52 protein-coding genes and 1 riboswitch (2 of these 53 cut by a window edge) are annotated in these 57,361 nt (G+C 69.3%); of the genes, 28 read left to right on the forward strand and 24 right to left on the reverse strand.

The genetic code is table 11. From position 1 onward, the window contains the following. On the forward strand, positions 1–113 hold the final stretch of the coding sequence (gene trpS, locus ACZ7OI_RS23740) for a tryptophan--tRNA ligase (RefSeq protein ID WP_470266361.1). It extends 853 nt beyond the left edge of the window; 113 of the gene's 966 nt are visible here — the last part of the coding sequence; the start codon falls outside the window, past its left edge; it ends in the stop codon at positions 111–113. Between the two features lie 21 nt (positions 114–134). On the opposite strand, the gene ACZ7OI_RS23745 is transcribed toward trpS, so the two are convergent. From ACZ7OI_RS23745 to ACZ7OI_RS23755, 3 genes are read right to left on the reverse strand one after another with little or no spacing between them, the layout of a single operon-like run. Further along, the gene (locus tag ACZ7OI_RS23745; RefSeq protein ID WP_470266362.1) at positions 135–536 is read right to left on the reverse strand and encodes a (deoxy)nucleoside triphosphate pyrophosphohydrolase; all 402 of its coding nucleotides are present in this window, start codon (positions 534–536) and stop codon (positions 135–137) included. Between the two features lie 23 nt (positions 537–559). Then, a complete protein-coding gene (locus tag ACZ7OI_RS23750) occupies positions 560–1,885 on the reverse strand; it encodes a sensor histidine kinase (protein WP_470266363.1) in 1,326 nt (441 codons plus the stop codon). Further along, entirely contained in the window at positions 1,882–2,592 is a 711-nt protein-coding gene (locus tag ACZ7OI_RS23755) for a response regulator transcription factor (RefSeq protein ID WP_470266364.1), read from the reverse strand. Before ACZ7OI_RS23755 ends, ACZ7OI_RS23750 begins: the two co-directional genes overlap by 4 nt. 145 nt (positions 2,593–2,737) lie before the next feature. On the opposite strand from ACZ7OI_RS23755, the gene ACZ7OI_RS23760 reads away from it, so the two are divergent. From ACZ7OI_RS23760 to ACZ7OI_RS23770, 3 genes are read left to right on the forward strand one after another with little or no spacing between them, the layout of a single operon-like run. Continuing rightward, complete coding sequence (locus ACZ7OI_RS23760; RefSeq protein WP_470266365.1) at positions 2,738–3,826, forward strand: LolA family protein; 1,089 nt, start codon at positions 2,738–2,740, stop codon at positions 3,824–3,826. Further along, entirely contained in the window at positions 3,823–4,827 is a 1,005-nt protein-coding gene (locus ACZ7OI_RS23765; RefSeq protein ID WP_470266366.1) for an ABC transporter ATP-binding protein, read from the forward strand. The genes ACZ7OI_RS23760 and ACZ7OI_RS23765 overlap by 4 nt, the downstream gene beginning before the upstream one ends. A 34-nt stretch (positions 4,828–4,861) precedes the next feature. Continuing rightward, on the forward strand, positions 4,862–5,740 hold the full coding sequence (locus tag ACZ7OI_RS23770) for an ABC transporter permease (RefSeq protein WP_470266367.1): 879 nt from the start codon (positions 4,862–4,864) through the stop codon (positions 5,738–5,740). A gap of 9 nt (positions 5,741–5,749) precedes the next feature. On the opposite strand, the gene ACZ7OI_RS23775 is transcribed toward ACZ7OI_RS23770, so the two are convergent. Genes ACZ7OI_RS23775 through ACZ7OI_RS23785 form a run of 3 tightly spaced genes read right to left on the reverse strand, consistent with a single transcriptional unit; the run spans position 5,750 to position 9,437 of the window. Beyond that, positions 5,750–6,757 carry an ABC transporter ATP-binding protein gene (locus ACZ7OI_RS23775; RefSeq protein WP_470266368.1) on the reverse strand — a complete coding sequence of 336 codons (1,008 nt, stop codon included), beginning with the start codon at positions 6,755–6,757 and terminating at the stop codon, positions 5,750–5,752. Next, complete coding sequence (locus ACZ7OI_RS23780) at positions 6,757–8,394, reverse strand: ABC transporter permease (protein ID WP_470266369.1); 1,638 nt, start codon at positions 8,392–8,394, stop codon at positions 6,757–6,759. The genes ACZ7OI_RS23775 and ACZ7OI_RS23780 overlap by 1 nt, the downstream gene beginning before the upstream one ends. Further along, positions 8,370–9,437, reverse strand: coding sequence for a thiamine ABC transporter substrate-binding protein (locus tag ACZ7OI_RS23785; protein ID WP_470266673.1), 1,068 nt, complete (start codon positions 9,435–9,437; stop codon positions 8,370–8,372). Before ACZ7OI_RS23785 ends, ACZ7OI_RS23780 begins: the two co-directional genes overlap by 25 nt. Before the next feature lie 31 nt (positions 9,438–9,468). Beyond that, positions 9,469–9,580, reverse strand: a riboswitch (TPP riboswitch). A 24-nt stretch (positions 9,581–9,604) separates the two neighbouring features. Between ACZ7OI_RS23785 and ACZ7OI_RS23790 the strand changes: the two genes are divergently transcribed. Further along, positions 9,605–9,895, forward strand: a complete 291-nt coding sequence (locus ACZ7OI_RS23790) for a 4a-hydroxytetrahydrobiopterin dehydratase (protein ID WP_470266370.1) — start codon at positions 9,605–9,607, stop codon at positions 9,893–9,895. A gap of 379 nt (positions 9,896–10,274) precedes the next feature. Here the strand turns inward: ACZ7OI_RS23790 and ACZ7OI_RS23795 are convergent, their stop codons facing one another. Together ACZ7OI_RS23795 and ACZ7OI_RS23800 are read right to left on the reverse strand one after the other, a co-directional pair. Next, positions 10,275–10,700 (reverse strand): DUF3592 domain-containing protein, encoded by a 426-nt coding sequence (locus ACZ7OI_RS23795; RefSeq protein WP_470266371.1) that lies wholly within the window; start codon positions 10,698–10,700, stop codon positions 10,275–10,277. Between the two features lie 176 nt (positions 10,701–10,876). Then, a complete protein-coding gene (locus ACZ7OI_RS23800) occupies positions 10,877–11,854 on the reverse strand; it encodes a GlxA family transcriptional regulator (protein ID WP_470266372.1) in 978 nt (325 codons plus the stop codon). Positions 11,855–11,958: 104 nt separating this feature from the next. Here ACZ7OI_RS23800 and ACZ7OI_RS23805 point away from each other — a divergent pair, with 104 nt between their 5' ends. After that, on the forward strand, positions 11,959–12,549 hold the full coding sequence (locus tag ACZ7OI_RS23805) for an isochorismatase family protein (RefSeq protein WP_470266373.1): 591 nt from the start codon (positions 11,959–11,961) through the stop codon (positions 12,547–12,549). 34 nt (positions 12,550–12,583) lie between these two features. Here the strand turns inward: ACZ7OI_RS23805 and ACZ7OI_RS23810 are convergent, their stop codons facing one another. Beyond that, entirely contained in the window at positions 12,584–13,156 is a 573-nt protein-coding gene (locus ACZ7OI_RS23810) for a hypothetical protein (RefSeq protein WP_470266374.1), read from the reverse strand. A gap of 165 nt (positions 13,157–13,321) precedes the next feature. Between ACZ7OI_RS23810 and ACZ7OI_RS23815 the strand changes: the two genes are divergently transcribed. Then, a complete protein-coding gene (locus tag ACZ7OI_RS23815) occupies positions 13,322–15,442 on the forward strand; it encodes a hypothetical protein (protein ID WP_470266375.1) in 2,121 nt (706 codons plus the stop codon). Between the two features lie 99 nt (positions 15,443–15,541). Here the strand turns inward: ACZ7OI_RS23815 and ychF are convergent, their stop codons facing one another. Beyond that, entirely contained in the window at positions 15,542–16,624 is a 1,083-nt protein-coding gene (gene ychF, locus ACZ7OI_RS23820) for a redox-regulated ATPase YchF (protein ID WP_470266376.1), read from the reverse strand. Positions 16,625–16,738: 114 nt separating this feature from the next. Here ychF and ACZ7OI_RS23825 point away from each other — a divergent pair, with 114 nt between their 5' ends. Both ACZ7OI_RS23825 and ACZ7OI_RS23830 read left to right on the forward strand, forming a co-directional pair. Then, on the forward strand, positions 16,739–18,148 hold the full coding sequence (locus ACZ7OI_RS23825; RefSeq protein ID WP_470266377.1) for a DNA-3-methyladenine glycosylase 2 family protein: 1,410 nt from the start codon (positions 16,739–16,741) through the stop codon (positions 18,146–18,148). 13 nt (positions 18,149–18,161) lie between these two features. Then, positions 18,162–18,665: a methylated-DNA--[protein]-cysteine S-methyltransferase gene (locus ACZ7OI_RS23830; protein ID WP_470266378.1), complete on the forward strand. Its 504-nt coding sequence runs from the start codon at positions 18,162–18,164 to the stop codon at positions 18,663–18,665. A 529-nt stretch (positions 18,666–19,194) separates the two neighbouring features. On the opposite strand, the gene ACZ7OI_RS23835 is transcribed toward ACZ7OI_RS23830, so the two are convergent. Continuing rightward, positions 19,195–22,158, reverse strand: a complete 2,964-nt coding sequence (locus tag ACZ7OI_RS23835; protein ID WP_470266379.1) for an AAA family ATPase — start codon at positions 22,156–22,158, stop codon at positions 19,195–19,197. Beyond that, positions 22,155–23,309 carry an exonuclease SbcCD subunit D gene (locus ACZ7OI_RS23840; protein WP_470266380.1) on the reverse strand — a complete coding sequence of 385 codons (1,155 nt, stop codon included), beginning with the start codon at positions 23,307–23,309 and terminating at the stop codon, positions 22,155–22,157. The genes ACZ7OI_RS23835 and ACZ7OI_RS23840 overlap by 4 nt, the downstream gene beginning before the upstream one ends. Positions 23,310–23,538: 229 nt before the next feature. Here ACZ7OI_RS23840 and rmuC point away from each other — a divergent pair, with 229 nt between their 5' ends. Both rmuC and ACZ7OI_RS23850 read left to right on the forward strand, forming a co-directional pair. After that, positions 23,539–24,453: a DNA recombination protein RmuC gene (rmuC, locus tag ACZ7OI_RS23845; protein ID WP_470266381.1), complete on the forward strand. Its 915-nt coding sequence runs from the start codon at positions 23,539–23,541 to the stop codon at positions 24,451–24,453. A 1,147-nt stretch (positions 24,454–25,600) separates the two neighbouring features. After that, positions 25,601–26,491 carry a DUF6542 domain-containing protein gene (locus ACZ7OI_RS23850; RefSeq protein WP_470266382.1) on the forward strand — a complete coding sequence of 297 codons (891 nt, stop codon included), beginning with the start codon at positions 25,601–25,603 and terminating at the stop codon, positions 26,489–26,491. Between the two features lie 317 nt (positions 26,492–26,808). Here ACZ7OI_RS23850 and ACZ7OI_RS23855 read toward each other — a convergent pair whose 3' ends face one another. Then, positions 26,809–27,819: a 4-hydroxy-3-methylbut-2-enyl diphosphate reductase gene (locus ACZ7OI_RS23855; protein ID WP_378400887.1), complete on the reverse strand. Its 1,011-nt coding sequence runs from the start codon at positions 27,817–27,819 to the stop codon at positions 26,809–26,811. A 150-nt stretch (positions 27,820–27,969) separates the two neighbouring features. On the opposite strand from ACZ7OI_RS23855, the gene ACZ7OI_RS23860 reads away from it, so the two are divergent. The 6 genes from ACZ7OI_RS23860 to ACZ7OI_RS23885 all read left to right on the forward strand — a co-directional run bounded on the left by ACZ7OI_RS23860 (position 27,970) and on the right by ACZ7OI_RS23885 (position 32,459). Beyond that, positions 27,970–28,602 (forward strand): lipid droplet-associated protein, encoded by a 633-nt coding sequence (locus ACZ7OI_RS23860; RefSeq protein ID WP_470266383.1) that lies wholly within the window; start codon positions 27,970–27,972, stop codon positions 28,600–28,602. After that, positions 28,599–29,864, forward strand: coding sequence for an exodeoxyribonuclease VII large subunit (gene xseA / locus ACZ7OI_RS23865; RefSeq protein WP_116202707.1), 1,266 nt, complete (start codon positions 28,599–28,601; stop codon positions 29,862–29,864). The genes ACZ7OI_RS23860 and xseA overlap by 4 nt, the downstream gene beginning before the upstream one ends. Next, a complete protein-coding gene (locus ACZ7OI_RS23870; protein ID WP_470266674.1) occupies positions 29,864–30,319 on the forward strand; it encodes a hypothetical protein in 456 nt (151 codons plus the stop codon). Before xseA ends, ACZ7OI_RS23870 begins: the two co-directional genes overlap by 1 nt. Continuing rightward, positions 30,316–30,540: an exodeoxyribonuclease VII small subunit gene (locus ACZ7OI_RS23875; RefSeq protein WP_470266384.1), complete on the forward strand. Its 225-nt coding sequence runs from the start codon at positions 30,316–30,318 to the stop codon at positions 30,538–30,540. The genes ACZ7OI_RS23870 and ACZ7OI_RS23875 overlap by 4 nt, the downstream gene beginning before the upstream one ends. Before the next feature lie 89 nt (positions 30,541–30,629). Then, the gene (gene glpX / locus ACZ7OI_RS23880) at positions 30,630–31,688 is read left to right on the forward strand and encodes a class II fructose-bisphosphatase (protein WP_378400880.1); all 1,059 of its coding nucleotides are present in this window, start codon (positions 30,630–30,632) and stop codon (positions 31,686–31,688) included. A gap of 18 nt (positions 31,689–31,706) precedes the next feature. Continuing rightward, on the forward strand, positions 31,707–32,459 hold the full coding sequence (locus ACZ7OI_RS23885) for a S1 family peptidase (protein WP_470266385.1): 753 nt from the start codon (positions 31,707–31,709) through the stop codon (positions 32,457–32,459). A gap of 1 nt (position 32,460) precedes the next feature. On the opposite strand, the gene ACZ7OI_RS23890 is transcribed toward ACZ7OI_RS23885, so the two are convergent. Continuing rightward, positions 32,461–33,432, reverse strand: coding sequence for an NAD(P)/FAD-dependent oxidoreductase (locus ACZ7OI_RS23890; protein ID WP_470266386.1), 972 nt, complete (start codon positions 33,430–33,432; stop codon positions 32,461–32,463). A 112-nt stretch (positions 33,433–33,544) separates the two neighbouring features. Here ACZ7OI_RS23890 and ACZ7OI_RS23895 point away from each other — a divergent pair, with 112 nt between their 5' ends. Then, positions 33,545–34,942 (forward strand): class II fumarate hydratase, encoded by a 1,398-nt coding sequence (locus ACZ7OI_RS23895; protein WP_470266387.1) that lies wholly within the window; start codon positions 33,545–33,547, stop codon positions 34,940–34,942. Positions 34,943–34,945: 3 nt separating this feature from the next. Here the strand turns inward: ACZ7OI_RS23895 and ACZ7OI_RS23900 are convergent, their stop codons facing one another. Next, a complete protein-coding gene (locus ACZ7OI_RS23900) occupies positions 34,946–35,845 on the reverse strand; it encodes a DMT family transporter (protein WP_470266388.1) in 900 nt (299 codons plus the stop codon). An 87-nt stretch (positions 35,846–35,932) separates the two neighbouring features. On the opposite strand from ACZ7OI_RS23900, the gene pdxR reads away from it, so the two are divergent. The 5 genes from pdxR to ACZ7OI_RS23925 all read left to right on the forward strand — a co-directional run bounded on the left by pdxR (position 35,933) and on the right by ACZ7OI_RS23925 (position 43,160). Next, positions 35,933–37,294: a MocR-like pyridoxine biosynthesis transcription factor PdxR gene (pdxR, locus tag ACZ7OI_RS23905; RefSeq protein WP_470266389.1), complete on the forward strand. Its 1,362-nt coding sequence runs from the start codon at positions 35,933–35,935 to the stop codon at positions 37,292–37,294. A 90-nt stretch (positions 37,295–37,384) separates the two neighbouring features. After that, entirely contained in the window at positions 37,385–39,064 is a 1,680-nt protein-coding gene (locus ACZ7OI_RS23910) for a PstS family phosphate ABC transporter substrate-binding protein (RefSeq protein WP_470266390.1), read from the forward strand. 69 nt (positions 39,065–39,133) lie between these two features. Continuing rightward, a complete protein-coding gene (locus ACZ7OI_RS23915) occupies positions 39,134–40,921 on the forward strand; it encodes an ATP-dependent DNA ligase (RefSeq protein WP_470266391.1) in 1,788 nt (595 codons plus the stop codon). 154 nt (positions 40,922–41,075) lie between these two features. Further along, complete coding sequence (locus ACZ7OI_RS23920) at positions 41,076–42,377, forward strand: S53 family peptidase (RefSeq protein WP_470266392.1); 1,302 nt, start codon at positions 41,076–41,078, stop codon at positions 42,375–42,377. Positions 42,378–42,512: 135 nt separating this feature from the next. Next, a complete protein-coding gene (locus ACZ7OI_RS23925) occupies positions 42,513–43,160 on the forward strand; it encodes a Pr6Pr family membrane protein (protein ID WP_470266393.1) in 648 nt (215 codons plus the stop codon). Here ACZ7OI_RS23925 and ACZ7OI_RS23930 read toward each other — a convergent pair. After that, positions 43,120–44,340 carry an NADH:flavin oxidoreductase/NADH oxidase family protein gene (locus ACZ7OI_RS23930; RefSeq protein ID WP_470266394.1) on the reverse strand — a complete coding sequence of 407 codons (1,221 nt, stop codon included), beginning with the start codon at positions 44,338–44,340 and terminating at the stop codon, positions 43,120–43,122. The genes ACZ7OI_RS23925 and ACZ7OI_RS23930 overlap by 41 nt on opposite strands. A 94-nt stretch (positions 44,341–44,434) precedes the next feature. On the opposite strand from ACZ7OI_RS23930, the gene ACZ7OI_RS23935 reads away from it, so the two are divergent. Beyond that, entirely contained in the window at positions 44,435–45,058 is a 624-nt protein-coding gene (locus tag ACZ7OI_RS23935) for an MBL fold metallo-hydrolase (RefSeq protein ID WP_470266395.1), read from the forward strand. 4 nt (positions 45,059–45,062) lie between these two features. Here the strand turns inward: ACZ7OI_RS23935 and ACZ7OI_RS23940 are convergent, their stop codons facing one another. Then, complete coding sequence (locus ACZ7OI_RS23940) at positions 45,063–45,320, reverse strand: hypothetical protein (RefSeq protein ID WP_470266396.1); 258 nt, start codon at positions 45,318–45,320, stop codon at positions 45,063–45,065. 49 nt (positions 45,321–45,369) lie between these two features. After that, positions 45,370–45,837 carry a DUF309 domain-containing protein gene (locus tag ACZ7OI_RS23945; RefSeq protein ID WP_470266397.1) on the reverse strand — a complete coding sequence of 156 codons (468 nt, stop codon included), beginning with the start codon at positions 45,835–45,837 and terminating at the stop codon, positions 45,370–45,372. Between the two features lie 67 nt (positions 45,838–45,904). Between ACZ7OI_RS23945 and guaB1 the strand changes: the two genes are divergently transcribed. After that, complete coding sequence (guaB1, locus tag ACZ7OI_RS23950; RefSeq protein WP_470266398.1) at positions 45,905–47,344, forward strand: GMP reductase; 1,440 nt, start codon at positions 45,905–45,907, stop codon at positions 47,342–47,344. A gap of 333 nt (positions 47,345–47,677) precedes the next feature. Here the strand turns inward: guaB1 and ACZ7OI_RS23955 are convergent, their stop codons facing one another. Continuing rightward, positions 47,678–48,964: a PhoH family protein gene (locus tag ACZ7OI_RS23955; protein WP_452077072.1), complete on the reverse strand. Its 1,287-nt coding sequence runs from the start codon at positions 48,962–48,964 to the stop codon at positions 47,678–47,680. 735 nt (positions 48,965–49,699) lie between these two features. On the opposite strand from ACZ7OI_RS23955, the gene ACZ7OI_RS23960 reads away from it, so the two are divergent. Then, on the forward strand, positions 49,700–49,948 hold the full coding sequence (locus tag ACZ7OI_RS23960; protein WP_067576545.1) for a hypothetical protein: 249 nt from the start codon (positions 49,700–49,702) through the stop codon (positions 49,946–49,948). 107 nt (positions 49,949–50,055) lie between these two features. On the opposite strand, the gene ACZ7OI_RS23965 is transcribed toward ACZ7OI_RS23960, so the two are convergent. Further along, positions 50,056–50,814, reverse strand: a complete 759-nt coding sequence (locus ACZ7OI_RS23965) for an isoprenyl transferase (RefSeq protein ID WP_470266675.1) — start codon at positions 50,812–50,814, stop codon at positions 50,056–50,058. Between the two features lie 105 nt (positions 50,815–50,919). Between ACZ7OI_RS23965 and trhA the strand changes: the two genes are divergently transcribed. Then, entirely contained in the window at positions 50,920–51,594 is a 675-nt protein-coding gene (trhA, locus tag ACZ7OI_RS23970) for a PAQR family membrane homeostasis protein TrhA (RefSeq protein ID WP_470266399.1), read from the forward strand. 64 nt (positions 51,595–51,658) lie between these two features. On the opposite strand, the gene ACZ7OI_RS23975 is transcribed toward trhA, so the two are convergent. Next, complete coding sequence (locus ACZ7OI_RS23975) at positions 51,659–52,321, reverse strand: peroxiredoxin-like family protein (protein WP_470266400.1); 663 nt, start codon at positions 52,319–52,321, stop codon at positions 51,659–51,661. Positions 52,322–52,453: 132 nt separating this feature from the next. Here ACZ7OI_RS23975 and ACZ7OI_RS23980 point away from each other — a divergent pair, with 132 nt between their 5' ends. Beyond that, positions 52,454–53,098, forward strand: coding sequence for a TetR/AcrR family transcriptional regulator (locus tag ACZ7OI_RS23980; RefSeq protein ID WP_470266401.1), 645 nt, complete (start codon positions 52,454–52,456; stop codon positions 53,096–53,098). Positions 53,099–53,467: 369 nt separating this feature from the next. Here ACZ7OI_RS23980 and ACZ7OI_RS23985 read toward each other — a convergent pair whose 3' ends face one another. From ACZ7OI_RS23985 to ACZ7OI_RS23995, 3 genes are all read right to left on the reverse strand, one after another. After that, complete coding sequence (locus tag ACZ7OI_RS23985) at positions 53,468–55,363, reverse strand: acyl-CoA dehydrogenase family protein (protein ID WP_470266402.1); 1,896 nt, start codon at positions 55,361–55,363, stop codon at positions 53,468–53,470. Between the two features lie 58 nt (positions 55,364–55,421). Next, on the reverse strand, positions 55,422–55,976 hold the full coding sequence (locus ACZ7OI_RS23990; RefSeq protein ID WP_470266403.1) for a hypothetical protein: 555 nt from the start codon (positions 55,974–55,976) through the stop codon (positions 55,422–55,424). A 94-nt stretch (positions 55,977–56,070) separates the two neighbouring features. Then, positions 56,071–57,361 carry the 3' portion of a thioredoxin domain-containing protein gene (locus ACZ7OI_RS23995; RefSeq protein WP_470266404.1) on the reverse strand. It continues 701 nt past the right edge of the window, so only the last 1,291 of its 1,992 coding nucleotides appear in the window; its start codon lies off the right edge, out of view; it ends in the stop codon at positions 56,071–56,073.

A 57,361-nucleotide genomic window follows, 5' to 3' on the forward strand; every position in this document is an offset into this window, starting at 1 on the left:
TGCTCGACGACGTCGCTGAGCTGGAGCGGGTTCGCAAGGCTGGCGCGGAGCGGGCGATCGATCGCAGTTCGCATCGCGTGTCCGCGGCGTTGCGGATGGTCGGGGCTGCTTGAAGAGCCTCGTGAGTGCTGGTTCTACTGGGAATCAGCACTCACGAGGGCGTGCAGTGCGGGCAGCAGGTCCCGGTCCGCGGGGAGCCAGTCCAGATCGTTCAGTTCGTCGTGTCCGACCCAGCGCAGCGCGGTGTGTTCGACCGCGCGCGGCTCGTCGCCGGGAGACAGCAGCGCGGCGGAGTACACGCGCAGCACTTTTCCGCCCGGCAGCGGGATTTCCGGACCGACCCGGTCGCCGACGGTGACCACCACGTCCAGTTCCTCGTGGCATTCCCGCGCCAGCGCGAAGGCCTCGGTCTCGCCCTCCTCGACGCGCCCGCCCGGCAGTTCCCACTGGCCTGCGTGATGCGGCGGCCAAGCCCGTTGCTGGGCAAGAAGCTTGCCGTCGCGCACCAGTGCCGCCCCGACGATGACCGCGTCCATGCGCCCAGTCTCCCCCACCGGATTCACCGGTCCGCTCCCGCCCGCCAGGTGACCTCGAACCGCGCGCCGCCGTCCGGCGACTCGCCGACCCGCACCTGACCGCCTCGGCGGCGCACCGTTTCGGCGACCATCGCCAGGCCCAGCCCGGTTCCGCCGGACGAGCGCGCCCGGTCGTCGGACACTCGATAGAACCGGTCGAACACCTTGCTCCGGTGCTCGGGCGCGATGCCGGGACCGTCGTCGTCCACCACGACCCGGACCTTCGACCGCGAAGCCAGCACGGACACCACGATCTGCCCGGAGGCGTACCGGCAGGCGTTGCGCAGCAGGTTGTCCAAGACCAGTTCGACCTCCTGGTGCGCCGCCGACGCCCAGGCCTGCGCGACCGCGCTGCTCACCCGCGTGTCCGGCGTCCCGGACGGCAGCCGCCGCACGGCCGCGCGGACCTCGGACACCACCTCGACCGGTTCCGCGGGCGGCACCTCGCCGGCGTCGGAGCGAGCCAGCGTGAGCAGGCCGTCGAGCAGGCCGGACAGCCGCTCGGACTCCTCGAGAATGTCCGAGAGCGTCTCCTGCGACAGTTCCGGATCCGGATTCGTCACCGCCACCTCGGCCTGCACCCGGATCGACGCGACCGGCGAACGCAGCTCGTGCGCCGCGTCTCCGGTGAACCTGCGCAGCCGCTGGCTGACCTCTTCCTGGCGTTCGAGCAGCGCGTTGAATTCCTCGGCCAGCGCGCGCATTTCGTCGTGCGACGTCGGCAGCGGCAGCCGGGAACCCGGCGGCAGCGCGCGCACCAGCCCGCGCATCCGCGCCACCGGCCGCAGCGCGAGCCGCACGACCAGCCAGGTCGCCACGCCTGCCACCAACGCGCCGACCAGCGCGACCACGACCAGCCACAGCCCGCCGTAATGCACCGCGGCGGCGAACCCGACCAGTCCGGCCCCGGCGACGACCAGCCGCTGGCTGCCGTTCGGCATGCTGACCACCTGGCCGCGCCAGCGCGATCCGTCGGACTGCACCGGCAAACCCGCCTTGAGCTGCGAGACCTCCGCCTCGGTCAGCTTCGGCCGCGACTGGCCGTCCACCGGGGCGCCGGAAATGTCCAGTACCCGCACCGAAACCGGGTCCGCCGAGGTCAGCGGCGTCCCGGCGGACACCGCGCCGGCCGCCGGGACGAGCGCGGCGCTCAGCTCCTCGTCGACCGAATCAGTGAGCAGCGGGTCGAGCTTGTTCGCCGCCAGCGCGGCGAGGCCGAGCAGGCAGCCGAGGGTGATCGCCGCGGCCAGCACGGTGATCCGGACCTGCAGCGAACGACCGCTCCACCACGACGACGGCGAGCCGGTCACATGACCTCGTCGAGCTGGTCGTCGGAGGCGAGATAGCCGTGCCCGCGCACCGTCCGCAGGATCGAGCCCGCGCCGACCGCGTCGAGTTTGCGCCGCACGTAACCCACATACACCTCAACGAGATTCCGCGTGACGGCCTGCTCCTCGCCCCACACCGCGCGCAGCAGCTCGTCCTTCGTCACGACCGTCCCCGCGCGACCGACGAGCACCTCCAGCAAACCGAACTCGCGCGGGCTCAACGGCACTTCCCGACCGTCCCAGCGCACCTGCCGCAACGCCCGGTCGACCTCCAGCGCACCGAGCTTCAGCGCGCCGCGCGAGGCGTCCGGTCCGGCCCGGCGCAGCACCGCACGCACCTGCGCGACCAGCACGACGAACGAAAACGGCTTCACGAGGTAACCGTCGGCGCCGAGGTCGAGGCCGTCGGCCTGGTCGATCTCGCCGTCCTTCGCGGACACGAGCAGCACCGGCGTGGTCACGTTCTCCGCGCGCAGCCGTTCCAGCACCCGATAGCCGGACAAGCCGGGCAGCATGATGTCCAGCAGCACGACGTCGAACGAACCGGTGCGCGCGAGCTGCAGTCCGGTCGGCCCGTCCGCGGCGGTGACCACGTCCATGTCCTCCGCGCGCAGGCCGCGCTGCAGCGCCTTGCGCACACCAGGCTCGTCGTCGACCACCAGCACCCGAGGTTTCACGATCCTCATCATGGCCGGTTTGCGCAGTTGACGCGCGTACTCTCAGTGCCATCTCAGCTGAGCGGGCCGAACATTCAGGGGTATCTCAGCCTCGGCAGGGGAACGTCTGCACCGGGAGCCGGGCCCACCAAAGCCCGGGAACACAGGGAGAGACGAGATGGATCCGAAGAAGAAGGCCATCACCGCGGCCGTCGTCGGCACCGCGCTCGGCGTGGGCGGGCTGGTCGTGGTGGCGATGCCTGCCTCGGCGGGGGACGCGCCGAAGCTGCCGCAGGTCAGCGCGGAGGACCTGGTCCAGTCTGTGCTGACCGCCAAGCCGGCGGCGTTCGACGGCACGGTGACCGTGAGCAACGACCTCGGCCTGCCGAGCATGGCGGGAAGCGCGATCCCGGGGGCGGGTGCGCTGGGCGTCGACTCGGCGCAGGTGTTCAGCGACGGGGCGGACAAGGCGAAGGTGTCGCTCACCAAGGGGCAGACGCAGGAGACGTTCATCCACAACGGCAACACCATGTGGGACTACGACTCCAAGACCAACACCGCGACGAAGACCACGATTCCGGCGGACGTCGCGACCAAGCGCAACTCAGTCGAGGGCAAGGTCACCGACCCGTCCGCCGCGGCCAAGGAACTGATCGCCAAGGTGCGCGAGAGCAGCAACGTCGCGGTCGACGGCACGGCGACGGTCGCGGACCGGCCCGCGTACGAGCTGGTCCTCACCCCGAAGCCGACCGAACGCACGCTGCTGCGCGAGATCCGCGTCGCGATCGACTCGCAGACCCGGCTGCCGCTGCGGCTTTCGGTGCTGAGCAACGGAACCACCGCCCCGGCGCTGGAGCTGGCGTTCAGCAAGATCGAGTTCGCCGACCAGTCCGCGGACCTGTTCGCCTTCACCCCGCCCAAGGGCGCGAAGGTGACCGAGAAGCAGGCCAAGATCGACGAGCGCGACAAGGCGCTCGCGAACGAAGCCATGCAGGCCACCAAGTTCGTCGGGGACGGCTGGGACACCGTCGTCACCGGCAAGGTGCCCGCGGACCTGCTGAAGCCGAAGCAGGCCCAGGGCGAGGACAAGCAGGGCGCCGACCCGCAGAAGCTGCTGAGCCGGTTCGCCAAGCGGGTCAACGGCCCGTGGGGCAGCGGCTACCTCTTCACCACGAAGGTGGGCGGCGCGGTACTGACCGACGACGGCCGGTTCGCCGCCGGCGCGGTCCCGGAGCAGGTGCTCTACGAAGCGCTGGGCGCCAAGTGACCAGCACCGCGGTCGAAACCGGGGCGGGCATCTCGGACGAGGTGCCCGCCCCGGCGGTCCCGCTGGCCGCGCGCACCCGAGGGTTGCGCAAGGTCTACCGCAGCACGGTCGCGGTGGACCACGTGGACTTGGACGTGCCCGACGGCGCCGTGCTCGGCATGCTCGGGCCCAACGGCTCGGGCAAGACGACCACGATCCGGATGCTGCTCGGGCTCGTCCGCCCGACCGAGGGCGAGGTCGAACTGCTCGGCCGGAAGATGCCGGAGGAGTCCGCGCACGCGTTGCCGGACGTCGGCGCGCTGGTCGAGGGCCCGGGTTTCCACCCGTTCCTCTCCGGCCGCGACAACCTGCTGCGGTTCGCCGCCGCCGAACCCCGGCTGGCGTCGTCCGCGATCCCCGGCGCGGTCGACGCCGCGCTCGACCGGGTCGGGCTGTCGGTCGCCGCGCGCCGCCGGTACAAGGGCTATTCGCTCGGCATGAAGCAGCGGCTCGGCTTGGCGAGCGCGTTGCTGGTGCCGCGCCGGATGGTCGTGCTCGACGAACCCACCAACGGTCTGGATCCGGCGGGTACCAGGGAGATTCGCCGGATCGTCGCCGACCTGCACGCGGACGGCGTGACCGTCGTGGTTTCGTCGCATCTGCTCGCCGAGGTCGAAGCGACCTGCACGCACGTGGCGGTGCTGCAGTCCGGCAACGTGGTCGCACAGGGAGAGTTGGCGGACCTGCTGGAATCGGGGAACGCCGCGCTGCTGGTGCGCACCCCGGACGCCGAGCAGGCAGTGGAAACGTTGCGGGAGCACCGGATCGGGGCCCGGCTGACCCCGGACGGCATCCGCGCCGACCTCACCGCGACGCCCGCGCCCCGGGTGCTGCAGGTGCTCGTGCAAGCGGGGGTCGCGGTGCACGAGGCGACCCGGGCACGGACCGGGCTGGAAGACCTGTTCGCGCGGCTGACCGAAGGGGAATCGGCGGCGCGCGACGAATCCGAGGGGGAAGCATGACTACCGCCGACGTACTTTTTCCCGCGGAGGCGAAATGACTACCGCTGCTGTCGCGGTTCCGGTGAGCCGGACCGGACACGACACAGTGCCGTTGACCCGGCTGATCGCCGCGGAGCTGCGCTGGATCTTCCGCAGGCCGCGCACGCTCGCCGTGCTGGGGCTGCTGGCCTTGGTGCCGATCGTCGTCGGGATCGGGCTCACGCTGGTGGGTCAGAACGCCGGGAACGAAGCGCCGGGCGACGGTGGCGGCGCGCTGCTGGCGTCGGCGGTGAACAACGCGTTCGTGCTGCCGATCGCCGCGATGGTCATGACCCTCACGCTGCTGCTGCCCCTCGCCTCCGCGATGGCGGGCGCGGACGCGATCGCCGGCGAAGCCGCGCACGGCACGCTGCGCGGCTGGCTCATCGCGCCGGTGAGCCGGGGACGGCTCCTGACGGTCAAGGCGTTCGGCGTGGCGACGGTGTCCGTGGTCGCGGTGCTCGCGATGTGCGTGACCGGCGTGGCCACCGGTTTGGTCATCAACGGCACGGATTCGCTGTTCACGCTGTCGGGCACCACGCTGTCGCTCGGCGAGGCGCTGCTGCGGATCCTGCTCGTCGGCGGCTGGATCGTGCTGCAGCTGTGGGCGATCGGCGCGGTCGCGCTGGCGGTGTCGAGCTGGACGGAACACCCGATGCTCGTGGTCGCCTCGGTGCTGGCCGGGAACATCGTGTTCACCATCCTCGGCTTCCTGACCTCGCTGAAGTGGCTGCACCCGTTCCTGCTCACGGAGGGCTGGACGCTGGCCCCGGCCGCCGTTCTGCAGGATCCGATGGTGCTGACGAGGCTCGGCGAGGGCGCGGTCCGCGCGGCCTGCTACATCGTGGTGGGGCTTTCGCTCGCCTACGGACGGCTCGCCACCCGAGACGGCTGACCTGGGGGTTCAGCCCACCACGGCGATCCCGTCCGGATCCGGCTGGAGCCGGACGGGGTCGCCGGCCCGGAAGTCCGCCCCGGCCGGAGCGATCGCGTCCACAGTGGACTCACCGCAGCGGACGACCAGCCGCAGATGCTCCCGCCGGTGCACCGCTGCGGTCACCTCGCCGGGTACGCCTTCGTTCGACACCTTCAAGCCGTGCGGGCGCAGCCCGAGCCGGACCGGACCGTCGTCCACTCCCGAGAGTTCGACGGCGCCCAGCTCGGTCCGCACCACGCCGTCGGCCGCTGTGCCGTTCAGGAACGTAGTAACACCAAGGAATCGCGCCACGTCTTCGTCCACCGGCTTGTTCCACACCGACCGGACCGCGCCCTCCTGCCGGATTTCCCCGGCGTCGAGCACCGCCACGCGATCGGCGAGCGTGAACGCTTCCTCCTGATCGTGCGTCACCAGCAGCGCGGTGATCTTGCTGCGCCGCAACAGATCCGCCAGGTCGATCGCCAGCTGTTCGCGGAGTCCAGCGTCCAATCCGGACAGTGGCTCGTCGAGCAGCAGCAAGCGCGGTTCCGGAGCCAGCGCGCGAGCCAACGCGACCCGCTGCGCTTGCCCGCCGGACAGTTCGGTCACCCGTCGCCGTTCGTAGCCTTCCAGGCCGACCAGCTTCAGCAACTCCTCGACGCGCGCCGCGTGCCGTTCGCGAGGCACGCCGTGCATCCGCAGGCCGAACGCGATGTTCGCGGCGACATCGCGGTGCGGGAACAGCTGTCCGTCTTGGAACACCAGACCGAATTCGCGCTTGTGCACCGGCACCGCGGCGAGGTCAGTACCGTCCCAGGACACCGAGCCGGACGAAACTGGCTCCAGCCCGGTGATCGCGCGCAGCAACGTCGACTTGCCCGAGCCGGACGGGCCCAGCAACGCGAGCACCTCGCCGTCGGCGATGTCCAGCTTCGCGTCGCGGACCGCGGCGAACGATCCATAGTGGACAGTCAGGTCCCGTACCGTGAGCGCCATCAGAACTCCCCGACTGTGCTGCGTCCGCGGACCGAGCCGAACCGGTCGATCAGCGCCACCGCCACCACAGTCACCACCATGAGCAGGGCGCACGCGGCGTACGCCATCTGGTTGTTCAGCTCCCCCGGCCTGCTGATCAGCGTCGCGACGGCCACCGGCAGCGTCGGCGCGTCCGGCCGGGCGAGGAAGCTGGTCGCGCCGAACTCGCCGAGCGCGACGACGTACCCGAAGCCCGCCGCGGCCACCACCGACCGCGCGACCAGCGGAAAGTCGATCTCCCGCCACACCCGCGCCGGGCTCGCGCCGAGCGTCGCGGCGGCCTGGCGCAGCCGGACGTCGACCGCGCGCAGCACCGGCAGGATCATCCGCACCACCAGCGGCATGATCACCAAAGCTTGAGCGAAGGGAACGAGCAGCGGCGACGTGCGAAGGTCGCCGGGCAACGCGTCGAGCGTCACGAGATAGCCGAAGCCGACGGTCACCGCAGACACGCCCAACGGCAGCATCAACGCGACATCCATGGTTTCGCCCATTCCGCGCGCGAGCCCTCCCGGCGAACGGCGGAGCGCCACCAGCACCACACTCGCGACCAGCCCGACGGCCATCGCCAGCAGCGTCGCATCGGTGGCCGCGGCGAGGGAATTCTGCGCCGCGATCCAGCCGGACACCTGCAGCGCGTCGTTCTGCCCCACGGTGTTCAGCGCGCGGTATCCGGCGAGGCTCCATCCGTCCGAAGTGGACACCGACTCGAGGAGCAGCGAGACGATCGGCGTCAGCAACAGCCCGAGCACCACGACCGCGGCACCGACCGTCCACCACTCCCCGCCGCGCGGCCGACGCGCCGTGACCTGCGCGGACCGCAGCTTCACCGCGTTCTCCCGCTTCCGGCGCGCCACGGCCCCCAGCACGAGCGTGGCGACGACGGCCGCGAACTGGATCAACGACAACGCAGCCGCACCGGAGAGGTCGAGCAAGTCGACCGTCCGGAGGTAAATCTCGGTCTCGAGTGTCCGGTAACTACCGCCGCCGAGGATCAGCACCACGCCGAAACTGGTGGCGCAGAACAGAAACACCACCGCGGCCGCAGACGCGACAGCCGGGCCGAGCGCAGGCAACGTCACCGACCGGAACGCCCGCCACGGCGAGGCACCGAGCGCCCGCGCCGCCTCGGTCGCTCGCGGATCGAGATGCGCCCACAGCCCGGCGACCGTACGCGCGACGACCGCGACGTTGAAGAATGCGTTGGCCAGCACGAGCGGCAGCACGCCACCGTCCGGCCAGATCGCCCGGAAAGCCAGCCCGACGACGACCGTCGGCAGCACGAACGGAACCAGCACGATCGTGCGAGCCAGCCCGACCCCCGGCAGCCGGACGCGCGCGAGCAGATACGCCACTGGCAGCCCGGCGAGCACCGCGACCACCGTCGACGCGGCCGCGCTGGCCAGCGTGAACCCGGCGAGCCGCCACGTCTGCGGATCGCCGAGCACGGTGTCGACCCCGCCCGCGGAAAACCCCCGGCCGACGATCGCGACGACCGGCCAGGCGAAGAACACCACCAGGAACGCGACCGGCAGAAGGCCGAGCAGCGTGAGCCCGATGGTGCGCGCGGGGATCACGCGCCCATGAGCGAGCGCCATTCCCCGATCCACTTCTCCCGGCCTGCCTGCACCTTGTCCGCGGGCATGGTGGCCGGCGTCTGCGGCTGCGGCGCCGCGGTGGCCCAGCCCGCGGGCAGTTCGACGCCCTGGCGCGCGGGGTAGACGTACATGTTGGCCGCGACCGTCGTCTGGAACTGCTGCGACAACAGGAAGTCGACGACCTTCTGGGCCTGCGGGATCTGCTTGCCGTTGGTGAGCACGCCCGCGTACTCGACCTGACGGAAGCAGGTGTCGAGCAGCGCCTTGGTGCGCGGCTTGCCGTCCTCGCCGAGCTCTGCGGCCGGGGACGAGGCGTAGGACACGACGATCGGCCGCGGACCCTTGCCCGAGGAGCCGGAGAAGCCCTTGGTGTAGGCCTCCTCCCAGCCGCTGACGGTCTTGAGGCCGTTGTCCTTCAGCTTCTGCCAGTAGCCCTGCCAGCCGTTCTCGCCGTACTTCGCGACGGTGCCGAGCAGGAAGGCAAGCCCCGGCGACGCGGTGGCCGGGCTTTCCGCGACGGTCAGGTCCTTGTACTTGGGGTCGGCGAGGTCGTCGTAGGTCTTCGGCTCCGGAAGGCCCTTGCTCGCGAAGTAAGCCGGGTCGATGTTCACGCAGACGTCGCCGAGGTCGACCGCCGCCAGCCGGTGCTGCGGGTCGACGGAGTAGCGCTGCGGGCCGCGGTCGGCCTCCGGGCTGGTGTAGGGCTGGAAGACGCCCTCGCTGAGCGCGCGCGAGGCGAAGGTGTTGTCGACGCCGTACGCGACGTCGCCGATCGGGCTGCCCTTGGTGAGCACGAGCTTGTTCGTGAGCGCGCCGGCGTCGCCGGACTTGAGGATCTTGAGCTTGATCCCGGACTGGCGCTGGAAGGCGTCGAGCACGTCCTGCGGGGCGGCGAACGAATCGTGCGTGACCAGCGTGACGGTCGGCGTCTGCTGGTCAGAGCTCGCGGACGACCCGCCGGAGTCGCCGCTGGAGAGCGAGCAGGCGCTGGCGAGCAGCGAGACTCCTGCGAGTCCTGCCACCGTGCGGACGGTCCGCGACATCATTCTTCCCCTCCTGCACTGCGCCGGATGAGGGAGAGCGATACGGCCTCCCTACGCCGGCATGATCCGGATCCAGGTGCGAACGGTCGCGGGTGGAAGGCCCGCCTCTCAGCCCGGCGTACCGGACTCCCGTGGCAATGCCGCAGCGTAGCCGACACCATGGAGTGATGACGCAGCTATTGAACGACTCGGCAGTGGACCAGGCCCTCGGCACCGTCCCGGAATGGCGTCGCGAGGACGACAGCATCGTGCGGACGGTCGAACTCCCGTCCTTCCCGGCGGCGATCGAGGTGGTGGACCGGGTGGCCGAACTGGCGGAGGAAGCCGACCACCACCCCGACATCGACATCCGCTGGCGCACCCTGACCTTCCGCCTCAGCACCCACTACCTGGGCGGGCTGACCGAACGCGATTTCGCAATGGCCAAGCAGATCGACGAGGTACTGGCGGCCCGCTGACCAGGTGTGATGTCGGCAACCCTGGCAACATGAGCGGCCCCTTCGCGCGTCTTCCGGACAGACGCGAAGGAAGGAGGCCTCATGGTTCAGGCACTCGTGGTGGGAATGGGTTCGTTCGGCCTGATGGTGGCCGCCGCGGGCGGGGTGCTGTGGCACACCGCGCGCAATCGACGTGACCTTGATCACAAGCGGTAACAGTGAGCTAGATCAAGGCGCTATCCCAGCGGTAATCATCGGCACTCGCCCCGCTAGGACCCGCCATGAACAGCACGTCCGCCCAGCTCACCGCCGCACAGCGCACCTGGGTCGCAGTGTTCTCGACCGCCGTCGTCCTCTTGTCGATGGTGGTGCTCGGCCTGCTCGGCTGAGCGCCGGCGTTTCACGGCAGCGGGAACATCCGGATGAAGAAGAACATGGCGATCCCGATGAGCCCGAGCGCGATCGACGCGCAGCCGAGCACCCGCATCCCGGTCGGCCCCTCGGGGACTGATTCGGCAGGGTTTTCCGGGTTGACCGCCACCTGAAGCGTCACCCCTTCCTGCGGCGTCCGGTAGCCGACAGTGTCGGACGTGCCGCCGTAGACCCGTCCGTCCGGCCCGCGGTACTCGTACCGCGGGTAGTAGAGCGACGGGCTGTCGCTGTCGGAACCGCCCCTTCGCCGGTCGTACCCGGTCACCACGGCCTGGGTCCGCGGCCACACCGCCAGCGCCGTCTTGCGCCGCCGGGCTTTCCTCGTCTGCACCACGACGCTGACCACAAGGGCGAGCATGAACGCGCCCCAGATGGCGTAGAGAACAATCCGCACTGGGGCATCTTCGCCGGGCGAGCGGCTCGAGAGGGACGTTTCGCCGAAATTGCCCCGCGTGGGTCAGGTCACCGTGTCCCAGTTCGGGACCGCCTGCGCGGCCGCTCCGCACACCAGCGAACCGGTCACGAGCGCCCCGTCCCGAACACGAACGGCACCGACACGCTCCCGTTCCGTTAACCGATCCGGAACCGCTCTCGGTATTCGTTGGGCGTAATACTTAGTGTCCGCCGAAAAGAGCGGTTCAACGTCGAAACGGTGCCGAACCCGCAAGCGCCGGCAATCCGAGACAACGTTTCATCAGTCGTCTCCAGCCGATGCCTCGCCGCCTCGACCCGCGCGTGCTCGACGTAAGCGGCGGGCGTCATCCCCAACTCCGCTTTGAAGACCCGCGTGATCTGCCGATCCGTCACGTGGGCATGCGCGGCGAGATCGGCGACCGTCAACGGATCCGCCAGGTGAGCCGCGATGTGCTGCCGCAACTCGTCCACGCGCCGAGTCGCGGACGCGGGTTCCAGCGAGACGCTGAACTGACTCTGCCCGCCCGGCCGCCGCAGGAACATCACGAGCTGACGGGCCACCCGCGAGGCCAACTCCGGTCCGAAATCATCAGCCACCAACGCCAGCGCGAGGTCAAGACAAGCGCTCAACCCCGCCCCGGTCCATACGCCGCCGTCGCGAATAAAGATCGGATCCGCGTCGACCATCACTTCCGGATGCTCCGCGGCAAGCTGCCTGGCCGTCGACCAATGCGTGGTAGCGCGTTTGCCGTCGAGCAGCCCCGCCGCCGCGAGGATGTGCGCGCCGACGCAGACGGAAGCCACCCGGCGCGTGTGCCCAGCGAGCCGCCGCACCTCCTCGACCACCGCCGGATCACACCGGGCGACGATCTCCCCGTTCTCCCCGGCCGTCACCGCTCCCGGCACGATCAGAGTGTCGATCGCCTTCCCCGCCAGCTCCGCGAAGGTCACGTCCGGCAGCACCCGCACGCCGGCCGAGGTGGTCACCGGCTCGAGCGTCCCGGCCGCGAGCACCACCCGGTAATCCGTCGGACGGTCCATTTCCCGCTGCAGCAAGGAAAACACCTCCGCGGGCCCGGTCACGTCGAGCAGGTCGATCCGATCGAACAGGACGACGACCAGCAGCCTCTTCATCGCATCCCCTCATGTCGGTTTCTGCGTCTTGCATGTCATTGCCGACATCCGCTGCCGAGTCTAGCGTCGATCGTGCGGAACAGAAACGAGAGGAAACCCCCACCATGGCAAGGAAAACGCTGCGGGAGCTGAACGGTCTCGACCAGACCCCGGCGACGCTGGCCGACGCGACGCTGATCATGGTCGACTACCAGAACACCTACACCCGCGGCGTGATGGAACTGGAAGGCTGGCAACCAGCCCTGACCGCAGCGCGGGCCCTGCTCGCCAAGGCCCGCACCGCCGGAGCGACGGTGATCCACGTAGTCAACGACGGCGGCGAAGGCACGCCGTACGACATCCGAGCCGAGATCGGCGGCATCCACCCAGACGTCGCGCCCATCGAGGGCGAGCCGATCGTCGTGAAGGGTGCGCCGAACTCCTTCGTGAACACGGACCTGGGCTCGCGGGTCGACGCGGCCGGGCATAAGAGCGTGGTGATCGCCGGATTCATGACCAACATGTGCGTCACGTTCACCGCTGAGGGCGCGTTCCTGCGCGGCAACCACCCGACCGTGGTCGCCGATGCCTGCGCTACCCGGCCGCTGCTGGCTCCGGCCGGGGAGGTTAGTGCTGAGCAGCTGCATAACAGCGCGCTGGCGACTATCGGGGACCTTTACGGGGTGGTTGTGCCTAGTGTCGCCGACCTGAACTGAATTTCGACCCTGAGCCTCGGCCTCCTGCCGAGGCTCAGAAGTCGATGAACCCCGCGACGACCTCGCGCACGACTCCGTCGGCTCCCGGGGTGCCGTAGAAATAGACCGACCCGTAGCCCCAAAGGTACTCGTCGATGACGTCCTCAAGCTCGCCGTCAACCGGCCAGCCTTCTTCGTTGACCTGAAAGAGAAACTGATGCCCGTCGGCGCGGACGGCGTCGGCGTAACCGGTTTCGTTTTGGATCAGCACCAGTTCGTCCGCGATCCGGACGAGCGCGATCGAGTCCTCCGCGTCCGGCATCTCGACGAGCGCCGCCGAGCGAAGTCCCGGCCATCCCATCGCAGTGCACTCGCCGCGCGGCGACGGTGCGTGGACGAGGGCGCGCATCGCCATGTCCGAGTATTCGAGGTCGCTGTCGCCGATGTCGAATCCGTTGCGCAGCAGCACTGACACCTCGCTGTCAGGTGCCCACGGAGCCGCGGGGAAAGTCAGCAGATAGCGATGTGTCTCGAGAAGCGGATGCGCCTCGAGCGCAACCGGCGGCGCACCGCCAAGGCGTCTCCCGTCTTCGCGATCCGGCAAGGACGGGGTGAAGAGCACGGGCATAGGCGGATCTTACGGTTCGCAGGTCCCAAGAGGCCAGCGTGCCGCTCGCGACCCAACGCCGATTCCCGGCCAGGACCCAAGACGCATTATTTGGCAATAGGACAATTTCAGCATGGATTCAATTGGGTCCATTTCCGAATGAAGCCTGCGGTAAGCTCACGCCCCGTGAAATCCGACGACTCCGCAAACGTTCCGCAACAGCTGGCCGAGCAACGGGCATTGTGGCGAAAACAAGCAGCCTCTTTGCCCCCGTTGCGCGGCGGCAAGAACATCTGGGTGCCGCTCGTTCTCGAACTCGTGGATCAGATCGGGGCGGGCAAGGCAGTCGACCTGACCGCCTGCCCAAAGCTTCCTGCGGCAATCTTCGCTACCGCACCGCGCCAAGGCGGTGCCGCACCGCTCACCGAACCCCTCACTTGGCTCGAGTACAGCAAATTCGTCAAGAGCACCGGGCTTGCCTGCCTGGAGGACGAGCAACTGAAGCTGTCTCCCCTTGGCCAGACCGTTCGCTCGAACCCCGCTCCCGAACAGCTCGCCTCAGTCCTGACGAATCGTTTCCGCTTGTTCGCCGAAGCTTTGTCAGCGATTGCCGAAAAGGATTCGACCGTCGAGGAAGTCGACGACCTCCTTCGGGAACGGTATGCCACGACCTGGAAAAGCCTCGGAGGCGTGCGCAGCCGGATGGACTGGCTTGAAGTTCTCGGCCTCATCGAGGGCAGCGGGAATCGCCGATGGAGGATCACCGCGGCCGGCGAGAAACTGCTCGGACGGACCGTGGTAGTCACCCCGCAGGCCATCTCCATGCGCCTCGCTCGCGCCAATACCGTCACCGAGGCGCCCAGCGAAATCAAGAACCTCCTCAACCAGCTCGCCACTTCCGAACGCCCGCAGAGTTCCCGCAGCACCTACAACATCTGGGTGCCGAGCCCCGCTTCGAAACCCAACAAGGTCGTCAACCTCAGGACTATCGTCAACGCGGCGATCGATCCGATCGGACGGGAGGAACTTCTGTGCTTTATCGCGGAGTCATTCGGCCTCCGCCGCACCAGTGTCGATTCCATGATGCCTTTCCTTCGCGCCTCGGGCCTGCTGCACGAGATCGGCCTCGGCATCTATCAGGCGACCGTCCCCGCTCGCGCCTGGGTCTCCACCGAGGACGACGTGAACTTCATCCGAATTCTGCACGCGAACATGCGGTTCGTGGGCGAAATGATCCACACCGTCAAGCCGGATGTCACTCGCCCGGAGATGTACCGCGAAGCAGCCAGGTACGGGCTCAACATTGAGAAATCCCGGTGGATCGCTTCATTTCTCGAAGACACCGACCTCATCGAGGAGCCGCGTCACGGCAGCCTTCGCGCCACCGAAGCAGGTCTCGCCCTTCTCGCCGAACTGCCGCTCGACGAAACACCTGCCCCCGTCGAGCAGCCAACAGTTTTGTCCGTTGAATCGCAGGAGAAGCGCCGGGAAGACTGTCGTTCGCTCAAAGAAGAGCTCATGACGTTCTCGCGATCTCCGCAAGCACTCGACTTGGCTTTGGGGAAGGCCTTCGAAAACGCGGTGCGCGATACGTTCAGAGCCCTGGGGTTCGTCGCGGACACGGTCAGCGGAGGGGGCGACACGGACGTCATCGTCCGCTGGCACGACGAGACAGACACCGAGGTCATCGCGATCGTCGAAGCCAAATCCCGTTCGAATGGCCACACCACGCATACCGACTTCAGCGATGTTGCCCTGGAAACGCACCGGAGCAAGCACAACGCGCGCTTCGCGGCTTTGATCGGGCCGGCATTCCGCGGGGACACGATCAAGAACATGGCCGTGAAGCGGGGATGGGCCCTGGTGGACGCGGAACGGCTGGGAGACATCGTCGAGGCAGCCACCGAGCTCGGCCTCGGCCCGCAAGAGACCGCGACCTTGTTCAAGGTTCCCCACGGTCTCGATGAGCTTGACCGTGTCATCGAACAGCGACGCCGAGAATTGTCCGTGCTCTCGTTCGTGGTCGCACAGCTCTCCGAGGAAGCCGCGGAGACCGGCGACGCGATCACCGCTCGGGACATCTCCCGGGACGGGAGAAAGACAGCCCTCATGCCAGCGGTCGAAGAAGTACAAGCCGCGTTCTCCTCGCTGTCGCGAATCGAGGTGGGAGCACTTCGCATGGTTCAGCAGCAGGAAGACCCGAAATTCTCGACCTATACGCTCGGCGATGTGAGGTCAGCCCCGATGCGGCTTCGAGCATTGGCGAACGCCATCGAGACCTCGCTGCCGTCTGCCCGGCACGGCTAACCCTCGTTCAGTCCGGTTTAGGCCCGCCACCTGGACCCCGAAAGCGCAACGCCGCCCCCGGTCCGATGACCAGGGGCGGCGTCGAGCAACAGCACGGTTCTAGACGTTGAAGCGGAACTCCACCACGTCGCCGTCCGCCATCACGTAGTCCTTGCCCTCCATGCGGACCTTGCCCGCCGAGCGCGCGGCCGCCATCGAGCCCGCCTCGACGAGGTCCGCGAACGACACGATCTCCGCCTTGATGAAGCCGCGTTCGAAGTCCGTGTGGATGACGCCGGCGGCCTGCGGGGCGGTCGCGCCCTGCGGGATCGTCCAGGCACGGGATTCCTTCGGGCCGGCCGTGAGATACGTCTGCAGGCCGAGCGTGTGGAAACCCGCGCGAGCCAGCGCGTTCAAGCCCGGCTCCAGCTGGCCGACGGACTCCAGCAGCTCGCGCACGGACTCCTCGTCGTCCAGCTCCAGCAGCTCGGCCTCGACCTTCGCGTCGAGGAACACCGCGTCCGCCGGGGCGACGAGCTTCGCCAGCTCCTCACGGCGCGCGTCGTCGGTGAGCACGGCCTCGTCGGCGTTGAAGACGTACAGGAACGGCTTCGTGGTGAGCAGGCTCAGCTCGCGCAGCGCCTCGCCGTCGATGTCCTTCTGCGCCTGGAACAGCGTGCGCCCGGCGTCGAGGATTTTCTTGGCCTTCTGGGCGTTTTCGAGCGCCGGCCGCGCTTCCTTCTTGGTGCGCGCCTCTTTCTCCAGCCGGGGCAGCGCCTTCTCGAGCGTCTGCAGGTCGGCGAGGATCAGCTCGGTGTTGATCGTCTCGATGTCGGACATCGGGTCGATCCGGCCGTCGACATGCACCACGTCCGGGTCGTCGAACACGCGGATGACCTGGCAGATCGCGTTGGCCTCGCGGATGTTGGCGAGGAACTTGTTGCCGAGCCCCGCGCCCTCGGACGCGCCCTTCACGATGCCCGCGATGTCCACAAAGGACACCACGGCGGGCACGGTCTTCTCCGACGAGAAGATCTCGGCCAGCTGGTCCAGCCGCGGGTCCGGCAGCGGCACGACGCCGACGTTGGGCTCGATCGTCGCGAACGGGTAGTTCGCGGCGAGCACGTCGTTGCGCGTCAGCGCGTTGAACAGGGTGGACTTGCCGACGTTGGGCAGGCCGACGATACCGAGGGTGAGACTCACGGCCGGTAAGTCTACGTGCTGGCGACAGACCCCCGCCGACCCGGTGAGCACGGCGGCAACGTCGTGTCGGTTTTCCGCCAGTCAGGGCTCTCACCTGCTGGCATCATCGACGGCATGGCTACCTCGACCATCCCGATCTGGCGCGACACCGAGCGCTGCTACCGCGCGGTGACCGCCCGCGACCAGCGGTTCGATGGCCAGTTCATCATGGCTGTGCGCACCACCGGCATCTACTGCCGCCCGTCCTGCCCGGCGCTCACGCCGAAGGCACAGAACGTCCGTTTCTACCCCACGTCGGCGGCCGCGCAGGCTGGCGGTTTCCGCGCGTGCCGCCGCTGTCTGCCGGACGCCGTCCCGGGTTCGCCGGACTGGAACGTGCGCGCCGACCTGGCCGCCCGCGCGATGCGGCTGATCTCGGACGGCCTGGTCGAGCGCGAGGGCGTGCCCGGCTTGGCCCGTCAGCTCGGCTACTCGGAACGCCAGCTCGGCCGCGTGTTGACGGCTGAGCTTGGCGCAGGCCCCATCCGCCTCGCCCGAGCACACCGCGCCCACTCGGCACGGTTGCTGATCGAGATGTCGCAACTGCCGCTGACCGACGTCGCGTTCGCGGCCGGGTTCTCCAGCATCCGGCAGTTCAACGAAACGATCCGCGAGGTGTTCGCGACGACTCCGTCGCAGCTGCGTGCAGCTTCGCTTCGCCGCGGGAACCGCAACGAACCAAGCGGCGCGACGCGGCTCAGCCTTCGCCTGCCGTTCCGCGCCCCGTTCGATGCGGTGGGCGTACTGAACTACCACGCCTCACGGGCGTTGCCGGGCATCGAAGCCGTCACCGAGGACGGCTACGGCCGCACCTTGCGCCTGCCGCACGGCCCAGCGTCGGTGTGGGTCAGCCCGCGCGCCGGGTACGTGCAGTGCGACCTGGCGCTCTCCGACCTGCGCGACCTGAGCAGCGCCGTCAGCCGAGTACGACGGCTGCTGGACCTGGACGCCGACCCGGAAGCCGTCACTCGCGTGCTGTCCGCCGACGACGCCCTGGCCCGGCTGGTCGCCGCCACCCCGGGCATCCGCGTGCCAGGCGCCGTCGACGGTCCAGAGGTCCTGCTCCGCGCCCTGCTGGGCGAAGACGTGGCCGACGTTGTCCGGCTCGGCGAACCAGTCCCGCCCGCCGACCCGCCGATGGACACCCTGACGACCCTCTTCCCGACCCCGTCCGCCATCGCCGAGGCCGACGTGAAACCGCTGGTCAAGCAGGTCGCCGCCGCGATTGTCGCCGGTGAATTGGACCCGCACGTCGGCCGCGACGCCGACGAACTGCGCACCGAAATGCTCACGGCCGGCGTCGATCCGGCCACCGCCGACTACGTCGTGATGCGCCTGCTGGGCGCTCCCGACGTCCTGCTGGCCGCCGACCCAGCCGTCCGCCGCAATGCGGCCGAGCTGGGCATCGACCTGGCGACGTCCGCGCGCGCCTGGCAGCCGTGGAGTTCGTACGCCAGCCGGTATCTCAGTTCCCGAACCGTTTGAGGAGACTCTTCCCGTGCACACCGCCTTCTGGTCCACTTTGGACACCAAGATCGGCCCGTTCACCGCAGTAGTGACAGGCGACGGAGCCGTCCTGGCCTCCGGCTGGACGCGTGACGTCGCCGAACTGACGCCGCTCATCTCGCCGTCCCTGGCCCCGACGACCCTCACCGAACGCCGCGACCTGGGCCCGGTGACGGCCGCGATCCGCCGCTACCACGGCGGCGACCTCGACGCCGTCGCCGACATCGAGGTACGGCAACGGTCTGGTCCGTTCCGCGAGCACGCGTGGGAGATGCTGCGCAAAGTCCCGGCAGGCAGCCCGGTGAGCTATGCGGAGTACGCCACCCTCTCGGGAAACCCCTCCGCAGTCCGCGCAGCAGCGAGCGCCTGCGCCCGCAACGCGGCGGCCCTGTTCGTGCCCTGCCACCGGGTGGTGAGGACTGGCGGAGCGATCGGCAACTTCCGCTGGGGAGTGCCCGCTAAGCGGTGGCTTCTGCACCACGAAGAGCCCGCCTGACGGTTCGGCCCGGGGCCGGGTGGGCCGAGCCTAAGTGGTGGGCGCGGCGGCGGCAGGCAGGTCTGAGAGGGCAAGCGCTGCTGAAACGACGAGGACGAAGCAGCGATCGTTGCTGACCCGACCAAGCCGAGGCAGTGAGCGTCGCTGATGCGACCGGGTCGAAGCAGCAATCGCTGCTGACGCAACCAGTCAGGAGTGGCGAACGTGGTTGAGGTGGCGAGCCGGAGTGGCAAGCCTTGCTGACGCGGCCAAGCCGAAGTGGCAAGCGCCACTGACGCGACCATGTCGAGACGGCGGATGTAACTGACGTGCCCGGGCCGAAGCGGCAATCGTTACTACGTCGCCAGGCCGAGATGGCGAGCGTGGCGGAGCTGGCTAGACCAGTCGCCTAACGGCCGCCCATCCCGCCAGCAACACTCAGCCCGGCTCGCCGCTTCAACAGCGGCCCGCTGCAGCACTCAGCCCGCCACCGCAACATTGCTCGCCACAGCGCCCAGCCGTCACCCGGCACTAGCCCGTCCTGATCTCATCAAGCCATCTGCAGCTCCACTCTCGATCCGGTGCGGGACTTCCGCACCCGCAGCCGCGTGGGGATGCGCTGGCGGAGTTCCTCGACGTGCGACACCAGGCCCACCACGCGGCCGCCGGCGCGGAGTTCGTCGAGGATGTTCATCACCACGTCCAGCGTTTCGGCGTCCAGGGTGCCGAAACCCTCGTCCACGAAGAGGGTGTCGAGCAGCGCACCGCCGGTTTCGCCTGCCACCACGTCGGCAAGGCCCAACGCCAGCGAGAGCGACGCGAGGAACGATTCGCCGCCCGACAGGGTCTTCGCTGGGCGTACTGCGCCGGAGTAGTCGTCCAGCACGTCGAGGCCCAGGCCGCCCCTCGTGCCGCGTGCGCCGGCCGCGTCCGAGTGCACGAAGGAGTAGCGGCCCTGGCTCATGGTCCTCAGCCGCGCGGTCGCCGCGAGCGCGACCTCTTCCAGCCGGGCAGCCAGGACATACGAACGCAACGACATCTTCCGCGCGTTCTGCCCTCGCCCGTTGACCACTTCGGACAACGCCCGAAGTTCGGCCTGTTCCTCCTCCAGCGGCCGCAGCTCCGACAGCGCCGTGCCGAGCCGTCCAGCCAGCTTCACCAGTTCGCGGTGTTGTGCCGAAACCGCTTGCTGCGCGGCAAAAGCAGTGTCCGCGCGCGCACGCGTCTCTTTCGCCCGTTCGGCCAGCGGCGCGACCTCGACCGCGTCGTCCGGCGAGATCCCGAACAGTTCGGGTTGCGCGAGCATCTCCCGCGCACCGGCGGCCATCGCTTCCGCCTCAGCGAGGCCCTGTTCGAGCTTGGTGACCTGCTCGTCGCTGCGGACGGCGGCGCGCATTTCCTCAAGGGTCGAGAACCCCTTGGCATGCAACGAGATCTCAACCAGATCCCGCTGTTCAGCGAGCCGGGCCTCGGCTCCGGACACCGCGGTATGCGCCTCCGCTGCCAAGTCGAGTGCGCCAGCGAACGTGAGCAGATGCTGCCGTCGGGCGGGAACATCCGGGAATTCTCCCCGGCCCGCAATCAGCCGTTGTTCGCGTTCGGCCATCCGCTCGTCCAAGGCCCGGATCTCGCCGTTCGCCTCGGTGACCGTCTGCTCGGCGAGACGGCGCTGTTCCGCCAGTTGTTCGGCACCGCGCTCCAGTTCGGCGACCTTCCCGGTCAGCTGGTCTTTGCGCTGCGCCTTTCCGGAGAGTTCCGCGACGACCGCCCGGGCTTCGGCCAGCGCGGTCGCGATTTCCTCCGCGGTGCGTCCGTCCAATCGTTCCCGCAAGGAGACGACTCGCGCCTTGGCTTCCTCCAACGCGGATACCACTCGCTGACGCAATGCCGACGCCTTCTGTTCGGCGTCCTCGGCTGCGCGTTCTTCGGCCGCGTCGACCAGCGGTGCGTCATGGTTCGCCGGTGCCGGATGCTCGGCCGACCCGCACACCGGACACGCCGTTCCCTCGGCCAAGCCAACTGCCAACTCGGCTGCCATGCCGTCGAGACGCCGTTCGCGGAGATCGAGCCGCCGTTGCCGAGCAGTCTGGTGCTCGTCGACCACTTCACGCAGCTTCGCTTCGCCGCGCGCGACCCTGGCTTCGGCTGGCGGCAACTCCTCGGCCGCACGAGTGAGCGCCGTCAACTCGTCGACGCGGGACTTGGCACCGTCCAGCTTCGCCGCCGCTTCTCCGGCCACCGTCGCTTCGGTACGCGCAGCGGCGATGAGACCGGGCAGCTTGTCCAGCCGCTCCGCAAGCCCAGCAACCTGCTCGGCGGCTTTCTTCGCGACTTTCTGCCGCTCGGCACGGCGTTGTTCGTCGCTCTTCTGCTGGGTCGCTTCCGCCGCCAACTCGGCGAGAGCACCCGCTTCCTCGCGAACGGAGCCAGCGCGTTCGCGAAGGTCGGCGACAGCAAGCCCGGCCGCGTCGAAACCGAGGTCGGCGAGGTCTCGGATCCGGTCTGTCACCAGCACTTGCGCATCGCCGAGTTCTGCCGTGCGCCGGTCCATCAACTCGGCCTCGGGCACCACCGCGGCAGCACGCCGAGCCGCCGCGATCTCTTCCGTCCACTCGGCACGTTCAGTCGCCTGCTCGGCGATCTGCGTCAGCCGAGTGTGTGCGAGGCGAACCCGGCGGATCTTGTCCGCGTCCTCTTCCGCCTCGCGCAGCGCGACCTCGGCGGACTTCGCCGCCGAACGTGCTTGCGCTGCCTCAGTTTCCGCTGCCTCGGCCCGGGCAGCGATCTCGGCCAGGACAACCTCGACCCACTCCGGCTGTCCCTCCTCCGGCGGTTCCTGCTGCGCTTCCTGCGCGTAGCGGGCGAGCAGTTCGCGGACCTCCTGTTGCCGCTTTTCCAGCGCACGGCCGCGTTCCGCGCGAAGGTCCGCGAACCAGCGTTCGACGTCGGAGAACCGCTCGGTGCCGAAAAGCCGTTCCAGCAGCTTCTCGCGCTCCGTGGTGTCGCTGCGGAGAAACTTCGCGAATTCTCCTTGCGGCAGCAGCACCACCTGGAAGAACTGCGCCGCCGTCATGCCCAGCAGCCGCTCGACGGTGCGCGCCACCTCGTCGATGCGGATGCTTCCGTCCGGCGGCAGCCCGGCGGGCGGTTCGCCGACCCAGGTCAGCGAAACCCGGGCCTGCTGCATGGTGAATCCGTCGCCGCGTTTCTTCGGTCGCTGGTACTCCGGACCGCGCACGATCCGCAGCCGCTGACCCTGCACGGTCAGCTCCAGCACGACCTCAGTCTGCCGATGGGGTTCGGCGAGATCGCACCGCAACCGCTTGACGTCGCCGCGCGCGCCCGGCACCACACCGAACAACGCGAACGCGATCGCGTCGAGCAGCGTGGTCTTGCCCGCGCCGGTGTCGCCGTGGAGAAGGAACAGACCGTCGGCGCCGAGGGCGTCGAAGTCCACCACCTCCCGACCCGCGTAGGGGCCGAAGGCTTCCACCTCCAGCAGATGCAGTCTCACAGCTTCTCCACCGCCGCCCGGTTCGCTGCTTCGAGCGCCAGGTGCACCAGCCGCTCCTCGCGTTCGGTCGGCGGAGCGCCGCGGCAGTCGTCGAGGAAACTGCGCGCGATCTCGATGTCGCTGCGTCCTCGCACCGCCTCGGCGTACTTCAGTTCGGCACCGGCGGCACCGCCGTCAGGCCGCCAATCCATGTGCACCGCATAAGGAAAACGGTCTTGCAGCAACCGCATTGCATCGATCGGACGGACTCGATCGGTGACGGTGACCGAGAGGAAGTGCTCGCGCCATTGCTCGTGCTCTGGGTCTTCGAGCAAAGCGGCTAGTTCGCCCGAGAGGGTCGCGAGCGGACGTGGCACGGGCAGCTCGTGCCGGCGGACGTCGGCCAGGCCGGTCGCGTCGAGATCCACGAACCACACTGATTTCCGTTGCCGCGCTTCGGAAAACGAGTACGCCAGCGGACTTCCGGAGTACCGGAGGTGTTCCGCGAGCGTCTGCGGACCGTGCAAGTGGCCGAGCGCGACATAGTCCACGCCGTCGAACACCGAGCCGGGAACCTGCTCGACGCCGCCGACCGCGATGGTGCGCTCCGATTCGCTGGCCTCGCCGCCGGTGACGAAAGCGTGTGCCAGCACTATGGATCGCGTTCCTGGACGACCGGCCAAATCGTCGCGCACCCGCCGCATCGCCTCGCCGAGCACGCCGGTGTGGCCGCGCGCCTCCGGCACGCCCAATGCGTGCCGCGACGGCTCGGGTTCGAGATACGGGATGCCGTAGAACGCGACCGCGCCGTGTTCGTCGTGCAGCACAACGGGTTCCGCGATACCTTCGACCGTCGCGCGGACATGCAGCCCGCCCGCCGCCGCGAATTCGGCGAACGCGCCGAGCCGCGCGGCCGAATCGTGGTTGCCCGGCGTGATCACGAGTTCCGCGCCGGCCCGGCGGATCCGGGTCATCGCGGCCGTGGCGACGCGGACAGCTTCAGCGGACGGCACCGCTCGGTCGTAGATGTCACCGGCCACCACCACGACGTCGACCGACTCGCGGTCGACGAGTTCGGCGATGTGCGTGAGGGCGGCCTCCTGTTCGGTAAGCAGATCGGCGCCGTGGAACGTGCGGCCGATGTGCCAATCAGAGGTATGGAGGACTCTCACGGCGACCACGTTAGGAGCAGACCCCGACGAAATCCCGTAGGCACGCCGTGGCCCCACTCGAACGTGTGTACGAAGCCGATCAGGTCCACTAGGGACACGCCCAGCACCGAATCTGCAAAGTCGCAGGTCAGCTACGCAGCGCGACCATGCGTGCCGGTTTTTGTCGGTGTGGTCCGCCATGATGTCTCGCGTCCGGACACCCGCCGGACCCGACGGAAAGGAGGACCGGGTGGAGACGGTGATCACCACTGCGGCCATCGTGCTCGCGTTGCTCCTGTGCGTCGCGGTCGTCGTGCTTTGGCGGCTGTACAACGACGGAATGCGCCGGGCCGACGCGGCCGCGCGGCTCGTGGCGGCGGAGCGCGCGAAAGGCGACCAGCAGCAGCTCGCGCTGCGCCGGTACGAGGTGGCATTCGCGTCGATCCACGGCCGCGGCGAACTCGGCGAACAGGTGCTCGTGGAGACCGCGCGCGCACTCGGACTGCGGGAGGGACTGCACTTCACCCTGCAGACCGATCTGGGCGGCGGCGGAAGCGCGAAACCTGACCTGGTGCTGAATGTCGGCGGCGGCCGGGCAGTGCCGGTCGACGCGAAGGCGAGCATGGCCATCTGGGCGGAGGCGGTCGAGACCGACGATCCGGAAGAACGGCTCGACGCGCTGCGCGTCCACGTCCGGCAGCTGCGCTCCCGCGCGGCGGAGCTGGCGGGCAAGGGCTACCAGCGCTGGGCGGACGCGATCTACGGCACCGTCATGTTCGTCCCGTCCGACGCGGCCGTGGTCGCCGCCCTCGACACCGATCCCGAACTGCTGCGCTGGCTGATCGACCGCCGCGTATTCCTGTGCGGCCCCACGGGATTCGGGGTGCTCGCGTCGGCGGCGCTGTTCGCCGCCAGCGACCGGGCGCTCGTCGAGGACGTCGAGCAAGTGCGCGCGGGTGCCGCCGCCGCACATCGGGCCGCGGGCAATGCGGTCGAAGCGCTGAATCTGTCCACAACGCACCTTCAGCGCTTTGTCTCCGCCCGCCGTCGGGAACTCGAGGCACTGGAGTCTTTCCGCGCGACGGTCGCGCCGCTCACCGACGCGTCAGGCAGTCCGGCACCGGTGCCGCAGCTTCGGAAGGGAGACGAGGTGACAGCTGGTTGAGGTCGCGGCGCGATGGCCGCGGGCTCGACAGTCGCGATCGGACGATCGGCGGCATGCTCTCGCGGGACGGATCCGGCGGCGTTGACTGAGGACCGCAGGGCGAGGGACTGAGACGCGCGGAACACGGGCTGGGGCTTGAAGGCTGGCGATGCTGCTGGGCGAGGCGAGGTCTTGGCCAGCGGTCCGGCGGCTCGACATCAGGCGGGTTGCCTGGCGGGCACGAGCCTCGGCAGCGCTCCGGTGGGGTGTCGTTCGGCGGTGCCCCGGTGGGATGTCTCTCGGCAGCACTCCGATGGGATGTCCCTCGGCAGCACTCCAGTGGGATGTCCCTCGGCAGCGTTCCGATGGTGAGTGCCCCCTCGGCCGCGCCGATCCGACGGCGCTATCCGGCGGAGCCAGCCCTCGGCAGCGCTCCGGTGGGTGTTCCTCGGCCGCGCGGGTTCGGCGGCGCTATCCGGCGGGAATGAGCCTGCCGGTGAGGCCAGCTGAGCGTCCCGGGTCTGCCCTACTCTGGGCGTTGCCGTGAGCGGTAGCCATCGCGGTGGCGGGTCCGCAGTCGGCCGGGTCGCCGTCGCGGTGACCGGTGATCCGCGATCGCAGGCCTGCAGCCGAGGCGATGGCTTGGTCCGCGTGGTCATGGCCTGCCGCTGTCGACGGCTCGCCGCGGCTCCCGGCTGGGCGCTGCGACCCCTGTCAGGCCGGCGAGCTCCGGAGTCCGGATTGCCCAGAACGACTGGCGAAGTCCAGGTTGGACACTGCCGTCGCGGCGAGAGAAAGGGCAGGGTTCCGGCGTCGCGCGGGCAGGATCCGGATGCTCAGGCGGTTCGCGGGAACGTCAATTCCCGGTCAAGTTCCAGAACGGCGAATGTTCCGGAACGGAACCGGCGACGCCGCCGTTGCCGTGGTCAGCCGGTGGCATAGCCTGGGGCCAGCGCAGGGCCGGGAATCGGGCAGTCAGACCATACCGTCGGTATCACCGCTGGTCAGAGGTCTGGTCCACTGGTTCCCCGTCCGGCGGAGCGGGGCGGGCAGGCCGTACCGCGAGTACCGCTCGACCGAACGAAATGTCATGCGGTCGAGTGGCTGCTTCGTGCTGTCCTCGGCAGTGCCAACAAGATCGTGACAAGTACGGGCTACGGTGTGCCTCGTGACCGCGATACGCGATCGCCAGAGCGATCCCGATGCCGATGACGCCCCCGTGCCGTGGGACGAGCGTCTCGTCGTCGGCACGAGGCGCGGCCTGCCCTGGTGGGCGGCTGTGCTCGTGGGCTTCGGCTTGGCAGTGCTCGGCGCCATCATCGACGAGAAGTCCACCGGCAGCCTCGGTTTTGTTTTCAAGGCGGGCTACTTCCTCGGGGCCGTGATCGCGGTCGGCGCGGTGCAAAGACGCGGGCTGTTCGGTCCGATGGTGCAGCCGCCGCTGGTGCTCGCCGTCACCGTGCCGGGCGTGGTGTTGCTGACCGGCGGGGGTCCGGAGGCCAGCGACACGCTGTCGAAGCTGCTCAACATCGGCACCCCGCTGATCAAGGGCTTCCCGACGATGGCGGTCACCACCGGCGTCACGTTGCTGTTCGGCTTCTTCCGGATCTACCGCGAACGCGACCCGGACGCGCCCGTCAAGATCAAGGACGGCAAGCTGCCGCGCACTCGGGACGAGGACGACGACAAAGCCGCGAACCGTCCGCGCTCGCGGCCGCCCGCCGGACGTACCGGGCAGACGCCGCCTCCGGGCAACCGTCGCCGGCCGCCGCGCGATCTCGACGCTCCGCCGCCGCGCCGTCCGCGTCCGCCCGCTGATCCGGGTGCCCGTCCTCGGCGCGATCCGATGGACCCGAACGCTCCGCGCGGTGGCCGCAAGCCGCCGCCGGAGGGGCGTCGTCCTCGGCCGCCGGAAGGGGATCCGCGCCGTCGTGATCCGCGGGGTGACGCACCGCCGCCGCGTCGTCGACCGCGTGGAGACGAGCCGCCGCCTGGGCGTCCGCGTCCTCCTCGCCGGGAACCGCCGCGCCGCCAGCGTCCTTGGGACGACGAGGGCTGACCCAGCGCGGAATCCTCGCGTCAGGCATGGTCTCGGTCAGAAAGCACAGACAGACGAAAAGGCCGCCGATCCCTTAGCCGGGATCGGCGGCCTTTTCGTTGTGGTGCAAAGAAATCAGGTCGGTAGCTTCGCGGGTCTCGACGGCTTCTCGGTGCAGCGGCCAGACTTCCTCACGGCTTCACGGCACAGCGGCCGGGCTTCCTCGCCGCGCCAAGCTCTCATCGCGCCAAGCTCTCGCCGCGCCAAGCTCTCGTCGCGGCAGACTCTCGCCGCGGCAGGCCCCGACGAGAAACGAGCGACGAGACCCCAGGCCCCGGTCAGGACTCCGACTTAACAGCCTTCCGAAGCTCCTTGGGCAACGCGAACGCGATCTTCTCGTTGGCCGTCGTCACCTCGTCCACCTGCCCGTACCCGCGCTCGGCGAGCCACTTCAGCAGGTCCATCACCAGCACGTCCGGCACGGAGGCCCCCGACGTGACCCCGACCGTCGACACGCCCTCCAGCCACGACTCGTCGACCTCCGACGCGAAGTCGATCAGGTGAGACGCCGACGCACCGGCCTTCAGCGCGACCTCCACCAGCCGCTTCGAGTTCGACGAGTTCTTCGAGCCGACGACCAGCACCAGATCGCACTCCGGGGCCATCGCCTTGACCGCGACCTGGCGGTTGGTGGTGGCATAACAAATGTCGTCGCTGGGCGGGTCGGCCAACGTCGGGAAGCGGTCGCGCAACTGGTCGACGCGTTCCATCGTCTCGTCTACCGACAGCGTGGTCTGCGACAGCCAGATCACCTTCGACGGGTCGCGCACGTCGACCTTGTCGACGTCTTCGGGCTTGTCGACCAGCTGCACCTTGTCCGGCGCCTCGCCCGCCGTGCCCTCGACCTCCTCGTGGCCCTCGTGGCCGATCAGCAGGATGTCGTAGTCGTCCTTGGCGAACCGGTTGACCTCTTTGTGCACCTTGGTGACCAGCGGGCAGGTCGCGTCGATGGTGCGCAGGTTCCGTTCCTCGGCTTCGGCGTGTACCGCGGGCGAGACGCCGTGTGCGGAGAACACCACGAGCGCGCCCTCGGGCACCTCGGACGTCTCCTCGACGAAAATCACGCCGCGTTCGCGCAGGGTCTCGACGACGTGCCGGTTGTGCACGATTTCCTTGCGCACGTACACCGGCGGCCCGTACAGCTCGAGCGCCTTCTCGACGGCGACGACCGCGCGGTCAACACCGGCGCAGTACCCGCGCGGCTTCGCGAGCAGCACGCGTTTGGCGGCGCCGGACCGGGAGATCGTCGGGGTACCGGCGGGTTCGGTTCCGGGACTCGCAGAAGTCATGCCTCCAGGGTACGGGCAGTGCTGAACCGGGGTCGAAGTCCTCGTTCGGATGATGACGGCGGCCATTCAGGCTGTGCCGGGCGTCACGTCCGGCGCCCCTGGCCACCCGTTCGGTTGGGCAGGACGGCCCTGATACGGCACGCTGGACCCATGAAGCCACTCCCGCTCCCCCTCCGGGTCGCCGCGGGCCTCGCCGTCACCACCGCCGAGCGGGTTCGTGAGCTCCCGAAGCAGCTCACCGGCCTGCCGGTCACCGTCGTGAGCCAGGTACTGCAGCTGTCCATGCGCATCCAGCAGCAGGTCACCGAGCTGGCCATCAAGGGCGACGACGCGTTGTCGATGCTGCGTCCCGTCGAGGACACGCCCAGCTGGGCGACGTTCGACGAGGACGCCGAGCCCGAATTCGCCCCGTCCCGGCCGACCCTCGTGCCGGTCGACGACCTGCCCGAGCCGCGCACCAACGGCCACCGCGCGCAGCCGCCGGACCTCGCCGCGGAAAACATCGACGACCCGTGGGTCGAGGAGACCCGCGCGCTCGCCGAGGAGCATTCCGAGGGCGAGAACGACAGCTCCGGCCCGGCTGGCCTGGGCAATTACGACGAGCTGACGCTGCCGCAGCTGCGCGCTCGGCTGCGCCGGTTGACCGTGCCCCAGCTGGAAGAACTGCTGGAGTACGAGAAGGCCAACGCCGACCGCGCGTCGTTCGTCGGCATGCTCGCGCGGCGGATCGGCAACGCGCGCAAGGCCGAGGAACAGCCGGGCGACCCCGCGGAAGGCCAGTGAGCAACGACCCCGCGACCAGCGCGGAGAACCCCTGGCCGGTCCGAACTGTCGCGCGCAAGATCGGCGACTGGGTCCACCGGCTCGGTGACGTCTGGGTCGAAGGCCAGGTCACGCAGATGAACGCGCGGCCGGGCACACAGACCGCGTTCCTGACCCTGCGCGATCCGTCCGCGGACGTCTCGATGTCCGTCACCTGTCCGATGTGGCTGGTGCGCGAATTGCCCACGCCGCTGCGCGAAGGCGATCGAGTGGTCATCCACGCGAAGCCGTCGTTCTTCTTCGGCCGCGGCACGTTAAGCCTGCGCGCGGACCAGATCCGCGCGGTCGGCATCGGCGAACTGCTCGCGCGGATCGAACGGCTCCGCAAGCTGCTGGCCGCGGAAGGCATGTTCGCCCGCGAACGGAAACGCCCGATTCCTTTTCTGCCCAAGGGAATTGGGTTGATCACCGGACGCGCGTCGGCGGCCGAGCGGGACGTGCTGGCCAACGCGCAGGCACGCTGGCCGCATGTGTTGTTCAAGGTGCTGAACACCGCCGTGCAGGGCACACAGGCGGTTCCGCAAATCCTCCGCGCACTGTCCATTTTGGACAAAGACCCGGACGTCGACGTGATCGTCATCGCCCGAGGCGGCGGCAGCGTCGAGGATTTGCTGCCGTTCTCCGACGAAGCGTTGTGCCGGGCGGTCGCGGCCGCGGGCACGCCGATCGTCAGCGCCATCGGCCACGAGCCGGACACTCCGCTGCTCGACCATGTCGCCGACCTGCGCTGTTCCACCCCGACCGACGCGAGCAAGCGCATCGTGCCGGACGTCCGCGAGGAAACCGCGCGGGTGCGGCAGATGCGCGACCGCGGCCGTCGGGCGCTGCACGGCTGGGTCGACCGGGAGACGCGTCTGCTGACCCAGCTGCGCAGCCGGCCGTCGCTGGCCGATCCGCTGGGTCCGATCGAACGCCGCCTCAGCGACGTCGAGATGCACCGCGAACGCGGCCGTCGCGCGATGCTCGGCCTGCTCGCCAAGGACCAGGCCGAGGTCGCGAACGCGCGGGGCAAGCTGGCCGCGCTCGGCCCGGCGGCCACGATGGCGCGCGGATACGCCGTCGTCCAGTTCACCGATTCCGCAGGCAACCTCCACGTGCTCCGCTCCGTCTCCCAGATCGAGGACGGAGCGCAGCTGCGCGTACGGGTCGCCGACGGGGCGGTCCAGGCGGTGGCCGAATCCGTCGAGCCGACGACACCCGTACCGGAAGGAGACCGGCCGTGATGCACCGGGCCCCGGCGTTCCTCCCGCTCACGGTGGACGCCGCCGCCCGGCTCAACGCCGGTCTCCTGCTGCGGCAGGCCCTGGTCACCGACCGGGCCGCCGACGAATGCTGGACAGCGCTGCTCGCCGGCTGCGGCACTGCGGCTCGGCGAGGGCTTGCTCCGCAGCTCAGGCGGCTGTCCGAGGCGACGTCCGAGCACGTCGGCGTCCGGTGGTGGTTCGCCGAAGGAACCGGGCATCGGCGACGGGTGGCGAGCGCGCAGGAGAACCTCGAGGACGCCATCGCGGACGGTGACGGGCAGGAGTTCGCGCTGGCTTTCGTCGGATACGACCACGCGATGGCGAGTGCCGTGGTCGCTTGCCCGCAGCGGGCCCAACCCGGTTCCCCGGGAATGTCGGCCGAGCGCGGTAGTCTGCGCGAACAGCCCCGTGCACCACAAGGTCGGAGAACGTGAGCGAAGCAGACACCGCCGGACTCGGTTACGAGCAGGCCCGCGATCAGCTCGTCGAGGTCGTGAAGGAACTGGAAGCCGGCGGGCTCTCCTTGGAACAGTCGCTCGAACTCTGGGAAAAGGGCGAGCAGCTCGCCAAGGTGTGCGAACGGCATCTGGAAGGCGCCCGCGAGCGGATCGAGGCCGCGCTGGCCTCGGTGGAGACCGACGACGACACACAGTGACGTGCACCATGCGTTGCTGAATCGGTCAGGTGGTCTAGGGATCTGACAGACTGGGCACCCGCTGACGAACCGTGTTCCGGGAGGCCACCATGACCACCGCCAGTGACCGCAGCCGACGCGAAGCGCCTGATCGCAACCTCGCCATGGAACTGGTGCGGGTGACCGAGGCAGCCGCGATGGCCGCCGGCCGCTGGGTCGGCCGAGGCGACAAGATCGGCGGCGACGGGGCTGCCGTCGACGCGATGCGCCAGCTCGTCTCCACCGTCTCGATGCGCGGCGTCGTCGTCATCGGCGAGGGCGAGAAGGACGAAGCGCCGATGCTGTTCAACGGCGAAGAAGTCGGCAACGGCGACGGCCCGGACTGCGACGTCGCGGTCGACCCGGTCGACGGCACCACGCTCATGGCGAAGGGCATGCCGAACGCGCTGGCCGTGCTCGCGGTCGCCGAGCGCGGCGCGATGTTCGACCCCTCCGCGGTGTTCTACATGGAGAAGCTGGCCGTCGGCCCGGACGCGGCGGGCAAGGTGGACATCTCCGCCCCGGTCGCGGAGAACATCCGGCGCGTGGCGAAGGCGAAGAACTCCAGCGTCAGCGACGTGACGGTCTGCATCCTCGACCGGCCGCGCCACGATCAGCTGGTCAAGGAGGTCCGCGAGGCGGGAGCCCGGATCCGGTTCATCTCGGACGGCGACGTCGCGGGCGCGATCGCCGCGGCCCGGCCGACCACCGGCGTCGACATGCTGCTCGGCATCGGCGGCACGCCCGAGGGCATCATCGCCGCGTGCGCGATGAAGTGCCTCGGCGGCGAACTGCAGGGCAGGCTGTGGCCGAAGGACGACGCGGAGCGCGAGAAGGCGCTCGCCGCAGGCCACGACCTCGACCGGATCCTGCTCAACGACGACCTGGTCACCGGCGACAACGTGTTCTTCTGCGCCACCGGCGTCACCGACGGCGACCTGCTGCGCGGCGTCCACTATCGGGCGGGCGGCGCGACGACGCAGTCGATCGTCATGCGGTCCAAGTCCGGGACGGTCAGAATGATCGACGGCTACCACCGGCTCGAGAAGCTCCGGGCGTACTCGTCCGTCAACTTCGACGGCAACCTCGACCTCGACGAGGACGAGCGCGCGGTGCCTCCGCTTCCCTGATCTGCCAAGGAGTTCCCGGTGTCGAAACGGCTGTTCGCGCTGGCGCTGACTGTCCTCGCCGGCGTCGCGCTCAACACCGGGAGCTCGACGGCGGCGCCTTCGATCGTCGGCGGAACCGACGCGGACCAGCCGTACCCGTTCGCGGTGTCCCTGCACACCTCGGGCGGCGCGCTGTTCTGCGGCGGTTCGCTGATCACGCCGACCTGGGTGGTCACCGCGGCGCACTGCCTGTCCGCGAAGGACCCGGCGACGATCGGCTTGCGCGTCGGCAGCAACGACGCCGATCAGGGCGGGGAAACGCCGAAGGCGGCGGAGTTCGTGCTGCACCCGCATTTCAACGCCGACACGCAAACCGGCGACGTCGGCCTGATCCGGTTGACTGCACCGGTGAAGGCCGCGCCGATCGCGATCGGAGGCTCGGCCGCGCCGGGCACGAAGGTCCGGGTAATCGGCTGGGGCCAGACGTGCGCGACACCGAATTGCGGGCCGGTCGCGAAGTCGCTGCGCCAGCTCGACACGCAATTGGCGCCGGGCGCGAAATGCACTTCGACGTTCGACGGAACGTCCGAACTGTGCACGGAAAGCCCTGGCGGATCCGGCTCGTGCTACGGCGATTCCGGCGGGCCGGAACTGATCCGCGACGGTGATCGATGGGTGCTGGCGGGGATGGTCAGCCGTCCGGGAAACCGCTCGTCGACGTGCGGATCTGCTCCGTCGATCGCTACGTCGGCGGTGGCGTATCAGCCTTGGCTCGCGGAGAAAACCGGCTGAGTCACTCGACGTTGCTCGAATGCCCCGGGAACAAATGCGCCTCCGGATTCAACGCCACCGCGATATTGTTCACCGCCGTAGCCGCCTCGCCGAACCCCGTCGCGATCAGCTTCACCTTTCCCGGATACGCCGCCACATCCCCCGCCGCATAAACGCGCGGCCGCGCCGTCGCCATCGTCGAATCCACCGAAATCGCCCGGTGATCGATTTCCAACCCCCAGCTCTCAATCGGTCCCAAATCCGCAGTGAACCCCAGCGCGGCAACCACCGCGTCCGCACGCAGTTGTTCTTCCGCACCGCCCTTCACGGTCACGTCGACTGCCGTCAGCGACCCGTCCGGAGCCTCGACGAACCGGGACACCTCCGCATCGGTCACCAACCGCACGCCCAGCTCCCGCACCTGCCGCACAATCGACTCCGCGGCCCGGAACTTCGCGCGGCGGTGCACGAGCGTCACGCTCGCCGCAACCGGATGCAGCGCCAGGCACCAGTCGAACGCCGAATCCCCGCCGCCGACCACGACCACGTGCTGGCCCTCGTGGGCCGCGAGCGACGGGACGAAATGGACCATCCCGCGGCCCAGCCAGCCGTCTCCGGCGGGCAGCGGACGCGGCGTGAACTCGCCGATGCCCGCGGTGATCAGGACCGCTCCTGCGCGCAGCACGTCGCCACCGTCCAGAGTCAGTTCCAGGCCGCCCTCGACGCTCTCCAGCTTCTCCGCTTTACGGCCGAGCAGATAGTCCGGCTTCCACGGCGCGACCTGGTCCACCAGGCCCTGCACCAGATCCCGGCCGCGAACCGCGGCGAACCCGCCGACGTCGTAGATCATCTTCTCCGGATACATCGCGGTGACCTGGCCGCCCGGTTCGGGCAGCGAATCGACGACGGCCATCGAGAGGCCGCGGAATCCCGCGTAGTAGGCGGCGAAGAGGCCGGTGGGACCGGCTCCGATGACGACGAGGTCGTAATCCATGAGGCTCGCTCCATGCCAGTGGTGGGTGGCGGTGATCGAGAACACAACCGAGCGTACCGGGGTGGGCGACAACACCCGGCCGGTTGCGCGAATCGGGGCCAGAATCGGGGGTATGGCTGAACAGGAATACCGGATCGAACACGACACGATGGGTGAGGTCCGCGTCCCGGTCGACGCGCTCTACCGCGCGCAGACGCAGCGTGCCGTCGAGAACTTCCCCATCTCCGGCCGCGGTCTCGAGCGCGCCCAGATCCGCGCGCTGGGCCTGTTGAAGGCCGCCGCCGCCCGCGTGAACGCGCGTCTTGGCGTCCTGGACGCCGACGTCGCCGACGCGATCGCCAAGGCCGCCGACGAGGTCGCCGAGGGCAAGCACGACGAGCACTTCCCGATCGACGTCTTCCAGACCGGTTCGGGCACGTCGTCCAACATGAACGCGAACGAGGTCATCGCGACGCTGGCCACCCGCGCGCTCGGCCGCGACGTGCATCCGAACGACCACGTCAACGCGTCGCAGTCCTCGAACGACACCTTCCCGACGACGATCCACGTCGCCGCCACCGAGGCCGTCCTCACCGACGTCGTCCCGGCGCTGGAGCACCTCGCCGGCGCGATCGAGGCACGAGCCGAGGAGTGGAACGACGTCGTCAAGTCCGGCCGCACGCACCTGATGGACGCCGTGCCGATCACGCTCGGCCAGGAAGCGGGCGCGTGGGCCGCGCAGATCCGGTTCGGCATCGAGCGGCTGCAGTCCGGCCTGCCGCGGCTGGGCGAACTGCCGATCGGCGGCACCGCGGTCGGCTCCGGCCTGAATGCGCCCGAAGGCTTCGGCGCGGCAGTGTCGGCCGAACTGGCGCAGATCACCGGATTGCCGCTCGCCGAGGCACGCAACCACTTCGAGGCGCAGGCGACGCAGGACAGCGTGGTCGAGACCTCCGGGCACCTGCGCACGGTCGCGGTGTCGCTGAACAAGATCGCGAACGACCTGCGCTGGCTGGGTTCCGGTCCGCGCACCGGGCTGGCCGAGCTGGCGTTGCCGGACCTCCAGCCGGGTTCGTCGATCATGCCGGGCAAGGTCAACCCGGTCATCCCGGAGGCGACGCTGCAGGTCGTCGCGCAGGTCGTCGGCAACGACGCGGCGGTCGCGTTCGCCGGTGCGGCGGGCAACTTCCAGCTCAACGTGAACCTGCCGGTCATCGCGCGCAACGTGCTCGAATCGGCACGGCTGCTCGCGGCCGTCTCGCGGCTGTTGGCGGACAAGGTGTTCGCCGGCGTCACCGCGAACGCCGAGCGCGCGAGGCAGTACGCCGAGGGGTCGCCGTCGATCGTCACGCCGCTCAACAAGTACATCGGCTACGAGGAAGCGGCCGCGGTGGCGAAGCAGGCGCTCAAGGAGCTCAAGACGATCCGCGAGGTCGTGCTGGAGCGCGGGTACGTCCGCGACGGCAAGCTCACCGAAGCGCAGCTCGACGAGGCCCTCGACGTGCTGCGGATGGCACGCGGCGGCAAGTAGCTCTCAGCCGACCGCAGCGGCTCGTTCGGACACTTCCGGGCGAGCCGCTTCGCGTTTCCACAGTCCACATGCGACTCCCGCGGCGACAAGGGTGACGCCAGCCAAGTCCTTCAGCTCGAACTGTTGCGCGCCGATCAACACCGCGACAGCCAATCCGGACACCGGCATCAGCCCGATCAGCACGCCCGCCCGATCCGCGCCCAGCCCCACGACGCAGCTGTACCAGAGCACGAACGCCACCGCGGTCACCACGACGGCCAGCAACAGCAACGCGACGAGCTCGCGCGTGTTCGGCCACCGCCACGCTCCAGCCGGATCGACCACCGTCCCGACCACGGCACCGCTTGCGGCAGCAGTGAAACAGCCCCACGTGGAGGTGCCCAACGGCCCGAGCCGGCGCAGCAACCCGACCGCGAGCAGGGTGAACGACGCTTCGCACAGCATCGCCAGCGCGGCCAGCAACAGCCCTGGCGCGGAAGCGGATCCGCCGCCGGACAGCACCACGATGCCGAGCCCGGCCAGTACCGACCCGACGACCGGAGCGGCGGACGGACGGCGACCGTCGAGCATCGGCGCGATCAGCGCGAGTACGAGCGGACTGGCTCCGAGAAACGCCGCTACCGCGCTGGGTTCCGCGTAGCGCTGAGCCAGCAGCAGACAGGCCTGAAAGCCGATCATCCCGGTCGCGGCGAGGCCGAGCAGCGTCGGCAGATCGCCGAGTTTCGGCCGCGGCAGCGGGCTGCGCGTGACCTTCGCCCAGCCCAGCAGCAGAAGGCCGCCGAGCGCGTACCGCAACGCCTGCCCGGTGATCACCGGATATCCGTCCAGCATGCCGGTGACCGGCACCGATCCGCCGACCAGCACCGCGCCGGCCACCCCTGAAAGCACCATCGACCGTTTCACGCCGCTCAGTCTTCAGCGGAGAGTGGTCTATTCAGAAGGACCACTCGATACTGGCATAACTGGACCACTTGGCCGTAGTGTCGGACCGTGGAAACCATCCGCGAACTGCTGCTGCCCGCCGCTGCCGGCGGACGTCGGGGCCGCGCCGTCGAGGCCGCATTGCGCGACGCGATCCGCACCGGACGACTGACTGTCGGCACCCGGCTGCCGTCGAGCCGCGATCTCGCGCGCCAGCTCGGGGTCGCCCGCGGCACGGTCACCGCGCTGTACGAGCAGCTCACCGCCGAGGGCTATCTGCTGAGCAAACACGGCTCAGGCACCCGGGTCGCGCCGATCGACGATCCTGCGCCAAATCCTCGGGTCAGTGCGGCGAAATCGCCGACCTGGGAGTTCGACCTGCGCCCTGGGCTGCCTGCGCTGTCGGCCTTCCCGAGGGCCGAATGGCTTGCCGCCGAACGAGAAGCCCTGAACGCGACGCCCGATCTCGGCCTCGGCTACCCCGATCCGACCGGACATCCGGCGTTGCGCGCGGAACTGGCCGCCTACCTCGGGCGGGTCCGCGCACTGCCGACGAATCCGGACGACATCGTGATCACCAGCGGAGCCGCGGAAGCGTTGTCCCTGCTGGCCGACGCGTTGCCGGACCAGCGCATCGCCGTCGAAGACCCGAGCCACCACGGCCAAGCGACCCTGCTGCGCGACCACGGGCTGCGGCCGATCGGGATTCCCGTCGACGACAAAGGCATCAACGTCGATGCACTGTCCACTTCAGACTGTTCAGTCGTGCTGGTGACCGCCGCGCACCAGTTTCCGCTCGGCGTCGCGTTGCATCCGGAACGCCGCCGGCAACTGCTGTCCTGGGCGGCGGAGACCGGCGGGCTCATCCTGGAAGACGACTACGACGCCGAACATCGCTACGACCGTCCCGCGCTGGGCGCGATGCGCGCGCTCGCGCCCGATCACGTCGCCTACATCGGCAGCGTCAGCAAAGTTCTCGCGCCAGCGTTGCGGATCGGCTGGCTCATTCCGCCGCGACGCCTGCGCGACGCCGTGGCCCGAGTCAAGGAAATGCACGACCTCGGCTGCCCGCCGCTCCCGCAAGCCGCGCTCGCGCATCTGATCGCCACCGGCGGCTACGACCGGCATCTGCGTCGCACCCGACGCCTGTACCGCGCTCGTCGTGACGCGCTTATCGAAGCCATAACGCAGCACCTTCCGCGGTGGCAGCCGATCGGGATCGCCGCCGGACTGCACCTGGTCGTCCGCCTCCCGGACGGCACCGATGACGTACAGCTCCAGGAAAAACTCGCCGCGGCGGGCGTGCACGCCCCTGCCTTGTCGACTTATTCCCATACCGCGGCGGGATATCCGGGCCTCGTGCTCGGGTACGCCGCGCTCCCGCCGGACCGGCTCCGCGCCGCCGTCGAGCGGATAGCATCGGCCGGTTGAACCGCCGGTGAACACCTGGTGCACCGGGGAAGGGTCCCGCGGCTGACGCTTAGTGTGGACTGTCTCGGGAGCGGGGACAGGGGGATCACCGTGAGCTTCGGAGAAATAGTGCGCACACTCGCCGACGTGCTCACGTCCAGCCGCGGCCTCGTGCCGATCGCCGTCGTCGCGGGCGCGACCATCCTCGCGCCGATCATCGACCGCTACGTCATCCGCCGCAGGCGCGTCATCTACCGGGAACTCTACAACTCCAAAATCGGCCTCAATCCCGTGACGCTCAGCGACTCGGACAACGGTGCGGTGCAAGCGGATCCGGAACTCGTGCGCACCGTGCAGCTGCTGGAACCGCTCAGCGTGGTCGTGATCCGCATCCGCAACACCGGCAGCTTCGACATCGACCCGGGCGACTGGGAACACCCGCTGCAGTTCACCTTCGGGCGGAGGGTGGTCTGGGACGCGCGCGTGTCCGATGCCAAGGACGGTTTGCGTGAAGTGGTCCGGAACGGACTTGAATTCTTTACTCATGATCAGCCTACGCCCGATCCCGGAACCGCGCGACTGTCCGGAGTGCGGGCCTTGCTGCCGCAGCGATTGTCCGCTCTGCTGCGGCAAACCGACGCACCGGTTGCGGCGGCCCCGCAATGGCACGGCGTCCGCCTCGAGCAGCTTTCGTTGAAGCGGCGGGAAAAGTTCAAGCTCGTCGTCGTGCTGCGCGAGCCGGACGACTGGCGAGGCGGGCCGCTGTCCAAGGAGCTGGAGGTCACCGGACGGCTCAGCGGAGGACGGATCAAAGACGAACGCAAACAGCGCTGGCTGTCGTGGCCGGTGGTGACGGGAGGCATCGGAGTACTGCTGACCGGGGCGTTGCTGAGCATGCTCCTCGTCGCGGTGTCGCGCGGGTCCGAACCCGGCTGCGGCAAAGGATCCCTTGCGGTGCACGGATCCAGCGCGTTCGCGCGCATCATGACCAGCGTCGCGGCCGAGTACCAGAGACTGTGTCCCGACGCGACGATCACGACGCAGGCGGCCGGAAGCGTGTCCGCGGTGCGCGAATTGGGACCGTTGCCCGCAGAACAAAAGGACAGCTTGGCCGTACTGTCCGACGGCAAGGCCTCCGACGCCGGACCGGATCTGGTCACGCAGCCGGTCGCGGTGCTCGTGTACAGCCTGGTAGTGAACAAATCCGTCGGTGTCGACCACCTGAGCGGCGAGCAGATCCGTGGTGTCTTCAGCGGGAAATACACCAACTGGTCGCAATTGCGCGAGGGCCCGTCGATTCCGATCCGGGTCGTCGGCCGCGGGCAGGAATCGGGCACGCGCAAGACTTTCGAGGAGAAAATACTGGGCACCGCCGAGCCGGGATTGTCGTCGGACGACTGCCGGACGCCGACCCGCGACCCGCACGCCGCGGTGGTGCGCTGCGAACGCGGCACGACCGACGAGCTGCTGCGCGCCGTCGGCGACACCCCCGGCGCGATCGGCTACGCGGACGTCCCGGCGGCCAAGATCGCCGCGGCGGGAGGGCGGGTCGCCATGGCGAAACTCGACGACCGCTACCCCGACGTGACCAGCATCGACGCCGGTTATCGCTTCTGGACGGTGGAGTACTTCTACACCAAGGGCGTGCCGGAGAACGATTCGCTGCTGAAGCAGTTCATCGACTACCTGCGCAGCAGCACGGCGCGGGCGGAACTGCAGGACGCAGGGTACACGCCGTGCGTGACAAAACAGGGGCTGCTGGACCAGTACTGCACTCGTCCGGATGCCTGACCAGCTCTTTTTCACCCGGTCGAGGCTGGGGCGGGAGTTTTTGTCGGTGGCGGGAGCGATGATGGCCGGGTGTTGTTCACCGACCTCGTCACCGCCTCCGCCGAACTGGCGGCCACGCGGTCACGGAAAACGAAGATCGCCGTGCTGGCCAGTGTGCTGCGCTCGGCCGAACCCGGCGAACTGCCCGCGGTGATCGCGTATCTCACCGGGCAGACGGCGCAGGACCGGCTCGGAGCCGGCTGGCGCACGCTCGCCGACCTCGCCGTCGAACCGGCGGCCGCGCCTGCCGTCTCCGTAGCGGAGGTCGACGTCGCGCTCACTGAGGTCGCGGCCGCTGCGGGCGCGGGTTCGGTGAAACGACGAGCGGAGGTGCTCACTGCGCTGTTCTCCCGGCTGACGCGGGCCGAGCAGGAGTTCGTGTTCCGGCTAGTCACCGGAGAGCTGCGGCAAGGCGCGCTGGAAGGCGTGATGGTCGACGCGGTCGCGGCGGCGGCCGAGGTGGGAGTCGACCAGGTGCGGCGCGCGTTCATGCTGTCCGGACGGCTGCCGGTCACCGGGCAGGCAGCGCTGACCGGGGGCGCGGCGGCGCTCGCGGAATTCGGGCTGGAGCTGGGCCGTCCGGTCCGGCCGATGCTCGCGTCGCCGGCGGAATCGCTGGAAGAAGCCGTGGCGGAGCACGGGAACGCGATCGTCGAGTACAAAATGGACGGTGCGCGGATCCAGGTGCACCGCCACGGCGCGGAGGTGCACGTGTACACGCGCACGCTGCGGGAAATCACCGGCAGCGTAGGCGAATTGGTCGAGCTCGTGCGGGCGCTGCCGTGCGAATCGGTGGTGCTGGACGGCGAAACCCTCGCGCTCACCGACGACGGGCGGCCGCGGCCGTTCCAGGAAACGATGAGCCGGTTCGGCAGCACGCGGGACGAGCAGGTGCGGGCGTTGCTGCTGCGGCCGTACTTCTTCGACTGCCTGCATCTGGACGGGGCCGATCTGCTCGACGCGCCGTTGTCCGAACGCAACGAGGCGCTGCGCCGGGTGGCGGGCGAGCACGTGATCCCCGGCTCGGTCCGGCCGGAATCACCGGCCGCGGTGCTCGAAGCGGCGATGGACGCCGGGCACGAGGGCGTGATGGTGAAGGACCTCGATTCGATCTACGCGGCCGGGCGGCGCGGGCGCGCGTGGCTGAAGGTGAAACCGGTGCACACCATCGACCTGGTGGTGCTGGCGGTGGAATGGGGACATGGGCGGCGCACCGGGAAGCTGTCGAACCTGCACCTCGGCGCGCGCGATCCGGACGGCGGGCCGCCGATCATGGTGGGCAAGACGTTCAAGGGCCTCACCGACGAACTGCTGGCCTGGCAGACCCAGCGGTTCCAGGAGATCGAGACGCACCGCGACCAGTGGACCGTCCACGTGCGACCGGAGACGGTGGTCGAGATCGAACTGGACGGTGCGCAGGTCAGCACGCGGTATCCGGGCGGGCTGGCGCTGCGGTTCGCGCGGGTGGTGCGGTATCGGCCGGACAAGGAACCCGGCGAGGCGGACACCATCGACACCGTCCGGGGGTTGCTGCGCGGGAGCCGTCCGGCGGAGGAATCCGGCCAGGCAGAGCGGCCCGGCATCGCGGGAAGTGCTGACTCCTCGGGGCGCCCCGGTCCCGAGGAGCAATCCGGTTCCGAGGAGCAATCCGGTTCCGAGGGGCAGCCTGATTCCGCGGAGCAGCCCGGCCAGGCAGAACGACCCGGCATCGCGAGAAGTGCTGGTCCATCGAGGAGCCCCGGTTCCGAGAAGCAATCCGGTTCCGCGGAGCAGCCTGGCCGGGAAGATCGGTCCGGTTCCGAGGAGGCGTCCGGATGATCGCCCCGCACGCCCTCCGGATGAGTGGGCACATTACGGACATCGGGCAGTTTTCCCCGCCGTGCTCAGGAAAACGCCCGACGAAAGTTGATGTCGCACCCGTGGCCGCGTGCCCGAGAGTGGGAGCACTGGCCTGTGTCGATGGGAGAAGAGCATGACGTTCCGGGTGAAATCAGCCGTCCGGGGATTCGGGCGGCCGATGACCCTGCTGGCGGGCGTGGCGCTCGCCGCCACCGTGGTGGCGGCTCCGGCCAGTGCCGCGCCGGCGCCGCCGCAGCCGTCCCGACATCACTTCTCGGCCGCCGCGCAGTCGTTCGTCGGCGCGACCACCGTGTCCGAGCGGGTGGCGCGGCTCAACGCGGCGATGGCCAAGCTGCCGAAGGAAAGCGGCGCGTACAACGCCACGAAGCTGTGGAACCAGGGCATCACCGGCGCCGGGACCACCGTGGCCACGCTGGTGTCGTTCGGCGACGACAAGGTCAAGCAGGTCCTGGACGAGTATTCGCGGCAGCACGGCCTGCCGCCGGCGAACGTCGAGGTGCTGCAGCCGTCCGGTGCGGTGCCCGCGTGCACCGACCCCGGGGTGGACACCGCCACCTGCCAGTCGTGGGGCGGGGAAACCGACCTCGACGTCACGATGATGCACGCGATGGCTCCGGCCGCGAAGATCGTCGTCGCGGCCACCCCGGTCGCCGAGACGCAGGGCTTCGCCGGGCTGCCGGAAATGATGCACGCGGTCGACTACATGACCGAGCACCGCATCGCCGACGTGGTCTCGATGAGCTTCGGCACCACCGAGGAGAACTTCCCGTCGTTCGAGTCGATCAAGACCCTCGACCCGGCGCTGGAGCGGGCGAGCAAGGCGGGCGTCACGCTGGTGGCGTCGTCCGGCGACGACGGGCCGAGCGGGTCGTATCTGCAGGGTCCCGGCAAGTACCCGTACCGGGTGGCGAGCTGGCCCGCCAGCGACCCGAACGTCACCGCGCTCGGCGGCACCCAGCTGCACCTGGACGCGAACGGCTTCCGCACCCAGCCCGACGACCTGGTCAACGCGGCGGACAACGGGTTCAGCGAGGGCGCGGGCCTGTCGAAGGCGTACGCGCGGCCGTCCTGGCAGAGCCGCGTCAAGAAGATCACCGGCAGCACGATGCGGGCGTACCCGGACATCAGCATGGAAGGCGTCCAGGGCACGTCGCAGTCGGCGCCGCTGTTCGCGGGCGTGCTGGCGTTGGCGGTGCAGGCCAACCACGGGCGGCTGGGCCAGATCAACCCGGCGCTGTACTCGAAGCTGGGCCCGAAGGGCACCGCGGCCGGGATCGTCGACGTCACCAAGGGCGACAACAGCCAGTACGACGTCGAAGGCTTCAAGGCCGGTCCGGGCTACGACATCGCGAGCGGCTGGGGCACGATCGACGCGTCGGTCTTCGTGCCGGCCTTGGTGAAGGCGGTGCGGTGATGCGGTAGTCAGCGGCCGGGTACTGCCTCCGGAGGGCAGTGGTCACCCGGCTTGAGCAAGTTCACCCGGCCCGGCTCGACCGATCCTGGTCGTGTCGGGCCGGGCGGACCAGGCCGGAACCGTAGTGTCAGCGGCATGTCCTCGAAAGCGTTGGCCCGGCTGTGGTTCGGGGTGACCGCGGTCGTCGTGCTGGCCGCGCTCGTGATCCAGATCGTCGCGCTGGTACCGGCGCCAGGGCGGTACGCCAGCTTCGGCGGGCGGGTGGCGAACCTGTTCACCTACTTCACGATCATCTCGAACGTTCTCGTCCTCGTCACCAGCGCGGCCTTCGCTCGCCGGCGCGGCACCTCGCCGCTGATGCGCGTGCTCTGGCTCGACGCGTTGGTCGGGATCGTGGTCACCGGCGTGGTCTACCAGGTCGCGCTCGCCGGACTGTACGAACTGCACGGACTCAGCCTCGCCGCGGACATCCTGCTGCACCGCGTCACCCCGGTGCTGTGCGTGCTCGGCTGGCTGATCTTCGCCCCGCGCGTGCTGGAATGGCGCACCGTCTGGTGGTCGCTCGTCTACCCCTTGGCGTGGCTGGTTTTCACGCTCGTCCGCGGCGCGATCGACGGCTACTACCCGTACCCGTTCGTCAACGCCGACGACCTCGGTTACGGGCAGGTCGCGCTGAACTGCGTGCTCATCGGCGTCTTCTTCATCGCGCTCGCCAGCGGAGCCAGGCTCGTCGACCGGCGGCTCACGCGCGTACCCGGCGAAACGCGTTCAGCGGATCGCTGAGCCCGGCTTGCGCGAGCGCCCGCCACGCGCCGCGCTTGAGGTCCACCGGTTTGCCGGCGGCGACGCGGTGCATCTGCTGGGTGTGCCACTGGATCTCGAGCAGGCTGTCGGCGAGCCGGATTCCCGTGCGCGGGCACCGCCGTTCGGCTCGCACGTCCTCGCCCGCGAGCAGCCGTCCCGGCAGGCCGGGGTCCACAACGAACGGACGGCCGATCCCGATCACGTCCAGCGCACCGGATTCCAGCGCCTCCGCCATCCCGGCCGCCGTGGCGAACCCGCCGGTGACCATCAGCGCGACGTCGCTGATCTGCCGGGCTTTCGCCGCGTAGTCCAGGAAATACGCTTCTCGCCGCTGCGTGCTCGCCCGGCCGGACCCCATCATCACGGCCCGTTCGTACGTGCCGCCGGAAATCTCCAGCAGGTCGATCCCCGCCTCGCCCAGCGCGCGAACCACCTGCAGCGACTCGTCCTCGTCGAAGCCTCCGCGCTGGAAATCCGCGCTGTTCAGCTTCACCGAAACCGGCACCCGATCTCCGACCGCACCCCGGACCGCGCGCACCACCTCAAGCAGGAAGCGGCTGCGGTCGCGCCCCCAGTCGTCGTCGCGACGATTCACCAGCGGCGACAGGAACTGCGAGATCAGGTACCCGTGCGCGCCATGGATCTGGATCCCAGCGAACCCGGCGTCGACGAACGTCCGCGCCGACAACGCGAACCTCGCCACCACCGCTTCGATCTCGCCCCCGGTCAACGCGCGCGGCGCCGCGAACGCAGTCCGCACCCCGCGATCGCCGAACGGCACCGCCGAGGGCGCGACCGGCTGCCGGGACAAGTACCGAGGGCTCTGCCGACCGGGATGGTTGAGCTGCACCCACAACTGCGCGTCGGTGCCGTCCACCGACTGCGCCCACGACCGATACGCGGCCGGATCGGGCGTGGCCGGAACCGCGACGTTGCGCGGTTCGCCGAGCGCGGTGGGATCGACCATCACGTTGCCGGTCACCAGCAGACCAGCGCCCCCTTGGGCCCAGGTCCGGTACAGCCGCGCGAGCTCGCCGGACGGTGCGTTGCGGCGGTCGCCAAGCTGCTCGCTGAGCGCCGACTTCGCGATCCGATGCGGCAGCACGGCCCCGCATTGCAGCTTGAGCGGTTCGGCGAGCAGATCCCGGGGGTCGGTCATGAGCAGTCCCGTCGTCGCGGCTAACTTACCGCGAGTAAGGATACTCGAAAGTAAGTACCGGCGGTATGCCCCGCGGGCCACTAGGGTCTGCGGCATGACGGCCATAGTGCAGAACCTGGTCACGTCGGGCGTGTTCGAGCTCGACGGCGGCAGCTGGGACGTGGACAACAATGTCTGGATCGTCGGCGACGGGTCCGAGGTGATCGTGATCGACGCCGCCCACGACGCGGACGCCATCGCGGACGTCGTCGGAGACCGCACGGTCCGCGCGATCGTCTGCACCCACGCGCACAACGACCACGTCAACGCCGCCCCCGCACTGGCCGAACGCACCGGCGCGCCGATCCTGCTGCACCCGGCCGACCGCGTCGTGTGGGACCTGACCCACCCCGACCGCGCCCCCGACGGCGACCTGGCCGACGGACAGGTCATCACCGTCGCCGGCACCGACCTGACGGTGCTGCACACCCCCGGCCACGCCCCCGGCGCGGTCTGCCTGCACAGCCCCGACCTGGAAGTCCTCTTCACCGGAGACACCCTGTTCCACGGCGGCCCCGGCGCCACCGGCCGGTCGTACTCCGACTACCCGACCATCGTGAAATCCATCCGCGACCGCCTCTTCCCGCTCCCCGACGCAACCATCGTCCGCACCGGCCACGGCGAGGCGACGACGGTCGGGAAGGAAAAGGCGGGATCAGCGGACTGGCCGGACGCCTAGCGGGTCACCGCGGAGCCGTGCGGCACTTCGTCGGCTCCGCGGTGCAGTCGAACCGCTTCGCACCACCGCTGCTGGCGGTGTTCTGGTTGTACTCGACCCGGTGGAAGCCCCATGCCGTGGTTTTGAAGCCGGGCGAGCCTGCCGGCGGCAGGGTGAGCGCGACCAGAGCCAGCCCAGCGCCGATGCCGGCCAGCACCACACCGGCGAGCCAGGCGACCGTGATCGTCGGTTCCGGCCGCCCCGCTTCGTCGGTCTCCGTCACGCTCAGCACGTTGGTGATCGCCGCTCGGCACGCACCGGCGAATCGGGAATCACCGGGCCAGCCGAGGAACCTCCGGAACCACCCGAGCCCGCTCCCGAGCCTCCGCCGCAAGCGCTTGCGCCCACCGCTGCAACCCCGCCACGTCCACCCCGTACGGCGGCTCTTCCCGGAACGGCGCGATGTTCTCCGCGCCCCGTTCCAGCAGCGCGACCGCCCCGTTCCCATTCCCCCGCAGCGCGTGCGTCAGCCCTACCGCGAGCTGGGCCAAGCCGCGCCACAGCTCCTGCTCCGGCCCGTCGGTCGCCTTCCACGCGTCCTCGAAGACCTCGTGTGCGTGGAACGGGCGGCCCGCGTCCAGCAGGTTCTGGGCCTCCGTCAGGGTCTCCGCCGGGGTTCGCTGCACACCTTCGGGCTGGCGCGGCACGCCGTCGGCTCCATACGGAAGCGGGCGGCCTAGACCATCACGCGGACGAGCATTGCGGGCCCGTCCCTGGTCGTCGCGATCACGGCTGTCCACCCGCCCATTGTTCCACGGGCCACGCCGGGTTAGCGTCTCGCGCGCAAGCCACGTAGCCTGGTGACTCGTGCGCTTTCTGGATGGGCACGTGCCCGCTCACGACCTGACCTACGACGACGTGTTCCTGCTGCCGAACCGTTCGGACGTGGAGTCCCGCTTCGGCGTCGACTTGTCCACTGTGGACGGCACTGGCGCGACGATCCCCTTGGTGGTGGCCAACATGACGGCCGTCGCCGGGCGGCGGATGGCCGAGACGGTCGCTCGCCGCGGCGGGCTCGTCGTGCTTCCGCAGGACGTCGACACCGAGGCAGTGACCGAAATCGTCTCCTGGGTGAAATCCCGCCACGCCGTGTGGGACACGCCGCTGGTCCTCACCGGCGGCGACGCGGTGGCCGACGCCCTGAACCTCGTGCACAAACGAGCACACGGCGCGGTCGTCATCGTCGACGGTGACGGCAGGCCGGTCGGCGTCGTCGACGAGGCCGCCTGCGCTGGTGTCGACCGCTTCGCGCGGCTGGCCGACGTCGCCGAACCGGCCGTCGTCGCCGTGCCGCTCGACACGCCGCCGCGCGAGGTTTTCGAACTCCTGCACAGCCACGGCGGACGGCTCGCCCTCGGCCTCGACGCCGACGGTCGCCTCGCCGGCGTCCTCACCGCGGTGGGCGCGCTGCGCTCGGAGATCTACACGCCGGCCGCCGACGCTCAGGGCAAGCTGCGCGTCGCCGCCGCGGTCGGCGTGAACGGCGATGTCGCGGCGAAGGCCGAAGCCGTGCTGGCGGCGGGCGTCGACACGCTGGTCGTCGACACCGCGCACGGACACCAGGAAAAGATGATCGCCGCACTCAAGGCGGTCCGTTCGGTGTCGCCGAAGGTGCCGATCGTGGCGGGGAACGTCGTGACCGCCGAGGGCACCCGCGACCTCATCCACGCGGGCGCGGACGTCATCAAGGTCGGCGTCGGCCCCGGCGCGATGTGCACCACGCGGATGATGACCGGCGTCGGCCGTCCGCAGTTCTCCGCCGTCGCGGAATGCTCGGCTGCCGCCCGCGAGCTGGGCAAACACGTCTGGGCGGACGGCGGCGTGCGGCACCCGCGCGACGTCGCGCTGGCACTGGCCGCAGGCGCGTCCGCGGCGATGGTCGGCTCGTGGTTCGCCGGCACCCACGAATCGCCCGGCGACCTGCGGTACGACGAGCAGGGCCGTCCGTACAAGGAGTCGTTCGGGATGGCGTCGAAGCGCGCCGTCGGGGCTCGCACGCGCACGGACAACGTCTTCGACCGCGCCCGCAAGGCGCTGTTCGAGGAGGGAATCTCCACGTCGCGGATGGCACTGGACCCGACCCGGCCCGGCGTTGAGGACCTGATCGACTCGATCTGCTCGGGTGTGCGCTCGTCCTGCACCTACGCGGGCGCGCGCACGCTGGAGGAGTTCCACGAGCGCGCCGTGCTGGGCGTGCAGTCCGCGGCTGGTTTCGCCGAGGGACGCCCGCTGCCCTCCGGCTGGTGAGACGTCAGCTCGCCGCGTCCGATCCCGGATGCGGCGAGCTGCTTACCGGCCCTCGTAAAACACGGCTCGTGGGCCATTGGCCGCCCACGCGAAGGCGTCGCGCCAAGAGGACCACAGTACGTCGATCGTTCCCCGCACTCGTCGAGGCGAGACGGCTCCGAATCCTGATGCTCCACGGCATTCCGGATTCGCAGGAGCTTGCCGAGCATGAACGGCCGAGCGAGGTTCAGCCGCTCCAAGGTCTGAAGGTCGCCGTTCTCCCGCCAGTGCAGATCCCGCGAAGAACGGCCCACCGCAGTCCCCCCGCGGCAGGCCGCCCTTCACGGATCCAGGTCAGCCGTGGTCTTCCAGCATCTCGGTCACCAGCGCCGCGATCGGCGAGCGCTCCGACCGGGTCAGGGTCACGTGCGCGAACAGCGGGTGCCCCTTCAGCTTTTCGATCACCGCCGAAACACCGTCATGCCGTCCGACCCTCAGGTTGTCGCGCTGGGCGACGTCGTGCGTGAGCACCACCCGCGACGCCGAACCGAGCCGCGAAAGCACGGTCAGCAGCACATTGCGTTCCAGTGACTGCGCCTCGTCCACGATCACGAAGGTGTCGTGCAGCGAGCGGCCCCGGATGTGCGTCAGCGGCAGCACCTCGAGCATGCCGCGGTCGAACACCTCGTCCAGCACGTCCTGGCTGACCAGCGCGCCGAGCGTGTCGAACACCGCCTGCGCCCAGGGCTGCATCTTCTCGCTCTCGGACCCGGGCAGATAGCCGAGATCCTGGCCGCCGACCGCGTAGACCGGGCGGAACACCACGACCTTTCGGTGCTGCTGGCGTTCCATCACCGCCTCCAGGCCCGCGCACAGCGCCAGCGCCGACTTGCCGGTGCCCGCTCGCCCGCCGAGCGAGACGATGCCGACGTCGGAGTCCAGCAGCAGGTCGAGCGCCACGCGCTGCTCAGCCGAGCGGCCGTGCAGGCCGAACGCCTCGCGGTCGCCGCGCACCAGCCGCACCCGCTTGTCCGCCGTGACCCGGCCGAGCGCGCTGGAGCTGCCCGCGAGCAGCCGCAGCCCGGTGTGACAGGGCAGTTCGCCCACCTCGCCGAGACCGAATTCCGCCGGATCCGCCGAACCGCCCGAGAAGAGCGTGTCGATCAGCTCCTGGGGAGCGTCCACGTCCGCCATGCCCGTCCAGCCCGACGGCGTGACCTCCTGCGCCCGGTACTCGTCCGCGGTGAGCCCGACCGCACCCGCTTTGACCCGCAGCGGGATGTCCTTCGTCACCAGGGTGACCGCCGGCTGCTCCGTCGCGAGGTTGAGCGCGCACGCGAGGATGCGGTGGTCGTTCGAATCGGTGCGGAAGCCCACCGGGAGGACGGACGGATCGGTGTGGTTCAGCTCCACCTGCAGGGTTCCGCCCTGATCGCCGATCGGAATCGGGGCGTCGAGCCTGCCGTGCTTGAGCCGGAGATCGTCCAGCAGCCGGAGGGATTCCCTGGCGAACCAGCCCAGTTCGGAGTGGTGGCGCTTGGCCTCCAGTTCGCTGATGACGACCAGCGGGAGCACCACCGCGTGTTCGGCGAACCGGGTGACCGCCCACGGGTCGGAGAGCAGCACCGACGTGTCGAGCACATAAGTGATGCGTGGGGATTCGGGCGAGATCGAGGCTTTCTCCGGCGCCGGAGCACCGGTCGAAGAACGGCCTGAGGCCTTGCGGGGTGAACGCTGCGCAGTCACGACGGCATCTCCCTCGAGGGCGTGTGCACCCCACGCCCGCACTCGCTGGGCCGGGCACCTCCCTGGCTGGGTCCGCACTCCCTGACGCTGGCTGCGTCAGGCGGCACGGCCACGAGGGCCGGGTGCCGGCCCCCTCGTGCATCTCGTGGGCGGCTGAGCCGCCCCCTCGATCAACGCCACGACCAGGGCCTCCCGCGAGAATCCGCACGGAACGCGAATCCTCTATCCCGGAAGGTACCTACGTCCGCCCCGTCGTGCAGGCAGCCACACAGGTGATTCGCCGATTCGTCATCCCACCGTCGGTCGCCCGAAACAGAGTGTCCACAGTGTTCACTCAGCGTCACCGGGTCCGGCGATCAGGGGGTCGCACAGATGGATGATCAAGGAAAATTAATCACCGAGTGCAGGCAATTCCCAGGTAAAGGGCCTTGTACCACGGGGCAGACCAGAATGCATTTCGCGTCCTGGACACTGAACCGGTCCGAGTGAACTGGGCCTTCAAGCGCTCACACAATGGGCGTACGCACCATTCGCTAGAGGCCATTCGGGGGTAATTTCCTTACTGCGGGACACACCACCGGAACACTCCGGTGCCCCGAATCCCAGTATCTCTACCTAGGAGTGTGCGAAGTGCTGAAGAAGGCTGGAATTGTCGCCGGTGCGGCCGCGGGTCTGATGATGATCGGCGGGACGGCGTTCGCCTCCCCGGCCGCGACCCAGGGCGCTCCGGACCCGACGTTCGGCGACGCCTACGCCACCTTCATCGAGGGCGGCGGCGCGCTCGGCTACGGTGCCGCTTCGCTGGTCGCCGGCGCCTACACCGGCGTCGCGCTGACCCCGGCGCTGGTGGCCCACTCGATGGAGCACCACCACGGCTGAGCCGTCTTGACGCGAAGGCCCCGGGGTTCGGCTCCGGGGCCTTCGCGGCGTCCGCGGCCCGGGGCGGCCGGCCCGGCTGGGTGGGTCCGCCGGGCCGGTTCTCCGCCTCAGGCCCCGAACCGGCGGTGGCGCCAGGCGAAGTCGCGCACCGCGCGGAGAAAATCGACGCGCCGGAATGCCGGCCAGTAAGCCTCGGTGAACCAGAATTCCGAATGCGCGGACTGCCAGAGCAGAAATCCGGAAAGCCGCTGTTCACCGGACGTTCGGATAATCAGATCCGGATCCGGCTGGCCGGAAGTGTAGAGATGTTCCGAGATGTGGTCGACGTCGAGGATTTTCGCGAGTTCGCGAATCGAAGTGCCCTCGTCGGCGTGCTGCAGCAGAAGTTTGCGGACGGCGTCGGCGATCTCCTGCCGTCCGCCGTAGCCGACCGCGATGTTCACCTCCATGCCCGAGTGGTTCTCGGTCCGCGCCGCGGCGGCGGTGAGCTTCTGCGCCACCTCGAGCGGCAGCAGGTCGAGCGCGCCGACGATGCGCAGCCGCCACGGCACCTCGGCCCCGGCGAGTTCGTCGGTGACGTCGGTGATGATTTTCAGCAGCGGCGTGAGCTCGTCCGGATCGCGGTTGAGGTTGTCGGTGGACAGCAGCCACATCGTCACGACCTCGACCTCGGCCTCCTGGCACCAGCTGAGGAAGTCGGCGATCTTCTTGGCCCCGGCGCGGTGCCCGTCGGCCACGTCGGCGAACCCGGCCTCGCGGGCCCAGCGGCGATTGCCGTCGAGCATGATCGCGATATGCCGAGGATGACGGCCAGCCGACTGCTGGATCAGTCGGCGGCTGTAGACGCTGTAGACGACGTCGGACATGAAGGACCGGAGGCTCACGTCGCCCGAGCGTACGCACCCCTGGATTAAGGGTGTGACGCGCCACGGGGGCTGGCAAAAAACCTACGGTCCCGTAGCCTTGGCACGGTGAGTGTGACGATCGATCCCCCGCCCGCCCCCGAGGACACTCGGCCCCGGCTGCGCGGCCACATCCACTTCTGGTCATTCTTCGGCGCCGTCGCCGCGGCCGCCGCGCTGATCAGCCTCGCCGCCTCGACGGTTTCCCCGACAGCCGCGCTGGCGACGTCCGTGTACGGCCTCACCGTGCTGGGCGTCTTCGGCGTGAGCGCGCTGTATCACCGCAGGCTGTGGAGCCCGCGCGCGTACAAGTGGATGAAGCGCGCCGACCACTCGATGATCTTCCTCTTCATCGCAGGCACCTACACGCCGTTCACCCTGCTGGCCATGTCGAAGCCGACCGGATACATCGTCCTGGGCATCGTCTGGGGCGGCGCGGTCCTCGGCGTGGCGATGAAGATGCTGTGGCCGCACGCGCCGCGCTGGCTGGGCGTGCCGATCTACATCGCGCTCGGCTGGGTCGCGGTGTTCGTCCTGCCGGAACTGCTGAGCCATGCCGGGGTCGCGGCTTTGGTGCTGCTGTGCGTGGGCGGCCTGTTCTATACGGTTGGGGCGGTTTTTTACGCCGTGAAGTGGCCGAATCACTGGCCGGAGACGTTCGGGTACCACGAGTTCTTCCACGCGTGCACGGTCCTGGCCGCGGTGTCGCATTACATCGCGATCTGGTTGGCGATGTACGCCTAGCTGCGGGTTTCTTCCTCAGGCCGTCTCCAGGCCGTCACGCTGCCTGGAGGCGCCCTGAGTCGTTTCAGAGCAAATCGAGCGCTGTCGCGATCTCGTGGACCTCAGTGCGAGTGGTGTAGTTGGGGTGCACATCGATCCACCGGATCGTGCCCTCGGCGTCGACGAGGACGACCGTCGGCATCGGTACGCCATGGCTGCCGTCGGCGTTGGCCGCGGTGAGGTCCACGCCGAGAGTCGTCTGTGCGGCGCGGGCGGCTTCAGTGGGGGCGGTGAGCACGCCGAGAGCGGCGGCGACCTGGTTGCCGGGATCGGACAGCACGGTGAAGGTCAGCTCGTTTTTCTCCGCCATGGACAGCGACCCGTCTGGTTTCTGCGGACTGATCGCAATCAGCTCGACTCCCCGTTCCGCCAGCACGGGAACAAGCTGCTCCTGGTAGGTGCGCAGCGCCACGTTGCAGTACGGGCACCACGCGCCTCGGTAGGTCACGACCACGGCGGGCTTGCCGTGCCGGGCGGATTCGAGCGTCGCCGGGGCGCCGTGGACGTCGAGCAGCTCTCCGTCTGGCATCGCCGTGCCTGCGGCGAGCACGCCCTCGGGCAGGCCAGCGGCGTCCAGTTCCGCCTGCTCGCCGCCAAAAGCCGCCCAGGCCTCGGCTGGCAGCCGATCAGCGAGTCCTTGGTGCATGGCGGATACCCGCTCGGCAATGGTGCTGTCGATGGTGGTCACGGCAAGCCTTTCGGGCGTGGGAGATTCGCAGGACGCGGGGCCGAGCCCCAAACTGGATTTCTCTATCCAGTAGTACCGCCGAGGAACTGGATAGTCAAATCCAGTTTTGGCGAGCTTCCGTATCCTGCGGGAGTGAGCGAGACCGTGACCCCGGCTGCCGAGGGCGCCGGCACGACCAGACGGACGACCCGTGGGCTCGTCACGCGCGAGCGGATCGTCGCCGCCGCCGCGCAGTTGATGTTCGAGCGCGGCGTCGCCGGCACCAGCACTCCCGACGTCCGGGATGCGGCCGGGGTCAGCTCATCGCAGATCTACCACTACTTCGCGGACAAGAGCGCGCTCACCCGCGCGGTGATCGAGTTCCAGACCGCCCGCATCCTCACCGGACAGCGAGTGCTCCTCTCCCGGCTGGACAGCTTCGAGGCGCTGCGGGACTGGCGAGACGCGATCGTGCAGATCGAACACGACCTCGACTGCCGAGGCGGCTGCCCGCTCGGGAGCTTGACCAGCGAACTCGCCGAACACGACCCCGCCGCGCGCGCCGCATTGGCGGAGGGCTTCGCACTGTGGACCGATGCGATCCGCGACGGCCTGCAGGACATGCTCGACCGGGGCGTGCTGCGCGACGACGCAGACCCGCACCGCCTGTCGTTGGCGACGATGGCCGCGCTGCAGGGCGGCCTGATCCTCGCACAGGCCCAGCGCAGCACCGCGGCGCTGGAAGCCGGGCTGGACGCGATGATCGAACGCATCGCGTTCCACGCTGTCACTCCCTGACCAGCGGGGTGGCGTTCACCGCTGCCGACGGCGGCCTAGCGAACCGCGCGCACGTACAGAAACACTGGTGTCGTCCGCAAGATCCTCTCCAGCTCCGGGTCCTCCACCCCCGGTGTCGGCTGCGGCTCCTCGACCGCGAACCCGGCTTCCAGCAGCGATGTGAAGACTGCCGATACCAGACGGCGGTACATCCGTCCGGGTTCAGGCAGCGCCGCAGTTCAGCGAGGAGCGGCCCCAGTCCGCGACGTAGCGCAGGACCAGCGACGCCACCCATGTCCGCCGAGGCGCTCGACACCATGGTCAGTGGCTCGTTCAGCGCGGTCGTATCGCTCGACATGATCTCCGAAGACCTCGCCCAGCGCACCGAGTTCAGCCGTTCAGCATCGGTGCCGCCAAGAACTGCTCCGGAACCGCGAACCCATCCACCAACGTCCTCGCATGCGGCCGCAACGCCCCGCACAGCGCATTAACCGCCGCAGTTACCGCCTTGGAGCGGCTTGCGGTGATTCGGCCGTGCTCCAGGAACCAGGCGCGGTCCGTCTCGATTGTTGACAGGGCGTACAGGTCACAGAGCCGCGAAAGCAGCGCAGCCGCGTCCGGGTCGCTGCAACTAGCCACAGCCCGGGCGAAGGCGTCGAGAATCAACCTGTCCACGTGTACGCGTCCGGCGAGCAGCACATGGTCCTGTACGGAGTTGAAGACGCCGAAGGGATCCGAAGCAGCTCTGCGGAGACGGTTGGCCACACCGCTCAGCACGTGCTCTTCACGGTCCTCGAAGAGACGCTGTTGCCACTCACGGTCGAAGAGCACCGTAGCGTCGTCGGATTCCGTGAGCCGCTCCAGGAATCGCCAAGCGGCTGAGCGTTCCTTCACGGTGTCCACGAGCTGTTCGGCGACAAAGCGCGCGGTCGCCAGCGGGCTGAGGTCCTCGAAGTGTTCCTTGTACTGCGTCAGCAAGCCCTTCGCCACCAGCTGCAACAACACGGTGTTGTCGCCTTCGAAGGTGGTGAAGACGTCTGTGTCGGCCTTCAGACCGGCCAGCAGATTCTCCGCAAGGTACCCACTGCCGCCGCAGGCTTCGCGGGCCGTTTGGATGGTCGCGGTGGCATGCCAGGTGTTCAAAGCCTTCAGGCCGGCGGCTCGGGACTCCAGTTCGCGCTGTTCTTCCTCCGGCGCGTCGGGAGAGATGTCGTGCAGGGCGGCGACCAGTTCCTCCTGCGCGAAGTGCAGGGCGTAGGTCTTCGCCAAAGCTGGCAGCAGTTTCCGCTGGTGTCCAAGGTAATCGAGGATGACGACCTCGTCACCGTCCGGACGCTGGAACTGCCGTCGCTGGTCGCCGTAGCGAACTGCCAGCGTCAGGGCGCGTTGGGTGGCGCATCCGGCGCTGCCGCCGACGCTCACGCGGCCGCGGATGAGCGTGCCCAGCATCGTGAAAAACCGGCGGCCGTCGCTTTCGATCGGGCTTGTGTAGGTGCCGTCCTCGGCTACGTCGCCGAAGCGGTTCAGCAGCGCTTCCCTTGGCACGCGGACCTGATCGAAGGTCAACCGTCCATTGTCGACGCCGTTCAGGCCTGCCTTCACGCCGCAGTCGGCGATGGTGACGCCCGGAGCCGGAGCGCCGGAGTCGTCGCGGATCGGTACCAGGAAAGCATGTACGCCACGGGATTTGCCACCAGTGAGCAACTGCGCGAAGACTACCGCGAGCTGGCCGTCGCGGGCGGCGTTGCCGATGTATTCCTTGGTGGCGCCGGGATCCGGGCTGTGCACGACGAATTCGCGCGTGGAAGGGTCGTAAGTCGCCGTGGTGTGCAGGTGCTGGACATCCGAACCGTGGCCGTGCTCGGTCATCGCGAAGCAGCCGAGCAGGTCCAGATTCATGATGCGGCGCAAGTACTTCTCGTGGTGCGACGAGGTGCCGAGCAGCTGCACCGCACCGCCGAACAGGCCCCACTGCACGCCGGCCTTGACCATCAGCGACAGGTCGCCGTAGCCGAGCATCTCGAACGACATCACCGACCCGCCGACGTCGCTCAGCCCGCCGTACGCGGCGTCGAACCCGAGCGCGGGGCGGTCCGTTTCGGCGAGTTTCCGCAGCTGGTCCAGCACCTGGACGCGGTGCGCCTCGACGTCGAGACCGATCGTGTCCCGGAACTTCTCCGTGCTCATCTGCGCGCGCACGTCGCGCTTCAACCCGGCCCAGCGTCCATCGAGGACGGCAGTCAACGCATCCGGGTCCACTTTCTCAGGCACAGCAGGGATGTCCACGGTTCCTCCGATACAGCAGGCTGCCACCAGCCTGCCGCAGCGGAGGAAGTCCCGCAGCTCAGCCCAGGTCGGGCCCCTTCGACCGCAGGTCGTCGACCTTGGTCATCGCCTCGCGCAGTTCGGTCAGCCATGTATCCGCGTGCTCGCCGACCAGCCGTACCGCCCAGGCCAGCGCCTCGGACCGAGACCGCGCGACGCCGGCGTCCACGAGCGTGTCGAGGACCAGCCGTTCGGGTTGCCGCAGCCGGGTCATCACCGGCACCGACAGCGTCGTGAAGTGCACCGTCGTACCGCCCAGCTTCGCGCCCCACGCCACCTTGCGCTGGTAGCGGTGCTCGGCCTGCCGGGCGATTTCGATGCGCTCGTCGCGGGTTTCCTCGCGGAACCGGCTGATCCGCCCGTCCTCCGCGGCCGCGCGGGCCGCGTCGTCGGCGTACTCGCCGGCGAGCGCGGGCAGTTCGCCCACGATCAGGATCTCTTCGCGGTCCACGGTGATTTCCGGTTCGCCGGTGAACCAGCCGTCCGGGAGCCGTCCGCCGAACCACGCCGCCGCGTCTTCCGCCGACGGCGCCTCGGCCTGCTGCCAGCCCCGGCCTTTCCAACCTCGCCCCATGACGTCCACCATCCTTGATTACATGATTACGTCACTACTGAAGCTACGCTGATTCCACCTGGGTGGGTACCGCGTTCACCAGGGGCGGAATTCGTCAGAGCTGGGCGATGAGCTGGTCCGCCGCGGTCACCGGGCGTTCGCAGACGTAGCCGCGGCAGACGTACGCCGCCGCTTCGCCGTCGACGAGCGGCCGGTCGGCCAGCAGCGGGACACCGGACGCGTCCGGCTCGCCGCCGAGCACGATGCCGCCGCCGTGGATGTGCCGCGCGGCGGCGGCGACCAGCTCCGCCCGGTCCGCGCCGACGACCGCGACCTGCACCGGTCCGGACTGCGCCGCCTCCGCCACGGACAGCCAGTGCCCGGCGAAGCGCGGCACCCGCGCGGCGAGCAGGCCGACGCGCCGCAAAGCGAGTTCGGCAGCGTCGCGGTATCGCGCCGCTTGGTCCGGCCCGGCCAGCGCGGACGCGGTGAGCAGTGCGCCGGCCAGCGCCGAGGCACCAGACGGGCTCGCGTTGTCCGTCGGATCGGACGGACGCTGCACCAGGACTTCCGCGTCGTCGGCGGTGTCGTGATACGCACCCGGCGCGACGTCCGACGCGAAATGCGCCAGGGCGACATCGAGCAGCCGGGTCGCTTCGGTGAGCCAGCGGGGTTCGCCGGTGGCCTGGTGGAGGGCGAGAAGGCCGTCGGCGAGGCAGGCGTAGTCCTCCAGCACGCCGACCGGGGTCCCGACCGCGCCGTCCCGCGAGCTGCGGCGGAGGCGCCCGTCCACGACGTGCAGGTCCAGCAGCAGCGACGCCGCGTTGCGAGCCAGTTCGATCCACTGTGGACGTTCCAGCGCGACGCCCGCTTCGGCCAGCGCGGAAATCGCGAGACCGTTCCACGCCGCGACTACCTTGTCGTCCCGTCCCGGTTGTGCTCGCTCAGCTCGCGCTTCGAGCAACGCTTGCCTGACGCGCTCGAACCGGTCGAAATCTTCCGGATCTGTCCGCAGTTGAAGGGTCGACGCGCCTTCTTCGAACGTACCGTCTTCGGTAACGCTGAAAAGCTCAGCCGCCCACGGACCGTCCGCGCCGAGTACCTCGTTGAGCTGCGCGGGAGTCCAGACGTAGGTCAATCCCTCGACGCCTTCGGTGTCCGCATCGAGCGATGCCGCGAAACCTCCTTGCGGCGTAAGAAGATCGCGCTCGAGGAACCGGACGATTCCCTCTGTTACCCGTCGCGCCGACTCTGAACCACGGCGTGCGAGATGCGCGTACACTCGGAGCAGCAAAACGTTGTCATACAACATCTTCTCGAAGTGGGGAACGATCCACTCCGCGTCCACGGAGTAGCGCGCGAACCCGCCGCCCAGCTGATCGTGGATGCCGCCGCGAGCCATCGCG

This window comes from Amycolatopsis sp. NPDC114503 (assembly GCF_055633655.1).

Coding starts and splice junctions, on each gene's coding strand:
- ACZ7OI_RS23825 (WP_470266377.1), top strand. CDS start 16,739: ATGGCTACCTCGACCATCCCGATCTGGCGCGACACCGAGCGCTGCTAC.
- ACZ7OI_RS23860 (WP_470266383.1), top strand. CDS start 27,970: ATGAAGCCACTCCCGCTCCCCCTCCGGGTCGCCGCGGGCCTCGCCGTC.
- ACZ7OI_RS23990 (WP_470266403.1), bottom strand. CDS start 55,976: ATGGGGCGAGGTTGGAAAGGCCGGGGCTGGCAGCAGGCCGAGGCGCCG.
- ACZ7OI_RS23790 (WP_470266370.1), top strand. CDS start 9,605: ATGACGCAGCTATTGAACGACTCGGCAGTGGACCAGGCCCTCGGCACC.
- glpX (WP_378400880.1), top strand. CDS start 30,630: ATGACCACCGCCAGTGACCGCAGCCGACGCGAAGCGCCTGATCGCAAC.
- ACZ7OI_RS23935 (WP_470266395.1), top strand. CDS start 44,435: ATGACGGCCATAGTGCAGAACCTGGTCACGTCGGGCGTGTTCGAGCTC.
- ACZ7OI_RS23805 (WP_470266373.1), top strand. CDS start 11,959: ATGGCAAGGAAAACGCTGCGGGAGCTGAACGGTCTCGACCAGACCCCG.
- ACZ7OI_RS23965 (WP_470266675.1), bottom strand. CDS start 50,814: ATGTCCGACGTCGTCTACAGCGTCTACAGCCGCCGACTGATCCAGCAG.
- ACZ7OI_RS23920 (WP_470266392.1), top strand. CDS start 41,076: ATGACGTTCCGGGTGAAATCAGCCGTCCGGGGATTCGGGCGGCCGATG.
- ACZ7OI_RS23895 (WP_470266387.1), top strand. CDS start 33,545: ATGGCTGAACAGGAATACCGGATCGAACACGACACGATGGGTGAGGTC.
- ACZ7OI_RS23925 (WP_470266393.1), top strand. CDS start 42,513: ATGTCCTCGAAAGCGTTGGCCCGGCTGTGGTTCGGGGTGACCGCGGTC.
- ACZ7OI_RS23930 (WP_470266394.1), bottom strand. CDS start 44,340: ATGACCGACCCCCGGGATCTGCTCGCCGAACCGCTCAAGCTGCAATGC.
- ACZ7OI_RS23775 (WP_470266368.1), bottom strand. CDS start 6,757: ATGGCGCTCACGGTACGGGACCTGACTGTCCACTATGGATCGTTCGCC.
- ACZ7OI_RS23745 (WP_470266362.1), bottom strand. CDS start 536: ATGGACGCGGTCATCGTCGGGGCGGCACTGGTGCGCGACGGCAAGCTT.
- ACZ7OI_RS23760 (WP_470266365.1), top strand. CDS start 2,738: ATGGATCCGAAGAAGAAGGCCATCACCGCGGCCGTCGTCGGCACCGCG.
- ACZ7OI_RS23800 (WP_470266372.1), bottom strand. CDS start 11,854: ATGAAGAGGCTGCTGGTCGTCGTCCTGTTCGATCGGATCGACCTGCTC.
- ACZ7OI_RS23870 (WP_470266674.1), top strand. CDS start 29,864: ATGCACCGGGCCCCGGCGTTCCTCCCGCTCACGGTGGACGCCGCCGCC.
- ACZ7OI_RS23770 (WP_470266367.1), top strand. CDS start 4,862: ATGACTACCGCTGCTGTCGCGGTTCCGGTGAGCCGGACCGGACACGAC.
- ACZ7OI_RS23890 (WP_470266386.1), bottom strand. CDS start 33,432: ATGGATTACGACCTCGTCGTCATCGGAGCCGGTCCCACCGGCCTCTTC.
- ACZ7OI_RS23780 (WP_470266369.1), bottom strand. CDS start 8,394: ATGGCGCTCGCTCATGGGCGCGTGATCCCCGCGCGCACCATCGGGCTC.
- ACZ7OI_RS23755 (WP_470266364.1), bottom strand. CDS start 2,592: ATGATGAGGATCGTGAAACCTCGGGTGCTGGTGGTCGACGACGAGCCT.
- ACZ7OI_RS23810 (WP_470266374.1), bottom strand. CDS start 13,156: ATGCCCGTGCTCTTCACCCCGTCCTTGCCGGATCGCGAAGACGGGAGA.
- ACZ7OI_RS23785 (WP_470266673.1), bottom strand. CDS start 9,437: ATGTCGCGGACCGTCCGCACGGTGGCAGGACTCGCAGGAGTCTCGCTG.
- ACZ7OI_RS23855 (WP_378400887.1), bottom strand. CDS start 27,819: ATGACTTCTGCGAGTCCCGGAACCGAACCCGCCGGTACCCCGACGATC.